Below are 57,671 nucleotides of genomic sequence, written 5' to 3'. Positions count from 1 at the left end.
ATCAGGGATTTGTTTGATAATAGTATCGAATCTTACAAAATTGGAACTAAATTAAATATTGATTTGTGCTGTCTAATATTCGTGCTGTAAAGAGGAAAGAAAAAATCACTGCAGACCTGCAACTCCACAGTGACCAGGGCATACACTTCTCAAAAGTATTTTAAGCCGACGAAATCTTACAGCATTGCGCCTTCAATGTCAAGACACGAGAACCCTACTCAAAACAGAGTGAATTAATCGCGTTAAACTCAAAACTTTTCAGCAGGCTCGCTTGCTGATTGATAATATATTTCTTTCTACAACAATCAATGTATTCAAACAAAAACAAAACTGACTCCCATAGAATTTAGAAGTCAGTTCGTTGCTTAATTATTCGATTTCTATCATTTGAGGCTCTTTTTTGTACTGTCCGCACAATTTGGGGCAGAATATATTTTTTCTACTACCCTTTTTTATTCTATTTATTTGCTGCGTTAATGGCATCATCGCCTTTTTGTAATTCATCGCAAGCTTCCATATATTTATTTAGTGCATCAACATATTGGGAATAAGCGTTTTCATCCCCGGAAAGGACGGCTTCTGGATCCAATGACTGGAATATTTCGTTGGCCTCTGTGATGCCTTTGCTGGCAGTGCGGTAACATTCTTGTGCTTCCTGAAATTTTTCTGGAGGATCTAAGTCAGCCAATTTATGGATTTGTTCATCGATTGAATCAATCATATCTAAAAATTCTTGAAACCCTTCTACTGTGGAAGTATCCAAATTGGAGATATTTCCGATTTCATCATTGAGATCTGCTGTTATTTGGGTATATTGTTCCACATATGTTTTTTCTTTATTGTCAATACATCCTGCAAAAACAAAGACAACACATGTTACTAATAAAGCGGTAACGAATAATTGGACTGCTTTTTTCATAATCAATAACTCCTTTTTAAATCAATGTCAACATTATAGCATGTTCTTTTAGATTTGTCGATAGAAGGGGAACAAAGGCTATTTTTTTGTGGTTTTATTTGTCCTTTTTTTTCGGGGTATAGATTTCATGGAAGGAAAGGCTTTTTGCAGACGACGCTCAAAAATAGATTTGTGTTGGGTATGCCGATAGTTTGCTATTAATTCCGCAATTCTTTTTTGAAAGTTTTCTCTGTTCTCAATTTTTTTCGTATTTAAATAGGAAGCAACGTTGGCAAAAAGCTGATTTATGGTAAGGTTTTTCAATTTTTCCTGTGGATGTGGATTTAATTTTAAAGAGAGATTATGTAGGTCTGCTTTAATTTGATTAATAAGATGGATTTTCTTCGACAGATGTGCTGCAATAATAGTAGCGTGAATGGCATCCGCAATAAAAATAATACCAAAAACAATTAAAATAACCTTACCTATATTAACGGGAATCCAATTGACAAACTGGTTAACAAATGGTTGTACTACTTTAATAATCACCAGTGAAAGGACTCCCCACGCTAAGGAAATTTGCAAACAAATCCTGCCATGAAGATTAAATTTTTTGTCGCTGTAATCCCACCATTTTGTATGGAATAATTTCTCCATCAGCCATCCAGTAAAATATTCCAAAGTGCTGGCAACCAAAATTCCACCAAGGAATAGATCGGTTAATCGGTCTTGATAGGAGCTTAATGTTAAGATAATTAAGCACATACCAACTCCGTAAATTGGACAGTATGGGCCAGAGAGATAACCACGGTTTACAAATTTTTTCTCGTTATAACTACACAGGATGGTTTCCATGGTCCATCCCATTACGCTATAAATAATAAAGTAAAAGAATAACTGATAAAGGGTAAATCCTTGTAGCGTAAGAAACATATTAAAACCTTCTTCCTATCTTTTCTTTCATATTCATTATAACATTTCTGTCGGAAAAAACGATAAAATAAAAGCAAATAAAATAATTTTTAAGTTCATAAATAATTTACAAATTAATTTTTGCAATCCCTTGCAATCTGAAAAAGCTATGTTATAATATAGAGGTATGACTGTACAAGATATGCGATGAAGCAGAAGGTGGCCATCCTTGCGGTGGGGAATTTCTGTGGAGTATGTCCGATTTCAAACCGGGCGACAAAACTTAATCTTTTTAACATGCAGACCGCAGGACTAGAAAGCATTGCTTTCCAAGCTGTTTAATCTAGGGTGACTTGCGCACTATAGGATTAACTGCGTTTATGTTAAAAATAGGTGTTTGCAACATGCTCCGGAAAAACAGAATTTGTTTTTTCGGTTTTTTCATGTCCAAGCACGAAACACACGGCAACGTGTAAGTTTGGTCCAGCCCCCCTTGAACAAAATTTTTAGGAGGCGATGACTGTGGCAGTCAAAGAAAAAATCAGAATCAGACTGAAAAGTTATGATCACAACCTGATCGACGCATCTTGCAAAAAGATCGTTGAAACCGCAAAACGCACCGGAGCTCAGGTGTCCGGACCAATCCCTCTGCCAACCAAAAAAGAGGTAGTAACCATTTTGCGTGCGGTACACAAGTACAAAGATAGCCGTGAGCAATTTGAAATGAGAACTCACAAAAGACTCATCGATATTCTCAGACCATCTAACAAAACTGTAGAAGCTCTTCAGAGCCTCGAACTTCCTGCTGGTGTAGAAATCGAAATCAAGCTTTAATTTAGATTCGAAAGCTAAGCAGGTCATGTTGGGAGGAACCTCTCAACCAATAACCTTATAGGAGGAAGAAACAATGAAAAAAGGTATTATCGGTAAAAAAATCGGTATGACCCAAATTTTCGATGAAGTCGGAAACGTAATTCCGGTTACAGTAATTGAAGCTGGTCCTTGCGTAGTTGTTCAAAAGAAAACAATCGAAAATGATGGCTACCAGGCAATTCAAATCGGCTTTGGCGATATGAAGCCACACAATGTGAACAAACCACAGGCTGGACATTTCGCAAAAGCAGACGCAGCTCCAAAAAGAACACTGAAAGAATACAGACTGGATGACACAGATGCTTACAATCTGGGAGATATCATCAAAGCTGATATCTTTGCAGAAGGTGACATCGTTGATGTTTGTGGAACCAGCAAAGGTAAAGGTTTTGCCGGCGCAATCAAACGTCACGGTAGCAGAAGCCTGAAAGCCAGCCATGGTACTGGTCCAGTTGCTAGACAAGCAGGATCCATGGGTGCCGCATCTTCTCCTTCGAGAATTTACAAAGGTAAAAAGATGGCAGGTCACTTAGGTGCTGAAACCGTTACCGTTCAAAACCTGGTTGTTGTAAAAGTTGACGCTGAAAACAACCTGATCGCAATTAAAGGTGCTATTCCAGGACCTAAAGGCGGTATCGTTTCCATCACTAACAGTGTGAAAAAGGCATAGGAAGGAGGAAGCATCATGCCAAATATTGCAGTATTTAATATGGCAGGTAAAGAGGTTGCTAAAATCGATCTCGCAGATGCCGTTTTTGGAATTGAGCCAAATAAAGCTGTTCTCCATATGGCTGTTGTCAACTACTTGGCAAACCAGCGCCAGGGTACACAATCCACTCTGACCCGTACAGAAGTTCGCGGTGGTGGTAAAAAACCTTGGAGACAAAAAGGAACAGGCCATGCTCGTCAGGGATCTACCCGTTCTCCACAATGGACACACGGCGGCGTAGCACTGGGACCAAAACCTCGTGACTATAGCTATTCTCTGAATAAAAAAGTGAAAAGATTAGCAGTGAAATCTGCTCTTTCCGCTAAAGTTTTAGAAGAAAACTTGATTGTTGTTGACGCTATCACAATGAACGAATACAAAACCAAAGATATGGTTGCAATGCTCTCCGCACTGGGTGCTGACAAAAAAGCGTTGATCGTTCTTCCAGAAGTTGATGCGAAAGTAATTAAAAGCGCATCCAACATCAAAGGCGTGAAAACAGCACAAGTAAACGAATTAAACGTTTATGACATCCTCAACAATGATAAATTAATTATTGTTCAGGCTGCTGCTCAGAAAATCGAGGAGGTGTACGCATAATGAAAGTTACTGCACAGGATATCATTCTGCGCCCTATCGTGACTGAAAAATCCATGGAAGGTATGCAGGAAAAGAAATACACCTTTAAAGTAGCAAAATCTGCAAACAAAATTGAAATTGCTCGGGCAATTGAATCTTTGTTTGGCGTAAAAGTTGCCAAAGTTCACACCATGAACTGCAAAGGCAGATATGTACGTCAGGGTGCTACCGCTGGTTACAAACCAGACTGGAAAAAAGCAATTGTAACCCTGAAAGAAGATTCAAAAGGGATTGAATTCTTCGAGAATATGTTCTAATTTAGAACCTATTCAAGGTAATGTATGGCAGCCAAAGTTGCTGTCGCTAAACCATTAAGAAGGAGAGAACACTGTGGCTATTAAAACATATAAACCAACGACCGCTTCCAGACGTAATATGACAGTAACCGATTACTCTGAGCTTTCCAAAGTTGCTCCTGAAAAAAGCCTGTTGGAGTCTTTGAAAAAAAATTCCGGTCGTAACAACACAGGTAAAATCACCGTTCGTCACCGTGGCGGCGGAAACAGAAAAAAATATCGTGTAATCGATTTTAAACGTGATAAAGCGGATATGAACGCAACTGTTCTTACTTTAGAGTATGACCCAAACCGTTCCGCTCACATCGCTTTGATCCAATATGAAGATGGAGAAAAACGTTACATCGTTGCTCCAGTTGGTTTGAAAGTTGGCGACGTTGTTTGCAGCGGTGCTGAAGTTGATATTAAACCAGGTAACGCACTGCCATTAATCAACATCCCAGTTGGTACTTTCATCCACAACATTGAACTGTACCCAGGAAAAGGCGCTCAGTTGGTAAGAAGTGCTGGTAATACAGCACAGCTGATGGCAAAAGAAGGTGCTTACGCACTGGTTCGTTTACCATCCGGTGAGTTGAGAAATGTTCCTGTTAACTGTATGGCTACAATCGGCCAGGTTAGCAACATTGACCACGAAAACGTAAAAGTTGGTAAAGCTGGTAAAACCCGTCACTTAGGTTTCAGACCTACCGTTCGCGGTTCTGTTATGAACCCTAACGACCATCCACACGGTGGTGGTGAAGGTAAATCACCGATCGGACGTCCAGGACCAGTTACACCTTGGGGCAAACCTGCTCTTGGTTACAAAACCCGTAAAAAACATAATCGCTCCGACAAATTTATCGTAAAACGCAGAAATGCTAAGTAGTTGTTGAAAGGAGGCAGTTGTTATGGGTAGAAGTATTAAAAAAGGACCTTACGTACAACCGGTTCTTTTAAAAAGAGTTCAAGAAATGAACGAAAAAGGTGAAAAACAAGTTTTGAAGACCTGGTCCAGATCTTCCACAATTTTCCCTGATTTCGTTGGCCATACATTCGCAGTTCATGACGGACGTAAGCACGTTCCAGTATATGTAACAGAGGACATGGTAGGACACAAACTGGGTGAGTTTGCTCCAACCAGAACTTACAGAGGACATGCCGGTTCCAAAACATCAAATAACGGCAAGAAGTAGGCCGAAAGGAGGATTTTAAATGGAAGCAACGGCTAAATTAAAATTTACCCGTATTGCACCTCGTAAAGTGCAAATTGTGCTTGACCTGATCAGAGGGAAAGACACAACTGAAGCAATGGCAATTTTAAAGCACACACCTAAAGCTGCTTGTGAGGATCTTGAAAAACTTCTGAAGTCCGCTTGTGCCAATGCAGAAAACAATTTCGGCATGGATAAAGATAATCTTTATGTATCTGCTTGTTATGTAACTCCAGGTCCAATCCTGAAAAGAATCAGACCAAGAGCTCAGGGTAGAGCATATCGTGTATTCAAGAGAACATCACATGTTACTTTAACTGTGAAAGAAAAGGCATAAGGCTGAAAGAGGAGGTAAACTATGGGTCAAAAAGTAAACCCACACGGCTTAAGAGTGGGCGTTATTAAAGATTGGGATTCCCGCTGGTTTGCAGGTAAAGCCGCTTTCGGCGATACCCTTGTAGAAGATTACAAACTGCGTAATTTCATTAAAAAGAACCTGTATGTAGCTGGTATTTCTAAAATTGAAATTGAACGTGATGCAGTAAGAACTAAAATTCATATTCACTGCGCGAAACCAGGTATTGTAATCGGCCGCGGTGGTGCTGAAATTGAAAAATTAAAAGCACAGATCGAAAAATTAATTGGTAAACCAGTTAATATCAATATTGTTGAGGTTAGAACTCCTGACCTGAACTCTCAATTAACAGCTGAAAACATTGCTGCTCAGCTGGAACGCAGAATTTCCTTCCGTCGTGCTATGAAACAAGCAATCGGAAGAACTATGAAATTAGGCGCTAAAGGTATTAAAATTTGTGTATCTGGTCGTCTCGGCGGTGCAGAAATTGCTCGTTCTGAAACTTATCATGAAGGTACAATTCCTCTGCAAACTATCAGAGCTGACATCGATTACGGTTTCGCTGAAGCGGATACCACTTATGGTAAACTCGGTGTTAAAGTATGGATTTACAAAGGTGAAGTTCTGAAAGGCGAAATGGCTCGCACAGAAGAACCAAGAAGAAGACCTTCTAACCGCAGAAGACCCCGCAGGGAAGGGGGTAACAAGTAATGCTGTTGCCAAAAAGAGTGAAATATCGTCGCGTTCATCGTGGACGTTTAAAAGGAAAAGCCATGAGAGGTAACAAGGTTACCTATGGTGATTACGGTCTTGCAGCTCTCGAACCAGCTTGGATCACTTCCAACCAAATCGAAGCAGCACGTATTGCAATGACCCGTTACATCAAACGTGGTGGTCAAGTATGGATTAAAATTTTCCCAGATAAACCAATTACGGAAAAACCAGCGGAAACTCGAATGGGTTCCGGTAAAGGTTCTCCAGAATATTGGGTAGCTGTGGTAAAACCAGGCAGAGTTATGTTTGAAATTGCAGGTGTATCAGAAGAAGTTGCTCGTGAGGCGATGCGTCTTGCTATGCACAAACTTCCAATCAAATGCAAATTCGTAACTAAGGAAGAAACGGATGGTGAGCAATAATGAAAGCAGTTGAAATCAGAGATTTGACTACAAATGACCTCAATAAAAAATTGGGTGACCTTAAAGCCGAGCTCTTCAACTTACGCTTCCAGCTCGCTGTTAATCAGCTCGAGAACCCTATGCGCATCAAAGCGGTAAAAAAAGATATTGCGCGCATTAAAACTGTTCTTCGTGAGCGTGAATTAAAGGAAAGCGTTAACTAAGTGTGAAGGGAGAATAAAGCTGTGATCGAGAGAAATCTTAGAAAAACTCGTGTCGGTAAAGTTGTAAGCGACAAAATGGATAAAACAGTTGTTGTTGCTATCGTCGACAATGTGAGACACCCCCTTTATAAAAAGATTGTAAAACGTACTGTAAAACTGAAAGCACATGATGAACAAAATGCTTGCAAAATCGGCGATACTGTACAGGTAATGGAAACCCGTCCTCTGTCCAAAGACAAAAGATGGAGAGTTGTTACAATTTTGGAAAAGGCTAAATAGTTTTACTAATTGATAGGAATACCGAAAGGAGGAACGCGCTGTGATACAGATGCAAACTTACCTGAAAGTAGCCGACAACACTGGTGCGAAAACTTTAATGTGTATTCGCGTACTGGGCGGTTCACGTAAAAGGTATGCAAATATTGGTGACGTAGTGGTTGCTTCGGTTAAAAAAGCAACACCCGGCGGCGTTGTCAAGAAAGGCGACGTAGTAAAAGCAGTAATCGTTCGTTCAGCAAAAGGCGTTCGTAGAGAAGATGGAACATACATCCGTTTCGACGAAAACGCTGCTGTTATTATTAGAGAAGATAAAAACCCAAGAGGTACACGTATCTTTGGGCCAGTTGCAAGGGAACTTCGTGATAAAGACTACATGAAGATTTTGTCTCTTGCTCCTGAAGTACTTTAATGGGAGGTGCAATTTAACATGATTAAAAAGTTGCACGTTAAAACCGGCGATGAAGTAATGATCATCAGCGGTAAAGACAAAGGCAAAAAAGGTAAAGTACTGGAAGTCAGCAAAAAAGAAAATAAAGTTATTGTGGAAGGTGCAAACATTGCTACCAAACACATGAAACCAAGACGCCAGGGTGAAGCTGGCCAACTGTTAAAAGTAGAAGCTCCAATGTACGCTTCTAAAGTAATGTTGGTTTGCCCTAAATGTGGCAAAGCTACCCGTGTTGCTTTCAAAGTGGAAGCAGATGGCACTAAAAAACGTCGTTGTGTAAAATGCGACGCTACTTTTTAAGTGAGGAGGGTACGACATGGCTAGACTGAAAGAACAATACAAGAGCGAAATTGCTCCAGCAATGATGAAAAAATTTGGTTATAAAAGTGTCATGCAGATTCCAAAGCTTGAAAAAGTGGTAATCAACGTAGGTGCTGGCGAAGCACGCGATAACTCTAAAGTTATTGATGCTATCATGAATGACCTGGCTACTATTACAGGTCAAAAACCAGTTGTTTGTAAAGCTAGAAAATCTGTAGCGAACTTTAAACTTCGTGAAGGCATGAATATCGGCGTAAAAGTAACACTGCGCGCTGAAAAAATGTATGACTTTGTTGATAGACTGTTCAACATTGCTCTTCCTCGTGTAAGAGACTTCAGAGGAATCAATCCGAACTCTTTTGACGGTAGAGGTAACTACAACATGGGTCTGAAAGAGCAATTGATTTTCCCTGAAATTGAATACGATAAAATCGATAAAACCCGCGGTATGGACATCTGCTTTGTTACAACCGCTACAACAGACGAAGAGTCCCGTGAATTATTAACATTGATGGGCGCTCCATTTGAAAAGTAAGGGAGGATACAGAACATGGCTAAAAGATCTATGATCGTAAAACAGCAAAGGGAGCCTAAATATTCCACCCGTGCTTATAACAGATGTAAAATCTGCGGTAGACCCCATGCGTATCTCCGCAAATACGGTATCTGCCGTATCTGTTTTAGAGAATTGGCTTATAAAGGCCAAATCCCTGGCGTAAAAAAATCCAGCTGGTAAAAAGCACGAGCAAAGGAGGTTGACGGTATGCAAATCACTGATACAATTGCTGATATGCTGACCCGAATCAGAAACGCAAATTCAGCAAAACACGATACAGTTGATGTGCCTGCATCCAACATGAAGAAAGCGATTGCTCAGATTCTTGTAGATGAAGGTTATATTAAAAATTACCAGATTATTGAAGATGGTAAACAAGGTATCATCCGTATCACTTTAAAATACGGTGAAAATAAATCTCAGATCATCACTGGTCTGCGCAGAGTTTCTAAGCCAGGTCTTAGAATCTATGCTAGCTGTGAAGATCTTCCAAAAGTTATGAAAGGCCTTGGAATCGCTATCGTTTCCACATCGAAAGGTATTATGACTGATAGAGCTGCACGTAAAGCAAACTGCGGCGGCGAAGTTCTGGCATTTATTTGGTAGTATAAGGAGGAATCAAGAATGTCTCGTATAGGTAGAGCTCCAATTCAGGTTCCTGCTGGCGTGGACGTTAAAATTGACGGCCACCACATTACAGTAAAAGGCCCTAAAGGAACTTTGGAAATGGATTTCCACAAAGATATGGCTGTTGCTTTAAACGATGGTGTCATCGAAGTAACTCGCCCAAGTGATAAAAAAGATCACAGAAGCCTGCACGGTTTAACCAGATCTTTGATCAACAATATGGTAATCGGTGTAAGCGAAGGCTTTAAAAAAGAATTAGAAATTAACGGTGTTGGTTACCGTGCTGCAAAACAGGGAAAAGATCTGGTTATGAACCTGGGTTATTCCCATCAGGTAACCATGAGTGAAATCGATGGCATTACCATCGAAGTTCCAAACCAGACTTCAATCATCATTTCCGGCCCTGACAAACAAAAAGTTGGTCAGTTCGCTGCGGAAGTTCGTGAAAAACGTCCACCAGAACCTTATAAAGGCAAGGGGATTAAATATGTTAACGAACATATCCAGCGTAAAGAAGGTAAAGCCGGTAAAGGTGCGAAAGGTTAGTTAAAGGAGTGACTGAACAATGGTGAACAAAGCTAGTAGCAATAAGGCTAGATTAAGAAGACATCGCAGAGTTCGCGGCAAAATCTCCGGAACACCTGCATGCCCACGCCTGAATGTATTCCGCTCCGCTAAGCATATCTATGCACAAGTGATAGATGACATTAACGGCGTTACACTGGTTTCCGCTTCCACAATGGATAAAGAATTTGAAGGATTCGGCGGAAACAAAGAAGCTGCACATAAAGTTGGTGAACTGGTAGGCAAAAGAGCTTTGGAAAAAGGGATTGAAACTGTTGTATTTGACAGAGGCGGTTACCTGTACCACGGCAGAATTGCTGAGTTAGCAGCTGGAGCCCGCGAAAGCGGCCTCAAGTTCTAAAGAGGAGGTATACTTTTGGCTAGAATAGATGGATCACAACTGGATCTGCAAGAAAAAGTTGTTGCGATTAATCGTGTTTCCAAAACTGTAAAAGGTGGTCGTATTTTTAAATTCGCTGCTTTGGTTGTAGTTGGAGACGGAAACGGAACCGTAGGTTTCGGTTTGGGTAAATCTGGTGAAGTTCCAGATGCAATCCGCAAAGGCATCGAAGATGCAAAGAAAAACCTGGTTAAGATTTCACTGAAAGGTACTTCTATCCCTCACGAAATCGTTGGTGAATTCGGTGCAGGTCGTGTTTTGATGAAACCAGCTCCAGAAGGTACTGGTGTTATCGCAGGCGGCCCAGTTCGTGCGGTTGTTGAAGTTGCTGGTATCAAAGATATCAGAACAAAAGCGCTGCGTTCTAACAACCCTTGCAATGTTGTAAAAGCAACTATCCAAGGTTTGTCTTCTTTGCGCAATGCGGAAGAAGTTGCTGCATTACGTGGTAAGAGCGTAGTAGAAATTTTGAAATAAGGAGGCGCAGGCAAATGGCACTCAATATTACATTGAAAAAGAGCCTGATTGGTTCTAAAAAAGACCAGATTGCAACTGCTGCTTCTCTGGGTCTGAAAAAAATTGGCGACGTTACTACACAACCAGATAACGCTGCTACACAGGGTAAAATCCGTAAGATTTCCCATCTTATTGAGGTTACAGAAATCTAAACCTAAGGAGGTGTAAACCGATGAAATTACACGAATTATCTCCAGCAGCTGGTTCCACAAAAGCACCAAAACGTATTGGACGCGGTGCTGGTTCTGGTACAGGTAAAACAGCTGGTAAAGGACACAAAGGTCAAAACGCACGTTCCGGCGGTGGTGTAAGACCAGGTTTCGAAGGTGGACAGATGCCTTTGCAAAGACGTATCCCAAAAAGAGGGTTCAACAACATCTTTGCAACCAACTACGCTATTGTAAATGTGTCTGATTTAAATAAATTTGAAGATGGCGCTGTTGTTGACACAGCTGCTTTAAAAGAAGCTGGCTTGGTGAAAAAAGTAATGGACGGCGTTAAAGTTTTGGGCAATGGAGAACTGACCAAAAAACTGACTGTTTGTGCAGCTAAGTTCTCAGCTACTGCAAAAGAAAAAATTGAGAAAGCAGGCGGAAAGGCTGAGGTGAAGTAAGATGTTTCAGACGGTTCGTAATGCGTTTAAAGTAGCAGATTTAAGAAAGAAAATTCTTTATACCATTCTCATCATCATCATTTTTAGACTGGGCTCTGCTATTACGGTTCCGTTTTTGGATCCTTCAGTATTAAAAAGCATCGTTACTTCAGATAATAGTTTCCTTGGATATTTTAACGTATTAACCGGTGGTGGGTTGGAAAAAGCAACTATTTTTGCAATGTCCATCACTCCATACATCAACGCTTCGATTATTGTCCAGTTGTTAACTGTGGCAATTCCTTATCTGGAAAGGCTCCAGAAAGAAGGGGAAGTTGGGAGAAAGAAACTGGGTAAAATCACCCGTTACCTCACATTCGTCCTTGCGCTGATTCAAGCAGTTGGTTTCTTCTTCTTACTGAAATCCAACAACGCTGTTGAATATTCCACAGGCTGGGAAGTTTGGTTTACAGGTATTATTATTGTAGCTGCATTTACAGCAGGTTCCTGCTTAATTGTATGGTTAGGTGAAAGAATTACACAAAAAGGGATTGGAAATGGTATTTCCGTCATCTTGTTTGCTGGTATTATCTCCCGTGCACCACAAGCATTTAGTACTTTAAAAAGTATGTGGGAATTGGGTGGTCAAGGCCAGTGGCAGAATTACATCTATGTTCCATTAATTGTGGTAATCTTTATTGCAATGATTATCTTTATTATTGTAATGACAAATGCGGAACGCCGTATTCCAGTAATGTACGCAAAACGTGTTGTAGGAAGAAAAATGTATGGTGGTCAAAATTCTCATATTCCTGTAAAAGTAAGTATGAGTGGTGTAATGCCAATTATCTTTGCTACCTCCATCCTTTCTATCCCAAGCTTGATTGCACAGTTTGTAAATGTTCAAGAAGGCTTCTGGCTGCATTTCTTCCAGGTCTTCCGTTATGATAGTTGGGGTTATGCAATCCTTTACTTTGTACTGATTATTGCATTTAACTTCTTCTATATCGCGATTCAGTATAACCCAATTGAAATTGCAAACAACTTACGTAAAAATAATGGTGCTATTCCAGGTATCCGTCCTGGTAAACCAACATCTGATTTCATCTCCAGAGTAATTTGGAAAATCGCTATGCTGGGAGCTGTGTTCCTAGGTATTATTGCGGTATTCCCAATCTTCTTCCAGATGGCAACAGGTGCTCAAATCGCTCTTGGTGGTACATCCATCATCATTATTGTAAGTGTTGCTTTGGATACAATGAGAGCATTGGAATCCCAATTGACCATGCGTAAACACAAAGGCTTCTTAGAATAATCAGGAGGGCAAGTATGAATTTAATTCTTTTAGGTGCTCCGGGTGCCGGAAAAGGTACACAAGCAGAAATTATTTGTGATACATTAAAAATTCCAGCTATTTCTACCGGTAATATCCTGCGCGAAGCGGTCAAAAATGGCACAGAGCTGGGATTGAAAGCCAAAGAATATATGGAATCTGGCAATTTGGTTCCGGATGAGGTTGTAATTGGCCTGTTAAAAGAACGGATTGCGCAGCCTGACTGTGAAAATGGTTATGTGCTGGATGGATTTCCACGTACAGTTCCTCAAGCGGAAGCTTTGGATGCAATGGGCGTAGTAATTGATCGAGTAATCGATATTGAAGTTCCTGATGAAAAAATTCAGGCTAGATTATCTGGACGCCGTGTTTGTGAATCTTGCGGCGCATCCTACCATGTGATGTATAAACCTTCTGCTGAAGAAGGAAAATGCGATAAATGTGGCGGGAATACCGTGCAGCGTAAAGACGACCATCCAGATACCATAAAAGAGCGTTTAACTGTTTACCATGAACAAACGGAGCCGCTCAAAGACTACTATACAAAAACAGGTAAACTGGTTATTGTAGAAGGGCAGGAAGATGTAAAAGATACAACCGCCCTTACTTTGAAAGCCTTGGAGGCATAATTGATGATTGCTTTGAGAACAGCAAGAGAACTGGAACTATTACGGGATGCGGGTAGGATTTCCGCCCAGGCATTACAGGTTGCAGGGGAACACTGCAAACCAGGTGTGAGTACAAAGGAAATTGATACCGCAATCCGCACGTTTATTCTCTCTACAGGTGCAACACCTAACTTTTACCACTACGGTGGTTTTCCTGGGAACGCCTGTATCTCTGTAAATGATACCGTTATCCATGGAATTCCTTCGAAACATGAGATTTTGAAGGAAGGGGATATTGTAAGCGTTGATGTTGGCGCTTTGTATAAAGGTTACCACGGAGACAATGCTTATACATTTACAGTAGGAGAAGTAAGCAAGGAAGCAAAACAGCTTTTGGAAGTTACAGAGAAAAGCTTGTATGAGGCAATTAAAGCGGCACAGCCAGGAAACCGTCTAGGGGATGTCGGCTATGCAGTAGAAAGTACAGTAACACCATATGGCTATGGTATTGTCCGTCAATATGTAGGCCATGGTGTTGGTACTGATCTACATGAGGAACCAGAAGTTCCGAATTTCGGGAAACCTGGGCATGGCATTCGCTTAGTGCCTGGTATGGTTATTGCAATTGAGCCGATGATCAATGGGAAAGGGGATGCAGTAAAACTGCTCTCTGATGGATGGACTGTGAAAACAGCCAGCGGCAGCTTGGCAGCCCATTTTGAACATACGATTGCAATTACAAAGGATGGCCCTATCATCCTTTCAGAGGCGTAAAGATGCAGATTATTGAAGGAATGATTGTAAAATCAAAATCGGGGCATGATAAAGATAGGTATTATTTGGTAGTTTCCTGTGACGATTCCGTTGCTTACATTTCAGATGGCAAACGAAGAAAACTGGATAAGCCAAAGGCTAAGAATTACAAACATTTGCAGCCAACAACCCATTTGGTTGATGTTACCCTTTATACTACCGATAAAAAAATTCGGAATCTGCTTTGGCAGTGGAACTATTCTGATCAAGCCGTTATCAACTAGGGAGGTAATCTGTTCATGGCAAAAGATGACGTAATTGAAATTGAAGGTAAGGTTGTAGAAGCTCTTCCAAATGCTGCTTTTAAAGTAGAATTGGAAAATGGCCATATTATCCTTGCTCATATTTCCGGCAAATTGCGTATGAATTTCATCCGTATTTTGGTGGGAGATAAAGTGACAGTGGAAATGTCACCATACGATTTAACAAAAGGGCGCATTACATGGCGTTCGAAATAAACAATAAGTTCAGTTCACGTTTTTTCGTGTAACAAGGAGGTATTTCAAGATGAAAGTAAGACCTTCGGTGAAGCCTATTTGTGAAAAATGTAAAGTTATCAAACGCAAAGGCCGCGTTATGGTAATTTGTGAAAACAAAAAACACAAACAACGTCAAGGCTAAACTTTAAGCAGTATAAACTTTAGAATGAAACAAAGCTGTTTGTAAACCAATTGGGAAGAAGAACGTTAGCTTTGTACTGGAGGTGCAAACGAAATGGCGCGTATCGCTGGTGTCGACTTACCTAGAGATAAACGAGTAGAAATAGGTTTGACTTATATCTACGGAATCGGTAATAAAACCGCTAAAGATATCCTCGCAGCAACTGGTATCAACCCAGATACCCGTGTAAGAGACCTGACAGAAGACGAAGCTTCCATGCTCCGTGAATACATCGACAAACATTTAATGGTAGAAGGTGACCTTCGCCGTGATGTTGCAATGAACATCAAACGTTTGATCGAAATTAACTGCTATCGTGGCAGACGCCATAAAGCAGGTCTTCCTGTAAGAGGACAAAAAACAAAAACAAATGCTCGCACAAGAAAAGGTCCTAAAAAGACTATTGCGAATAAGAAGAAATAAGGAGGGATATCAGACATGGCTAAAAATGCTAAAAAGACAACGATTCGTAGACGTCGTGAACGCAAAAACATTGCTAGCGGTGCTGTGCATATCCAGTCCACTTTTAACAATACCATTGTTACAATCACTGACACACAGGGAAATGCAATTTCCTGGGCTAGTGCAGGTGGGTTAGGATTTAGAGGTTCTAGAAAATCCACTCCTTTTGCTGCTCAGACAGCTGCAGAAACCGCTGCAAAAGCAGCTATGGAACATGGCTTGAAAACAGTTGAAGTTTTTGTAAAAGGTCCTGGTTCCGGCCGTGAAGCAGCAATCAGAGCTTTGCAGTCCGCTGGTTTGGAAGTTAGCATGATTAAAGATGTTACCCCAATCCCACACAATGGCTGCCGTCCTCCAAAGAGAAGACGTGTTTAATTAGATGCAGGAGGTGTAACGATATGGCAAGATATACTGGTGCGGTATGCAGACTGTGCCGCCGTGAAGGCAAAAAATTATTCCTGAAAGGCGAACGCTGCTATTCCGACAAATGTGCGGTATCCCGCAGAGAATACGCTCCAGGTCAGCATGGACAAAGCAGAAAGAAAGTTTCTGAATACGGCCTGCAGTTAAGAGAAAAACAAATGGCAAGACGTTACTACGGCGTTTCTGAAAGCCAGTTCGCAAAATATTTTGAAATGGCTGTTAGAAAACCTGGTATGGCAGGTGAAAACCTGTTGAGAATCCTGGAATCCCGTTTGGATAACGTAGTATACAGAGCTGGTTTTGCATCTTCCAGAGCAGAAGCAAAACAGTTGATCCTTCATAACCACTTTAAATTAAATGGCAAAAAAGTAAATATTTCTTCTTTGCTGGTGAAACCAGGTGATGTGATCACTGTTGGCAATGATAGCAAATCCAGTGAAAAATTTAAAGCAGTTGTAGAAGCTTGGGCTTCCCGTCCAGTTCCAATGTGGATGACTGTTGACAAAGAAAATATGTCCATTAAAATTGAGCGCTTAACCAACCGCGATGAAATTGATTTGGAAATCGCAGAACATCTCATTGTCGAATTGTACTCCAAATAATAATATGATTGTTTGGACAAACAAAGTTGTACTTTGTTATTTATTGCAAATTAGGAGGGTTTTGAATGATTGAAATAGAAAAGCCAAGAATTGAGACGGCTGAACTTAAGTCAGACGGCACATACGGAAGATTTATCCTTGAGCCACTCGAACGCGGCTTCGGTACTACTCTTGGAAATTCCCTAAGACGCGTACTACTCTCCTCTCTTCCCGGTGTTGCAGTTACTTCCATTAAAATTGATGGTGTGCAGCATGAGTTCTCAACCATTCCAGGTGTAAAAGAAGATGTGACAGAAATCGTTCTCAACATCAAGGGGTTGATCGCTAAAGTACATGGCGATGTACCAAAAACAGTTTATATCGAAGCAGAAGGTGAATGTGAGGTTACCGCTGGCGATATCAAAGCTGACTCTGAAGTTGAGATACTTGATCCGGGGATGCATATTGCGACTTTGGATGAAGGTGCGAAACTGTATATGGAGCTTGTAATTGATAAAGGTAGAGGTTATGTTTCTGCTGAACGCAATAAGCAAAATATGCAGCCTGCTATTGGTGTAATCCCAATAGACAGCATCTATACACCGGTGTTAAAGGTAAACTACGCAGTGGAAAACACCCGTGTAGGTCAAATCACTGACTATGATAAGTTAACTTTGGAAATTTGGACTGACGGAACCATTTCCGCCAAAGAGGCAGTTTCCTTAGCAGCCAAGGTTCTCAATGAACATCTTAACCTTTTTGTTGATTTATCAGAAGAAGGGTATACCGAGCAGATTATGGTCGAAAAGGACGATAAGAGCAAAGAAAAAGTCCTGGAGATGACTATTGAGGAACTTGACTTGTCTGTCCGTTCTTTCAACTGCTTGAAACGCGCAGGCATTAACACGGTTGAAGACTTAACAAACAAAACCGAGGAAGATATGATGAAAGTTAGAAACCTCGGACGTAAATCATTGGATGAAGTTGTGCTCAAGTTAAAATCTTTGGGCTACGATCTTCAGGCTGATGAGGAATAAATCCCGTAAGGAGTGAATTTCAATGGCAGGTAGCAGAAAGCTCGGAAGAACTTCCGACCAAAGAAAAGCTATGTTACGTGCAATGGTTACTTTTTTGCTGGAAAATGGCAAAATTGAAACAACCGTAACAAGAGCAAAAGAAGTTCGTGCAATGGCTGAGAAAATGATTACTCTCGGTAAAACTAATACTCTCCACTCCAAACGTCAAGCTTTGGCTTATATCACAAAAGAAGATGTAACCAAAAAATTGTTTGACGAGATTGCACCGAAATATGCAGATAAAAACGGTGGTTACACCCGTATCGTAAAAATCGGTCCTCGTCGCGGCGATGCTGCAGAGATGGCGATTATTGAGTTGATCTAAAACGAATCAATAAATAGAAAGCTGGAGAAGAATCTCCAGCTTTTTTTGTTTGCTGCCTATAGGCTAAATAAAATCCCTGGTAGAACTAGGGGTAAAAAGTCTTGGCAAAATAAGAAACTCTAACAGATAGAGAATTCATTCTGCTTGATAATAGAATGGAAGATTTTAAAAAAGTAATTCGGGGATTTTTGCATACAGTTTTTTTCACATAAGAGTACGGAAAGACAACCTGAACTGGTTTACCAGTAGCGGAGTAAGCGATGCGATGGTAGTCCTTCAATACCCCCTCCAGGAGTTTGAGCAAACCACTAATTCATTTTAGTGGTTTTGATTGATAATGAAGGTTTGTGGATATAACCATAAACAAGCTAAAGTATTGACTAAGCAGGCAATATCTTACTGGATTTACCTCATAAAATTATAGTATCTATTATATTAAAAATATGGCTTTTACTACTAAAACTGAATCAAGGAGAATGGTTGAATGGGATGTCAGGAAAAATACCTAAATGTCATTATTTTTATAACAAATAGTATTATATATTTATAGTATTCTATTTGTATTATAAAAATGTACAATTTTTATTGCTTTTTTCGGTAACAAAAACAATTGAAAAGGCTTACTATTTATAGTATGCTATAAATAAATTGGTTTTGTTTATATATGAGAATCAAACTGTAGCTGTAAGAAGAAATGGAGACAATAAAATGAAATGGAAAAAAATCGCTTACTACATCTTTTTTTGCCTTTGTATCGCTGGAGTTGGTTTTGGTTGGAACTATTTTGAAGAATTAAAAATCCACAATTATAGTGGGATTTATTCTTTCTATGAGAATTTGTTGTTTCTTCTATTGGGGATTGTTTTTATTTTGCCACAATTGGTACATTATTTTACAAACCATCTGCGAATGAAGATAAATTGGATTTTGTTTGTTCTAAATATTCTTATTTTGCTTTTTGGATGTATAAGCTGGAGCCTTCCAATACCTAATTGGATTATTTCAATGTCTCCTATTATTATTTTTGCAACAATGGCGTATCTACCAAATTGTTGGAGTGAAACAAGAAATAAAAAATATTACCGTTCTATCTGGTAAATGTTTGATAAATGAAAAAATTCCTATGGCTGTAAATTGCCATAGGAATTTTTTCTATACTATTATTGCTATTTTAGCGTTGTGTCATCTAGAAATTTTATTTTGTTTGAATTGGGATGAGTCCGTCAAATACTGCGGTATAATAGGGAGGAATTTCTTTATCGACATGGAACTTTCCAAAATACCATTTTTTGAATTTACAATGGGTGCGGATCTGTTCCAACACATCGTGGATAGTAGTTCCATCCGCTTTGTTGATATCCATACAGCCCAAAATAGAATAAGGTGGTTCATGGCTGATAATAATATCTACAGCACCTTCCACTTGCTTGATGTGTTGAACCGCATTATCAATTTGAGCCTTTGTTGGCTCAACATTTTCCCAATTTTGGTCTAAATCGCCAGTCGTATTTTCCACAGATCCTCCACCAAAGGCAAGAATTTTTTTCCCTTCTATTTCGTACACTTCTCCCCGCATCAACTGGAAGATATTTGGCATAATCTGTCTTGCTTTTCCGCCATGAAACTCCACAATTGGATAACTCTCTAATAATTCAAAATTTTCATGGCAACCATCCACAAAAGCGATGGTATACTTGCGTTTATTTAAAGCTTTTAAAGTTTTTGTCTCTGCTCTTGAGTGATCCCAGATAAAGCCGAAGTCACCGCAAATTAATAAAGTATCATTTTTTTTAATCTTTTTATAATCAGGCAGTTCCATAGCTGAAAGTTGGCCGTGTTTGTCACCTGTAACCCAAATCATGCTAGACCTCCTGGTATTTTTATTTTGTAGCGTTTGAAATTGCTTGATCCAAATCAGCGATAATATCCTGAATATCCTCTAAACCAATGGAGAGGCGGATGGTACCCTCTGTAATACCAGCAGCAACCAATTGTTCCGCAGATAACTGGGAATGAGTAGTGGTAGCTGGATGGATTACCAGACTTTTAGAGTCACCCACGTTTGCACAGTTAATCAAAAGTTTTAAGCTATCAATAAATTTAGCGCCTGTTTCACGGGTACCTTTTAAGCCAAAAGTAAAAACAGAACCAGTGCCTTTTGGCATGTATTTTTGACCTAATTCATAATATTTGCTGCTTTTTAACATAGGGCAGTTTACGAACTCTACTTGTGGATGTTGTTCTAAGTATTCGGCCACTTTTAAAGCGTTTTCGCAATGGCGTTCCATCCGTAAAGAGAGTGTTTCAATTCCTTGAAGAAGCATAAACGCATTAAATGGAGAGATACATGCACCTAAATCTCTAGTAATTAAGCTGCGTAAGCGGGCAATAAAAGCGGATTCTCCCAAATCTGCGTATACCAAACCGTGATAGCTTTCATCGGGCTGATTATATAGTGGGAATCTTGGGTTATCTTTGTATTGGAATTTGCCCGAATCCACAACTAGACCGCCCATGACATTACTGTGGCCACCCAGGAATTTTGTTGCGGAGTGGATGACAATATCAGCGCCAAACTCAATTGGTCGGCAAAGGGCTGGTGTGGTAAAAGTAGAATCCACTACATAAGGGATACCATGTTTATGGGCGATTTTTCCGATTTGTTCTAAATTTGCTACATTTGCATTGGGGTTTCCCACTGTTTCAACAAAAAACATTCTAGTCTTATCGGTAACAGCATTTTCCCATGCTTCTAAATCATCTGGATTTACAAAGGTAACATGAATCCCTAACCGTTTTAAGGTTACACCCAACATATTAATAGCCCCACCATAAATCTGGATCGAAGCCACAATTTCATCTCCCTGGCTTGCCAGATTGACAACTGTATTAAAAATAGCAGCATGACCGGAAGCAAACGCTAACGCCCCAATACCACCATCTAAAGCGGCAATACGCTGTTCTAGAACGTCTACAGTTGGATTAGCCAAACGAGTGTAGATGGAACCAGGCTTTTTTAAAGCAAATTGATCGCAGGCATCTTGTGTGTTTTCAAAAGCATATGCGTTGGTAAGATACAATGGCACTTCTACTGATTTTGTGGTGGGCTCAATTTCATATCCACTATGTAATGCTATGGTATCCAATTGGTATTTTTGTGGCTCCATGATAGATAGCCTCCTTGTAGGATAATTTTTCATGATTTTATCTGATAAAATTCATAAAATAATGATGGTTTCTATTTGAATTCCATCCTTATATTTGATATACTTATATTAAATAATAATACACTATTTGGAGGAGATTGTCCATATGAGAAAAGTAATTTCTCTGATACTGACTTGTGTCATTACAATTAGTGTTTTCTGCGCCCCTCTTACAGCAGAAGCGCTTACTTATACCCCGGATTTTGAAGTGGTTAGCCAGTCAGCTTATTTGGTAAATACAGACACAGGAAAAGTTTTATATGAAAAAGAAGCGCAAAAACAGCTGATACCAGCTTCTTTAACCAAAATGATTACCTGTATTGTGGCATTAGAACACTGTGAAGATATCGCGAATACTATGGTAACGGCACCAAACTATGTATTTGATAATTTATATGGAAAAGGTGCTTCTGATGCTGGAATTATGGCAGGGGAAACATTGAGTATGGAAGATCTCCTCTATGGATTAATGTTGCCATCTGGCTGTGAAGCAGCAGACATTATTGCGGATTATATTAGTGGTGGAAAACCAGAAGAATTCATCCAAATGATGAATGATAAGGCAAAAGAAATTGGATGTACCAACACAGTGTTTTATGACGCCAGTGGCCTGGATAATAGGAATCTTTCTACAGCTTATGATATGTACTTGATTGCCAACTATGGGATGAATATGGAAGATGGTCGGTTTGCCACGATTTCTACTACTGTCCGTCATACCATGAAAGCAACAAATAAACAAGGAGAACGTACTATTACCCACTCCAATTATCGAATGTTGGTAAAATCTTTAGGTGGAGATAAGTATTTTTATGAGTATGTAAAAGGGATTAAAACTGGTACAGGAGATGATTATAAAAACCTAGTAACAGCGGCTTCCCACGATGGATATAATTATATTTGTGTTGTGATGGGCGCACCAATCCGTGATGGCTATGGAAATGAATTGCCACAATATACCTGCTTGGATAGTAAAAATCTCTATAAATGGGCGTTTAATAATTTCAGCTTGAAAACAGTGGCGGAACCAAATTCCAAAACAATCCCAAATCAAATCAAGGTGGAGCTTGCGAAAGATACGGATACCATCCAATTAACGACAAAGGAAACCATTACTGAGTTATTGCCAAATGATATTGATGTTTCCTCTATTATGTGGGATACTTCCAATTTGCCAAAAACAATACAAGCTCCCATCAAACAAGGGCAAGAAATTGGCACAATAGATTTAAAATTACAAAATGAAGTTATACAGACGGTAACAGTGGTAGCTGCCAATGATATTGACCGAAGTATGTGGCTTTATATAGGAAATATTTTAAAAAAGATTTTGACCTCTTGGTGGTTTATCTTATTAGTAGTTATCATTGTGGTATTGCTCATTCTTTATTTTGTAATGGTAGTTGTATATAACAAGCGCCGTAGAAAAGGAAAAATACCTGTGCGTAGGAAAAAAGGACAGACGGTAAAAAGAAGGAGAAGGTAGTTTTGTAGAAAGGACGTAATTTTATGTTTGATGTAGTGGCTTTGGGTGAGATGTTGATTGATTTTACTCCGGTAAAATCGCAAGGGGATAATTACCTGTTCTCGCCAAATCCTGGAGGGGCTCCCGCAAATTTATTGTGTTCTTTGGCGAAATTCGGGAAAAGAGCTGCTTTTCTTGGAAAAGTAGGGGATGACCAGTTTGGACATTTATTGAGAAAGACACTGGAAGACAACCATGTAAGCACAGAAGGAATGGTAATGTCAAAGCAATACCAAACTACCCTGACTTTTGTACACTTAAACGAACATGGGGACCGTTCCTTTCGTTTTTATCGGAATCAAGGTGCGGATACGATGTTGGAGCCAAAAGAAGTTTGTTATGAACTGATTGACCGGACAAAAATTTTTCATTTTGGCTCGTTAACATTGACCTGCAATCCTGCTAGAAAGGCTACATTATCCGCCCTAGAATACGCCAAAAAAGCAGGGAAAATCATTTCTTATGACCCTAATTTGCGCCTTAGTTTATGGGATAACAAACAATTGGCAAAAGAAATGATACAAAAAGGGCTGGACTACGCCAATATTTTAAAATTATCGGAAGAAGAAGCCATGTTTTTAACAAATTGCCAGGATTATATGAAAGCTGCTCAGACATTGATGGAGCGTTACCATAATTTACGGATCATTTTAGTGACCCTAGGGGCAAATGGTTCCCTTGCGTTAAACCGGCATAACTGTGTTTCTTTAACAGCATATCCGGTAAAGGCAGTGGATACGACAGCTGCGGGAGATTCCTTTTTTGGAGGATTTTTATATCAATTATTAGAATTGGGAAAGCCTTTGGATGCGTTACAGGAAGAAGATTTGATTTCCTGCCTTTCCTTTGGAAACGCAACTGGCTCCTTGACAACGACGAAAAAGGGTTCCATTTATGCGTTGCCTGATTTACAAGAAGTAAAAAAATTGATGAATGAATAGTATGGATAGAGGAAACCCCAACGGTTCTAATTTGGAACCATTGGGGTTTTTCTGATATGGAATTGATATGGTATCATCTTTATTTCGCTCCAAAACTAGGAGAAAAAACTTTGAAATAGTACCCTTCAAAGATGCAGTAAAACAACCTATAATATCATTCACTTACATTTAATATTATGAATCCATCTAGTATTTAAGATGAGATTAATCTTATACAGATTCCTAAAGAGAAAAAGAGAAACAATAACAATGGCTATTGTGATAGCTAAATTTTCATTTATATAGGATTTTTGTAGTATTGTGTTAATTTAAGGTGCATTTTAGAGGATTAGTTGGCAATATCAGCTTTTATAATTGTAATCATAAAATTAGGATTAATGTTGGTTATAATTGCTATAGTTATTAAAAATTATATTATTTTTATGTTGATAATTTATGTTGATTTTCATAGTTTTTATCTTTATAATATATAAATATAAGAATATTATGGAAAAATATTATGAAAATTAGAAAAAGGAGGTGAACAATTTTAAATCGTTTTAACCATAAATAATAAGGAGGAACAAGAGTATGAAGAAAAGATGGACTCGTTTTTTAAGCGGGTTATTGACAGCGGCAATGTTATCCACAGTTGTTGTATTTGCACCAACTAGCTTTGCTGCTGAGGCCACACTATCCGTTCAGGAAATGAAGGTAAATTCCTTAAGCGAACCGCTTGGAATTGACCAATTGCCAAAATTCAGTTGGGGATATTTCTCCAATATCAATGGAAAAGAACAAACTGCCTACCGTATTATTGTAGCTTCTTCTCAGGAAAAAGCAGAAGCGCATGAGGGGGATATCTGGGATTCGACCAAAATAGAGAGTAGCCAAAATTTTGATATTCCGTATGAGGGGACAGACCTAGCATCTAAAACAGAGTATTATTGGGCAGTAGAATGTTGGGACGAAAATGGCCAGTCGATTGGATGGAGTGAGGTTTCCAGATTTGAAACAGGAATGCTTCATCCAGAGGATTGGACAGCCGAGTGGATAGGGGACGATATCATTGGCAATACTCTGTCTACTACAGTGGATGGCTGCTACTGGATTTGGAGCCTAAATGGATCTCCTTTTGACCAAGCTCCAGCAGGACATCATTATTTCCGTAAAACTTTTTCAGTAAATCCAAATAAAACGGTAAAACAGGTTATTTTTGGTTTTACAGCGGATGACCAAGGTGTGTTTTACCTAAATGGAGAAAAAATTGGACAAACGCAGGCTTGGGAAAGCGGAGGAGTATATGATATTACCGATAAAATCCTCTCTGGTGAAAACTTAATTGCCTTGGACGGCAATAATACAAGCCAGGGTTATGGCGGTGTTATTGGAAAATTGACCATTGCTTATACCGATGATACGACAGATACTGTGATTACAGATAATACCTGGAAAGTAAATGGTATAGGGGATTCTGGTTGGGAACAGCCAGGGTTTGATGATAGTAATTGGGTTACCCCTGACCAAAATGTTTTATATGGTGGTGACCCTTGGGGAACCCGAGTTGTGATGGAAGTAACTAATACGGAACCAGTATCTGCCCCAATCTTCCGAAAAGAATTTGAGGTAAAGCAAGAAATTGAATCTGCAAGGGCCTATATTTGTGGATTAGGGTTATTTGATTTAAAAATCAATGGTGAGAATCCAGATGATACCGTATTAAATCCAGCCCATACTCAATATAATAAAACAGTAATGTACCGAGTGTTTGATGTTACAAACCAATTACAACAAGGTTCCAACGCCATTGGAGTAGAGCTGGGTAAAAGCTTCTACAATGAAACCGTAACTACCTGGAACTGGCAGAATGCTGTTTGGCGGGATAATCCAAAACTGTTAATGCAGTTGGAAATTACCTATCAGGATGGTAGCAAACAAATTGTAGATACTGGCACAGATTGGTCGGTGACCAGCAACGGCCCAACTGTATTTGACAGCATCTACTATGGAGAAACTTATGATGCCCGTTTAGAAAAAACAGGATTTGATCAGCCTGGTTATAAAGAGGATGACTCTTGGCATTCAGCAGTAAACGTGGATGCTCCAACCGGGAAACTGATTTTTCAACAGATGGAACCAATGCGCCGGGCGGAAACACTGGATACAACCGTGACTAAATTAGATAGCGATTCCTATATTATTCATCCTGAAAAAATGACAACAGGGTGGATTAAGTTAAATATGGGAAATCTTCCAGAAGGTACTGAGGTTACCATTACTTATGGCGAGAAATTAAACGCGGATGGCACATTGGCTGCCCAGGGAAATGACAGCTGGTTTATCCGCACCATCCAACAGGATAAGTACATAGCCAAAGGGGAACCTGGAGAAAATTTTGAGCCACGTTTTAGTTATAAAGGTTATGAATATATTCAAGTAGATGGATATTTAGGAGAATTGACTTCCGACCAAATTGAAGCGTATGCCATCCATAACGATGTGGGAATTCCTTCTTATTTTGAATCTTCAAATGAGATGATTAACTCCATGCATGATGTTATGGTGAATACTTTATTAAATAACTTCCAGGGAAAACCAACCGATACCCCTGTATGGGAGAAAAATGGTTGGACTGGGGACGCAAATGTTTCTACCGAGAGCATGGCATATAATTTTGATATGCGTCTGTTCCTCTCAAAATTCCTAAATGATATGGAGGATACCCAAACTGAAACAGCAATTGGGAATATTGCGCCTTCCGCTGACTGGAGTATTGAAAATACCCCAGTATGGAATGGAATTTATTTCCTAGGTACAGAACAGTTATATAACCAGTTTGGAATGAAATCCTTTGTAGAAGAACAATACGATGCTATGAGAAAGATGGCGTTGGTAGATATTAAGACAATCCAAAATAACGGATGGGTTTGGTTTGATACTCAAATGGGTGACTGGGTTAGTCCTTATGGAGGCACTGATCCTAACGCACCAGGTATTGCCATGTCTCCAGAAGGTTCTGCAATTTGTGGAACGGGATATGTATACCAAATTTTAAAAACAATGACCCATATGGCAGAGGTTTTAGGAAAAGAAGAGGATGCGGCAGAATATCGTGCCGCTATGGAACAGATTTATACTGCGTTTAACCAAAAGTTTTTTGATGAAGAAAAACAGATTTATGATACAAATTATTGGATTCCTGAAAACGCAGGGTTACGTACAAAATTCCGCCAAACATCCCAGCTGGTAGCATTGGCTTTTGGATTGGTTCCGGAAGAATACAAAGATGCTGTAGTGAAAAACCTGGTAAATGACATTGTGGAAAAAGGATATCATTTTGAAGTTGGTATGGTAGGAAATAAATTGTTGTTGCCAGTGCTAAGCGATAATGGTTATAACGATGTAGCTTATAAGGTGCTGACCCAAACCACCTATCCAAGTTGGGGATATTGGTTAGAACAAGGAGCTACTTCCGCTTGGGAAGGTTTTGAAAATACAACCCGGTCCCATAACCACTATTTCTTGGCAAACTATGAAGAATGGCTTTATAAAGGGCTGGCAGGTATCCGTGATTTTGCGGATGGTGGCAACACCTTTACAATTCAGCCACAGCTGGCAGGTTCCTTGGAGTATGTAGACGCTGTTACGAATACCGCCTATGGCAATATCCGTTCTTCCTGGAAGATAACAGAACAGAATACTGAATTTAGTTACCAAATTCCAGTTAGTACAACAGCGACTATTTATCTACCAACAGCAGATACAATTTATAATAAAGACCATCAAGAAATTTCGACATCGGATGTAGGTATTGTTTCGATTGAAAAACAAGGAGAAATCACAAAATTAGTAGTAAAATCCGGTAATTATCGATTTTTCTGTAACACAAACCAATCTATTTATAAAGATGATCTGAGAGATGCGATTTCTTATGCAGATAGCTTACAGCAGGAGGATTATTTGCAGGAAGCATGGACTGAATTCCAGCAGGTTCTGGAACAAGCCAAATCCGTAGAATCACAACAGGACACCAATCAAATTGCGGTTAACCAGGCAACCAATAGCTTGGAACAGGCAATTGAAGTGTTAACAAACAAAGTTGACACTGTCCGTAAAAATTTAAAAGAACTACTGCAATCCATGTCTACGCTTTCTGAAGCAGACTTTACTGACCATTGGGAAGATTTTCAAGCTGTATACGAAAAAGCTTCTGCGTTGTCAACAGATATCCAAGCAACTACAGAGCAGTTGCAAAAAGTGACGGATGAGTTAAATCAGGCTTATGAATTGTTGCGCTATTACCGTACTGGAAATATAGCGTTAAATAGTACTCCTACCGCTTCTAGTTCTGTGAATGGTTCTAATGGTTGGGATATTAGAAATTTAACGGATGGAGATTTGAAAAACTTAAGCTCTATCAATGAAATTTGTGGTTGGACTTCAAATAATGATATCAACAATAACCATACCGAATGGGTGGCAGTTGATTTAGGAACAATCAATCGAATTAGTGAAGTTGTATTGTATCCATCTGGAATTGATGCCAACAACAATGCTTATGGTATGCCAATTGACTTCACCATTGACATTTCTGACGATGGTATCAATTGGACAACAGTTCATACAGAACAGAACTATCCATTACCTACCAGTGATCCACAAAAATTTGTACTAGATCAATCTTACTTCGCAAGATATGTTCGAGTTCACGCAACTAGTTTACGTCCAAAACCAAGCGATAATAACCTATATAGAATGCAGTTAGTTGAAATGGAAGTTTATAACCATCCAGTAACCGATGCACAGTTAACAGGGATTACCCTCAGTGACGGAAACTTAGAACCAACGTTTGACCCATCTGTTCGAGAATACCGTGTAGAGGTTGCCAATGATGTGGAGTCCATTTTAGTGACGCCATCTATCTCCCAAGGTGGATCTGTAACATTTGATGACAGTGATATGTTGGGTAAAGACGAGGCAACAGGGAAATACCTATTGAGAGAAGGGGAAAACCAGTTAATCCTTCACGTGGTGACAGAAGAATCCCAAGCAGTTCAGTCAACATCGATTACGATTATCCGTGAAAAATCGGAAGTTGTGGATACAGACAAATCGATTTTGAATGCTATTATTAAATACGCCGAAGAAGCTAAAACTAGTGGGGAATATGACAATGCTATTGAAAGTGTACAAAAAACATTTGATGCAGCATTGGAAAATGCCAAGGCAGTAGCAAATAACGCAGCAGCAACCCAGGAAGAAGTAGATGCAGCATGGAAAACACTGTTGAACGAAATTCATAAACTGGGGTTTGTAGCTGGAGATAAAACAGCGTTAGCTTCTTTGATTGAAGCAGCCAATGAAATCAATGCGGAACTTGACCGTTATGTAGAAGCGGGAAAAGCGGAATTTACCGCAGCATTAGAAGCGGCGCAGAATACTTACAATAATGGAGACGCTATGCAGGCGGAAATCAATGAAGTAGCGGATAATCTGTTAAACGCAATGTTGAACCTGAGATACAAAGCAGATAAATCTATTTTGGAAGAAGTAGTAGCAGAGGCAGAGAAAGTGGATGCGAACGCATACACGGCAGAAAGCTACGCAGTACTGGAAGCAGCAATAAATGACGCAAAAGCAGTACTGGAAAATGAAAACGCAACCCAGGAAGAAGTAGACACAGCAGTAGCCAATGTACAGAGTGCAATGGATAGTTTAGTAGCAGTAGAAGGAACAGAAACACTATCTTATAATAGTGCTACTCAAATTGGACAGGAAAGCACAACAAACGCAGCGAAAACAGGGGATACTACCCCAATAGCAGGTGCAGTTGTTGCAATGGTTGCAGGCGCAGTGCTGATGACAATCCGTAAGAAAAATAAATAATAAATATATTATGAAGAACAAGAGTTGAATAATCCCCCATCTAAACAGAATAGATGGGGGATTTTAATATGTGAAAAGAAATTATAACTATTTGGAAACAAACTTGTCCATATATTTATAAATTGTTTCAATGTGATAGTAACATATATAAAATTAAAATGAATTTTGTTAACATTGAGTTTTATTAATAAATAATTGACATTGCGATAAAAAAATTGTAAAATTATAGAGAACAAAGTACTTCTATTTTTATGAATAGACGCTAATTTTTCTATGACAGATAGAAAAAATTTTTTATTTGGGTAATGATACAGTGGGCAAATTTTATTTGGGCTGTATTTGCCTACTGTAAAAGGAGTGTAACATAATGGTAAAAAATCAGGTAACATCCTTAAAAAAGAGGGATGTATTTATTTCCAGGTGGGGCTATATTTTAGCCTGTATTGGATCTGCGGTTGGTATGGGAAATATCTGGATGTTTCCTAGTCGTGTTTCCAAATATGGCGGAGGCTCATTTTTAATCCCCTATTTTTTGTTTGTCATCATTATTGGATTTTCTGGAGTAATCGGAGAAATGGCTTTTGGTCGCGCAACCCGTTCCGGACCAATGGATGCATTCCAAAAAGCAGTAGAATCCAGAGGGAAAAATGGAAAAATTGGTAAAGTATTGGGTGCTATTCCAGTTTTGGGTTCTTTGGCTTTAGCGATTGGATATTCCGTTGTAATGGGCTGGATTTTGCGGTATACAGTGGGGGCGTTTACAGGAAAAACCTTGGAACCAAATAGTGTGGAAGGATTTAGCGCTGCTTTTGGCAGTATGGCTTCCAATTTTGGAAATAACCTATGGCAACTAGTGGGTATTGTATTGGTAGCAGTTATTTTGATTTTTGGCATCAGTTCCGGGATCGAAAAAGTTAATAAGGTAATGATGCCATTATTTTTCTGCATGTTTGTTGGATTGGCAATCTATATGTTGTTCCAGCCAGGTTCTTTGGCTGGTTACCGATACATGTTTTCGGTGGATGAGAATATTTTAAATCCAATGACATGGGTTTATGCTCTTGGGCAAGCATTTTTTTCCCTCTCTTTAGCGGGCAATGGAACGCTAATTTATGGTTCCTATTTAAGCGATAAAGAGAACATTATTGGAGCGGCATGGAAAGTTGCTTTATTTGATACTTTGGCTGCTATGCTGGCGGCTTTGGTGATAATTCCAGCAATGGCTACTGCTGGTACAAACCTATTTGATGGTGGCCCTGGTTTAATGTTTATCCATCTTCCTAATCTTTTTAAATCTATGCCAGGTGGGCAGATATTAGTTATTATTTTCTTTATTGCCGTATTTTTAGCAGGGATTACCTCGCTGATTAACCTGTTTGAAGCACCTATCGCTACTTTACAGGAGATTTTAGGGTTTTCCAGAACAAAAGCAGTTTTATCCATTTTAGGGATTGGTGCAGTAGTTGGTGTGTGTATCCAGGCGATTGTAAGCCAATGGATGGATGCAGTTTCGATTTATATTTGCCCATTAGGTGCTGGAATGGCAGGCATCATGTTCTATTGGGTATTTGGTTCTAAATATGTCCGAAAAGAGATGCAAAAAGGGAGAAAACGCAAAATTGGAAGATGGTTAGAGCCAATGACAAAATTTGTGTTTTGCGGTTTAACGGCAGCGGTATTTATTTTAGGAGTAGTATTCCAGGGAATTGGATGATATAGCAATAAAAACAGATGGCTTATCGGATTTTGCAAGCCATCTGTTTTTTCTATAAAGAATTATCCTCGTGTGATGGGTTTGGCTGATAATAAAGTTTACGGTACTCTGCTGGTGTACAGTGAAAATGTTTTTGGAACAGTTTGAAGAAATGGGAACTATAGTTAAAACCTGTTAAATTAACGATATCAGCAATTGGCATATCAGAATTGCGCAAAAAATTGCAGCAATGTTCTAATTTATACTCTAAAACAATATCGGTAAACGTACGGTCGGTAAAGCGTTTAATATAAGAAGATAAATAACTGGGGTTATAAAAAAAATGGTCCGCTGCAGATGTTAAAGTAACTGTATTATAATTTTGAGAAATGTAATCTAATATTTCCGCGATATCAGTGGGAATAAAATTTTTTTCTTCTGTAGTTTGTTCATCCTCACTAAATTGTCGGATCAGGGAAGAGAAAAGTACGATTAAATATGCTTGGATGGTATTTTGATAGCAGATTTTTTTCTGGATAAATTCTACCAATATTTTTTCGATAATTTCAGAAACATCATTTTCTGGATGGTTGCGGAACAATAAGTATTCATTTTTATCTTTTTTATTGTAAAGTGAATTGATAAAAAATTGGACCATAATACTGTTATCTGGAATTAGGTTGATAAATGCTTTATCAAATAAAGAGGTTTTAAACATAATATTAAAAACAATCGAATCGGTGTTTTCTCCTATATCTAAACAGTGGACAGCGTTGGGGTTTAAAAGACAGATATCCCCTTGATTCATCTGTATGGTAATGTCCTGCTGTCGGTAGATATGATTGCTACAGCTTCCATGGTAAATATAAATTAATTCAAAAAAATCATGTTTATGTTTTGGGCCATGGTTAAAAGCAGGATGGTGAATACCAATCGCGATATCATTCTGTTTCAAACCAAAAATATGGTCTGAGATAATATCTATTTGATTGGTGTCTTTCAGGTTAGGGAACCTTCGATGGTTCTGTGTTTGGAAATTTTTTTGTTTCCAATTTTCAATATACTGTTCGATAATTTGGTTCATATTGTCACCTAGTTCTAAAAATATTACATATGTATTCTAAAAAAATAGCGATGATTTTTTTATTCAATTAGATTAAAATTATAACAGACCGTTAAATTAATTATAGATGTTTTGGCAGGATATTGTCAAGCATTAAGATTATCCTTGGAGGAGGAGAACGATGAAAAAGGCAAAAAAACTAATAGCGGCTGTTACATCGCTTGCTTTAGCAGCAAGCTGTTTTACAGGGGTACTTCCTGTCCAGGCTGCAGAAAGTGGAAATTCTACTTTCCAAACAGAATTTAAAAATGCAAGTAATCATGATTCAAAATTAAGGGTACGTTATTGGATTCCAGGTGGATGGGCAGCAAAAGACCTGGATGAAATTGACCGGGAGATTAAAGAACTTGCGGATGCGGGTTACGGCTGTGTTGAGGTTGCGGATGTAAGGGATAAGATGAGCCAATCCGAGCTGGATGCTTTAGCTCAAAAAGATGAAAATGGGGACACCTATTTATATGGCTCTAAAAACTGGGAGAAATCTGTAAAACAGATTTTAAAATCTGCGAAAAAATATGGCCTTACTGTGGATATGACATTTGGACAACGTTGGCCGGCATCTTCCAATGAAATTACGCCAAATGATGATGCCGCAGCGAAAGAACTGGTTTATGGCACAGTGGAATTGTCAAACGGGCAAAATTATCAAGGTAGTGTACCTGTTACTTCCAAAGTTACTACTACGAATGAAGAAAACCCTGTTATTGAAAATGATTTAATTGGTATTTACGCTGCAAAATACGATTCTACCAAAGAAGTGGAAACTGGAGGAGGCTGGATGCAGCCAGCAACAAAATATACCCAGTACTCCTTGGACCAATCCACAATGGTACAGTTAACTCCAAACGAAAATGGGGAAATTGATTTCACAGCACCAGATGACAATTATGTTGTAGTAGCGATTTACCAGCGTGGTACAGGACAGTTGGTAGGATACCAGCCTTCTATGGATAACCACACAGGCACAAATTACGATGCTTATGTAGTAGACCATTTTAGCGACGCTGGCGTCAATGTAATGCAGAAATACTATGAAAACAACCTGTTCTCTGACCCTGAAACCGCTGAATTGATAAAAGAAGTAGGTGGGAACTGGTTCGAGGATTCTTTGGAAATGACGACAGCAGGACTGTGGACATACGATATGTTGGAGGAATTCCAAGAAGAAACTGGGTATGATTTAACCAACTATCTTCCATTTGTATTAAAAGTAACAGGTATGGATAGCATTTCCAACAATTCACCTTTTATATTGACAGATGATACAGACAATTTAGTAACCAATGTCAGAAATGATTATGTGGAAACGTTAAGTAATTTATATAACTATGAACGTACCCAAGATATGGTGGATTGGGCAGAAACTTACGGTATGGGATACCGGGTACAAGCGTATGGTTCTACGATTGATTCTGCTTTAACTTCTGCTATTGCTACTACCCCTGAAGGAGAATCTCTTACCTTTGGAAATAAACACGATAGTTTCCGTGTAATGGCAGCAGGTCGTGATATGGGCGGAAACACCATTTTATCCGATGAGATTGGTGCCAACTTTGGATATGGCAGCGCATATGGCTTCCCATTTGACGATTTGATTGCAAACTTTAACAAGAACTATGCAGCAGGAGTTAACTCCATGTATCTCCACGGTTATTCTTATGCGTATTCACCAGAGGCACAATGGCCAGGTTTCCATGCGTTTGGCAGTGATATTCCAGGACCGTTTAGCTCTAGAATGCCAGAATGGGAACATATTAATGATATTACAGGATATATTGACCGCACTCAATATGTATTACAGCAAGGGGTACAAAAAACTGATGTGGCAATTTATCAACCAACTTATAACGCAAGCTATGGCGCTCCATATTATACCGATACAGGTTTGACTGAAGCGGGTTATTCCTATCAATTCTTTACTAGAAGTTTGTTTAACCTAGATAGCGCTGTTATAAAAGATGGCGTATTAAATCCAGATGGTCCAGGATATCGTGCAATGATAATCAACAATGTTTCTTCCATGGCGGTTGAAACCATTGACAAATTAATTGAATATGCAAATGCAGGGTTCCCAATTATTGTAGTGGGACAGACTCCAACTACATCTATTTCTTTAGTAGACAATGCCCAGGATGTTGTAAATAAATTTAATGAGTTGTTAGCGATAGATGGCGTTGTTCAAGTAGAAAATACTTCTGAAGTAGTATCCGCTCTAGAAGCGAAAGGTATTGAACCAGCAGTGGATAAACAGACTGCAAATGCAGATATCGTTACAATCCATCGTACTACAGAAGACGCTGATTTTTATTACTTATTTAATGATGCAGGGGAACAGGCACAATTGGAAATTGCATTGGAAGGTAATGGAACCCCATACTTGTTAGACGGATGGACTGGTGAAATCACTCCAATTGCAAATTACACAGTTGAAGATGGACAAATCATCGTTCCAGTTGACCTCGCTACCAATGATGCAATGATGGTTGGTATTTCTTCCACAGGTATCTTTGGAGAACCAGCAGATAATCATACTATTTCTTCCAATGCTAAAGTCAGCTATAAAGATGGCAATTTGACAGTACGTGCAACAGAAGATGGAACCTATACTGTAGTAGATGAAGAAGGAAAAGAATACAACTACAATGTAACTGGCCTTGCAGAATCAATTGATTTAAATGACTGGAATTTAACAGTGCAAAGTTGGAGCAAGGGTGATAACGCTGATAATGACGTATTGGATACCAAGAAAGAAGATATTGCAGTAGGCAAAACAGATTTGATTGCTTGGAAAGACATCCCACAATTGGGTTCAACAGTATCCGGTATTGGTACTTACAGTACAACATTTAATTTTGATACTAGCAATAACACCAGTGCATATTTGGATGTAACAGAAGTATTTGATACCTTCCGTGTATTTGTAAATGGACAGCAATTGCCTGCCATCAATCAGATTACCAAACAGATTGATTTAGGCGACTATTTGGTAGATGGAGAGAACACCTTGGTAATTGAAGTCGCTTCTACTTTAGCAAACGCAGTTGGTTCTAAAAAGATTCAAGAGTATGGCGTTATCGGGGATGTATGCGTGATTCCTTACCAGGATATTACGGTAAAAGAAGCAGATAAAGGCGTTTTGAATTCTGTGATTGCTTATGCGGAACAAGCCAAAGCAAGCGGGGAATATGACAATGCCATTGAAAGTGTACAAAAAACATTTGATGCAGCATTGGAAAATGCCAAGGCAGTAGCAAATAACGCAGCAGCAACCCAGGAAGAAGTAAATGCAGCATGGAAAACACTGTTGAACGAAATCCATAAATTAGGATTTGTAGCAGGCGATAAAACAGAGTTAGCAAGCTTAATCGCAGCAGCAGAAGGGATTGACCTGAGCAAATATGTAGAAGCAGGTCAAGCAGAATTTACCGCAGCATTGGAAACAGCACAAACTGTATTTGATGATGGAGATGCAATGCAGGCGGAAATCAATGAAGTAGCGGATAATCTGTTAAACGCAATGTTGAACCTGAGATACAAAGCGGATAAATCTATTTTGGAAGAAGTAGTAGCAGAGGCAGAGAAAGTGGATGCGAACGCATACACAGCAGAAAGCTACGCAGTACTAGAAGCAGCAGTAAATGACGCAAAAGCAGTACTGGAAAATGAAAACGCAACCCAGGAAGAAGTAGACGCAGCAGTACAATCTGTGCAGGCTGCAATGGATAGTTTAGTAGCAGTAGAAGGGATGGAAACAGAAACACCGTCTGATAACAATGCTACTCAGACTGGACAGGAAAATACAACAACAAAAGCAAACGCAGCGAAAACAGGGGATTTTGCTCCAATCGCAGGTGTAGTAATGTTGGCAGTAGCAGGCACAGCAGTATTACTTTCCCGTAAGAAAAAATAATATTAAGGAAAGATAAACGTTTATAAGCCCGATTTCGATTGAAATCGGGCTTGTATTATTGCTGCCTATAGGTTTAATAAAACCTTGGCAAAATGAGAAACTCTTATAGATGAAGACTGCCTTCTACTTGAGAATGGAATATTTTGAAAAAGTAATTCGGGGATTTTTGCATACAGTTTTGTTTTCATACAAGGGTACGGAAAGAAAACTCGAACTGCTTTGCCAGTAGCGAGGCAAGCGATGCGATTCAATATCTCCTCCAGGGGTCTGGGCAAAGCCACTAGTTTACTAGTGGCTTTTTTGTCTTAAATTCATTTGAAAATGAGTATGTAAAAAACAAAGGGTTAAAATAGAAGTTATTTTTTGATGCTAAAAAGTTGATAATAATGGGATAGTTGACTGTTTACTAGCTGTAACGTAAGGTACGCAAATGGACTTGACGGGTAATAGGCAGATAATCACAATTATTTCAATTTGGTATAGCTAAATTTACGTTATATAAGGCGAATAGATATTATAAATGGATAAACGATATACCCTAATATTCCTTATAATTTGTCTGTGATGAATATAGGAAAATGGGCAATACAATAGGGAAATTTCATATTGTAGGAAAAATAAAATGTCTTTAGTAGAAATCTGCAGCTTTTGTCGTAGATACTGTGTTAGCTGTATCTGTAATAGGGCGTAACGATAGCGCTGAACGAGTTATGAAAATCAATCGTTAATCTATAAAAAATCCCCCTAAAGGAAGGCAGAAGCGGCTCCTTTTAGGGGGATGTATTTTTTTAAGGCGATGGAATTTCGACAGCGCAAATAAGCTGGTTAGAATAGCAATAGGGGTTATTTGTTTTAGGGAATAGTTTTCTATCCAGATGTTTTGGTTCAATAAACGTTACTTTAATTTGAAATATAGTATGAGGTCTACACAGAAAAAGCCATTTTCCTCAAATATATTGATGATGCCATTGTATTTTTTCACTAGCTTTTTGACTTTTGGGATACCAAAGCCATGAAGATTTTTATCTTTTTTTGTGGTAAATAATTTTTCGTTACCTTTTAAGACAGAACCGGAAATCGAATTTTTTACAATAATACGGATAAAACGGCTATTTTCAAAAAGTTCAAAGTAAACTTCTTTTGTGTCTGTTTTGGGGTTGGATTTATAATAATCTAAAATATTTTCCAATAGATTATCCAGTATTAAGCAGAGGTCCATCTCGTTTAAACTGCTTTCCGCAATTGTTTTAAGGGAAGAAACTGAAAATGTTGTTTTAACACGTTCATCTTGCAGCAATGCTATTTTGTTATTGATTACACCATCTACTAAAATATTATCGGTAAAAATAAACCTTCTGGTCTGATCAATATAGTCCAGGTTTTCTTCCAGAAGTTTAATAGCACCTTCGGGATGATTATTTCTTAGCAGCGACAACAGTGATGTATGGTATGATTTTAAATCATGCCGCAAAGCATGTAGTTGCTGGTTGGAAGCTTTTAACTCTTCTGCGAATTGTTTTTTGGTTCGTTCCTTTTCCAGTGATATTTTATATTCAATTTGTTTTTGATTATCTTTTTGGGATCGGATAAATATCCAGTATGTTACGATATTTAAAATTAAGATAGAAAAAGCTGCAATCAAAATATAAATTAAATATTTTTGTAATGTGTCATGCGCTATCATAACAATACAAAACAGTAATATAGCAGATACAAGAGGATTTAGGCTTAACATAATCCACCAGGCTACTGATGTATCTGAACGGAATTTAAACCGCAGGATTAAACGGGAAAGGTAAAAATATAGAACCTTAGAAAAAACTAATAAAATAATTCTGCTAACATCTCTGCCTAAATAAACTTGATACCAGCTAGAATCAAAGAGTAATCCACAAATACCTCCTGATATAACAGCTGTTAGTACATCCAATATAATTGAAAGAAAAACTGTATAAACTATTTGTAAGGTTTTACCTTGTAAACATAATAATGAAAAAATAAAACAAATAGTCATTGAAACAAGAACAGAAAAAAACTCTACTTTTGAAGGTAATGTGAAAAAAGTAATCTCTGCAAATAATATTCCCCAACAGATCCATTGAAAGTATTTCCATTTTTTCTCCTCTGTTTTAAATCCTAAATACTGTACGATAAAATCGAGCATAATATAGGATTCTATCGCATTGGTTATTAATTCTATCACTATCCATAAACCAGTTGACATTCTTATCTCCTTGAAAATTGCATGAAAGCATCCTTAACGGACGAGGTATATGTGCGGCTGAGTGGAACCGATACTTCACCAGTTAAGAATAGTTCATGTTTGGAAATTTCCTCAATGTGGGCATAGTTGACCAAAAAACCTTTGTGGCAACGGATTAACCCATAACGCCCCACTTCTTTTTCAAACTGGTTAATTGTTTTTCGAATTTTATAGATGTTTTTTGCTGTATGTACCATAATATAATTTTTGGCACTTTCCACATACAAAATTTGCGGAATGCTAACAGATACCTGCTTACCTTCTGCATCCAATAAAATTTTTTGATTACGCTTTTGGATCCACTGAAGGAAACGTTTTACCAGATCCTCTAAATCTTCATCCAAACAGGATTTTCGAATAAATCCAAATGGACGGCATCGGATCGCCTCAAAAACAAGTTCTTCATGGCTGGTAACAAATGCGATAGGTAGATGTGGCTTTTTCTGGTTGAGGATGTTTGCCATTTCCATTCCATTTTTTCCGGGCATTTCTACATCTAGTAGAACCAAATCCACGGTGTTTTTTAAACAGTAACGGATGGCTGTATTACTATCTGAAAATACACGATGGTCAATATTCAGATGTTTTTTTGAAAAGTAATGTGTTAATTTTTCCTGGATCAGTTTTAAAAATGCCCAACTGTCATCGCAAGTAACAATTATTAACATGACAGAAACTCCTTTTTGTCTTGAAATTTCCTTCCATACTAAGTATAAAGGATTTATCATTGGTTTTCAAGGGATGGCTAAAAAATAACAACCCATCCTGATGAACTACCATTTTATAGAAAAAACCGGAGTAAAATTTTACTCCGGTTTTTTGGGTTATAGTTACAGAATCATTTAAATAGAAAAATGTTGTGTGTTCGACATTCACTATTTGATTTACTGAGGAATTTGTTATCTACAGTTTTTTCAGTAACTTATAACCTCTTTACAAAAATTCCTTTATTTTAATTAATAAAAGAAGATGTTATCAAAAAGCAATCTATTTTTTATTTGCCAATCGAGCTGATAAATTAACTGGTTCTTTTGGCTGGTGTTGAGCAAATAGAGAAGGTGTACCATTGGACATTCTAACTGTCTTCAACACCAATTTAGCAGCTTTTTTCGCAATTGATTTTTTTAAATTTTTCATTTTAACCGTCGCTCCTTAAAAAAATGGTTTTTTATTATCCCTGCAATCATTAAAATGGAAATCGCCAATAAAGTAGCGGCGATACAAACGCCAATTTGAATGCAATATATGGTAAGGATAACCGCAGAAATGGAAAGCAATACCATCATAGTTAAACTTATCATCCGATATTTTCGCCCTTGTTTTTTAGTAAACGGTTTATTTGGGTGTTCTACCGGGGAAAGATAAAAAGCTATGATTAATGCTACAATACAAAATATAATTGCACTCCATAACCATATTTTAGGAGGTAGCCAAACTGTTACACCACAAACCAACAAGAAAGTAATTACAGAACTGGAATTACATACAATATAAGTATCCGCATGGAATCCACCACTGTAAATGCGAACCGTTATCATACAAACTAGATGAACCACCGCAAACCAAAATTGATTTAGGATGACACCTGCCAACAATATAAGTACTACTCCAAGAACATTGGATATAATAAGTTTTATACCATATTGGTAAATGTCTTGTTCATCCTCTGTGATGACATTGTTTCTTAAAAAATAAGCAACAACTTTTTGAGAAATATGTTCCACTTGTTTGGCATTCCTTTCTTATCTACGTGTATTATTTTACCAGTTTTGCTCTAATTTTCAAGATATTTGGGACGAATGGCTATATACAGGGATGAACAGACATTTTTCAATTATTTTTTACAAATAAAGAAAGTATTTTACAAAAAATTATGGTAAATTACCTTTTATCGACAATTAAATTTTCTTTTTTGGCCCAATTATAAAAACTGCCAGGAGATAAATTCCTGGCAGTTTTTTCGCTTTTATTCTTTTCCGTTCCAACAGTAAGTACACAACTTGCATGGTTCAATTCCAATGGATTCGATCAAATCATCCAAGCGGTGGTATTTTAAGGAGGTGAATTTTAATTGTTTTTCAATTTCTTTTACCATTTCTTTGTAATTTGTGCTATCGGGGTTTGCGTAATCTTCCAGCATCTTTTCTGCTTGGTCGCCTTCCCGTTCTAAAATAATGCGGCGGGTGATTAGATCCAATTCCGATTTGGAACGGGAGAAATTTAAATATTTACAACCATACAACAATGGTGGACATGCTGGACGAATATGCACTTCTTTCGCACCACTTTGATACAATAATTCTGTTGTTTCCCGCATCTGTGTCCCGCGTACAATGGAATCGTCAATTAACAGCAGCTTTTTATTTTTAATTAATACATCCACTGGAATCAGTTTCATCCGGGCAATCAGGTTCCTCTGGCTTTGTTTGGTTGGCATAAAGGAACGGGGCCAAGTTGGGGTATATTTAATAAATGGGCGCGCAAATGGAGTGCCGGATTCATTTGCGTAGCCAATAGCGTGGGCGATGCCGGAATCCGGTATACCAGCGACAATATCCGGATGAACTTCGTCAGAATCACGTTTTGCCAACATTTTACCGCAGCGGTAACGCATATCCTCAACATTTACCCCTTCGTAGGTAGAAGTTGGATAGCCGTAGTATACCCACAGGAACGAACAGATTTTCATTTCTTTGCCCGGTTTGCTGACTGTTTCTACCCCTTCTGGTGTGATATACACAATCTCGGCAGGACCTAATTCTTTATAATCCTGATACCCCAGGTTAATATAAGCAAAGCTTTCAAATGAAACACAGTAGCCAGTCTCTTTTTTACCAACAATTAAAGAGGTTCTTCCCAGGCGGTCCCTGGCTGCATAAATCCCCTCATGGGTCATTACCAGTACTGTCATAGAACCGTCAATTAACTCCTGTACATATTTCAGGCCTTCCACAATACTATCTTTTTGGTTGATTAACGCCGCCACTAACTCGGTAGCATTAATATTGCCGCCACTCATTTCAAGGAAATGGGTCCTACCTTTTTCGTATGCCTCTTTTACCAGCTCATCTACATTATTGATTTTTCCAACCGTAGTAATCGCAAAGCTGCCTAAATGGGATTGCACCAACAGTGGCTGTGGTTCGCTGTCAGAGATACAGCCGATCCCCATTGTACCTTCCAGCTCGTCTACATCTCGTTCAAACTTTGTACGGAAAGGGGAATTTTCGATATTATGGATTGCGCGGTCAAATCCTTTTGGACCATAAACAGCCATTCCACCTCTGCGGGTTCCCAAATGTGAATGATAGTCTATTCCAAAAAATAAATCCATCACACAACTTTCTTTTGATACAACGCCAAATACTCCACCCATGAAGATAACCTCGTTCCTTTCAATTTAAAATTCTATTTATGATAGCTAATTATTGACAAAAATTTATCCCACTTGCTATCCTACTAGAAAGGGGAAAATAAACACTATCTTTTATTATATAGGAAAACATACAAAAAGAAAACCTATTTTTTTGTTTCAAAAAAAATTCTGATAAAATGTTAAATTTTTTCCCTGCTTCCTCCATGAAAAATTGTGATGATATCCAGTAAACAATAAAAACGCAGTCCTATTCTTTGTAATAGAACTGCATTTTTTGTTATTCTTCGCCAATATAACGGAACCGGGGCTGTTGGATGCCATCCCGTTCCACAATTTCGTAAAACATATCCGCTGGACGTATCCAGGTAGAGCCATCCCCGTATAGTTGTTGATAGACTACATACCACTCCTGGGTTTCGGAATGCCGCGCGAAATCAATGACCAGATAGTCGTTCCCTTTAAAATGGCGGTATCTCCCTAGCCGCCATTTTTGCTCGTCAGATAGTTCTAATTTTTCTACTGGTGATTCCTTCGGACTATGCCATTGGAATATGTCCTGAGTCTCCAATAGAACCATTGCGGAGTTTGCTGGGATCGCAAGCTGGAATTTACCACCATCATTTTTAAAAGCTGTACCATCTCGCAACAGGTCCATCAGCATAGCGCAGTTCGCATATAGCTCCATTGTTTCTTCATGGTCTGCCAGATTTAACACAATATAAATTACTTGCCCGTCTGTATAACGTTTAAAAATCAGCTGTTCATTTTTGATTTGCACGTTTTCAAATTTACCGTATTGAATGGCAGGAAAATATTGACGGATTTGAGATAATCTGAATAGATGGGAAACCAATGCTGGGTTTTTCCCTTGCATTTCAGTGAGTTCCAAACAAGGACGCAGTGGACTATCGTCATCTCTCGTCCTTTTTCCTTCAATTCCCCATTCACTTCCGTAATAAAGGGAAGGTGCCCCAGGCATGGTATATAAAATTGTATATACATTTTGTAGATGTTTTTTATCATTTAAATGGGAAGCTAGGCGGTCTACATCATGGTTATCCACAAAATTATAGGTATAAATGTTTTGATAAATTCCTCCATTGCCAAATTGCCGGTTTAAGGAATGGGCAATTTCAAAATAGTTTTTATCATTATGGGAGGAATATAACCCTTTATAACACTCATAATTCGTAGTAGAATCCAACATTTCAGGGTTTGCCCAACGGTTGTAGTCCCCATGGATAATTTCCCCCATCAGCCAGAAATCAGATTTTTTAGAGGTAGTAAAATGCTTTAGAGTACGGAAGAAATCCATATCTACACAATCAGCAGCATCCAATCGCAATCCATCAATGCCAAAATCATCGATCCATTTTCCAACCGCATTGAGTAAATGCTCTACTACCTCTGGATTGCGAAGGTTCAGTTTTACCAGATCAAAACAGCCGTTCCAAGCTTCATACCAAAATGGATCTCCCATTGGGCTGCCACCGCCAAAATTAAGGTTGTGGAACCAACTGCAATAATGGGAGTTTTCCCGTTTCTCCTGTACATCTTTAAACGCCCAGAACTCTCTTCCTACATGGTTAAACACTCCATCTAATACGATGCGAATACCATTTTGATGGAGTTGTCGGCAAATTTCTTGAAATGATTCATTGGTTCCCAGGCGTTTATCTATCGTATAATAGTCTTTTGTATCATATCCATGTCTGCTGGATTCAAATACTGGACCTAGATAAACAACATTGATGCCTAACATTTTTAAATGGGGAATCCATTCTATCAATTTTTCAAAACGGTTTACTGGTTCAATTTCCTCATTATATTTTGGCGCTCCACAAAATCCTAAAGGATAAATATGATAAAAAACTGCTTGGTGAATCCAGTGGCTCATTGTTCTCTTCCTTTCTTTCACACAGGCTATTTTAGTGATAACAAAAGACAACGATTTTATACAAATAAAATTTAATTTATTATAACATATTGCCGGAAAAACAACAATTGTAGGAACGACAAAAAATTTAATTTTTTTTCTAAAAATCCTTGACAGAATAAAACTGCCGTGATATAATAGCTAAGCAGTTCGAGTTTCGGACTTAAAATTAGATATGCGGATGTGGCGGAATCGGCAGACGCGCTAGATTCAGGTTCTAGTGAGAGCAATCTCATATGGGTTCAAGTCCCTTCATCCGCACCAGAGCGAGTCTGGACGCAAGTTGCGTTCAGGCTTTTTTGTTTTTATGAGTGATAATCTTGTTTTTATTGCGGCTCTCTTTTTTATAATACAACTGTAAATTATAAACCACATTTTAGGCAATAGAAATTAGGATGTAGTTTTTTCTTTATATCATTTTCAATAAATTATTTTCTATCAGAAGGATATTTTATCCCCAATTAAATGATGAATTTATATTACTTTGTGGTATCATGTTCAAAAACTATTTTTCAAATAGAACGATATATCATTTGATGATGTGATTTAAAATGAAGTAAAACGAGGATATTTTCAATGAGATTACTTGAAAAATTAGTGAAGTGGAAATGCTGTTTCACAACAAAAAATATAGCCATTATTTCTAGTACATTAGCCGTGTTGATTATTACCAGTATAGCGTTGTTTACTTACCAACTCTCTAATCTGACAACAACAGATAATAACAACAGTTTATCAAGTCCTTTGGAAAGTGCACAGGAGAGCAGCAGAAAAACTTTTTCTGTCGATAGTTCTATGCAACCTCAAGTTTCTGAAACCATTTCTGATATACCAATAACCTCAACTGATGCACAAACATTAACTGAGACAGAAACATCAAAGGTACAACCATGTCACCATAATTATAGGAATGAAGTGGTTCCACCTACTTGTTCTGAGCAAGGTTATACGATTCATACTTGCCAGAATTGTGGATATCAGTATATAGACTGTTATGCTGCACCACAACATGATTATGGAAAATACCTTTGTATTAATTGCGGAATGCCAGATCCATCTGCGGATCCCTTTTACGCCTTGAACGCATGGATGGCAAAAAATGTTCCATACAACGAAGAGATACAGGGATATGAATGGATATACCAAGTTGGGGATGAAAAATATATTATTTCTACTCTAGGCGGTGGAGATGCTATTGTATTACAATACTGTTTTGGTGACGAAGATTTGGATTTGTATTTTTCAGCATCTGATTTTCTGGATACTTATTATAGCAAAGGGGAAGAGGGCGGAAGATATTTAATGGATAAATCTGACTTGATTGTTCCATCTAAACCATTATTTGATAAAGATTTTGCTTATATGTCACAAGAATTTGTTGAGCAGTATAGTAAGAGAATTGATGATACAATCAATGTGGCGCAAAACCAAATGTTATCTACGATAGGGATGAATCTAAAATCCTTTGGTTTTCCTTCCTTATAACAATACTGATAAAGAATTTATATGCCTTACAGAATTTTTCTGTAAGGTTTTTTGTTTGTAAAAAAATAGATTTATCATTTATAGCAAATAACAAGTAGTAAAAAAACAGTTTTAAATTGTTTAATTTTTACAAATAAGATAAAATGTATTTGGAAATTAATACAAAAATTTTAAATATCTATTTCTTTTTATAGAAAGAAGAGTATAATTTACTATATAAATCATTGGGACCTTTTAATTGAAGAAAGGAGGTTTTCATTTTTCGTATCAACTATTTTACTTAAGGAGGAAAAAGCATTGAAGAGAAAAAATCGTATACTTGCGTTGGTTTTAGCGTTGTGTTTCATGTTGTCTGTTTTTACACCAATCAATATTTTTGCGGCAGACACAAACGAAACCACTATTACAAACTTAAGGACAGAAGATGCGGTAAACCCTGTAGGGATTGATGTAACGAACCCTACTTTCAGTTGGCAGATGGAATCTTCTGTAATTGGACAACATCAAACAGCATATCAGGTTGTTGTAGCAAAAGACAAAGATTTGTCCCAAAAAGTTTGGGACTCTAAAAAGCAGGAAAGTAGTGTATCGATAGGAATCCAGTATGCTGGGGATGCTTTACAAGCATCTACTACCTATTTTTGGCAAGTAACTGTATGGGATAAAGACCAACAGGCAATTCAATCTGATATTGCTACTTTTGAAATGGGCTTATTGGGAGAGGATGCTTGGAACGATTCCCAATGGATTCAGATGGGAACTTCTACTGAAACTCCTGTAGACCCAGAACCTATTCATCTAGACTATACCCTGGAAGCAGATATTCAGATTGTTAACACAGGAGTTGCCTTAGTATTTGAAGCGGAAGATAAGGACAACTACTTAATGTGGCAGGTAAGAACAGCAAAAGAAGATGCAACAAAATTGCAGCTTCGTCCACATTTTAAAAAGAATGGTAATTTTAATGCATTAGAAGATGTGGATATTACAGAATATATGAAAGAAGATGTAAAGGCTGTTCAACATTTAAAAATAGAAGTTACCAATGATCAGATTGACACCTATATCAATGGAAATTTAGTAAATACTTGTCCAAAATCCAGTTTAGCTGGTGTTGGATTGAATGGTGAAATCGGAAATATTGGATTCCGTACCAGTTCTGCTGAACAAGAAGATGGCTGGTTGGACAACATTGTTTTAACAGATTATTCTACAAACGCTGATGGAATTGTCGTTAAAAATTATAATTTTGATGATGGAAAAAATCCATTTGGCGGTGGAACTATTGTTGACGGTAGATTAAGTACCCATTTTGTAGGTTCTGATGATACTTATGTGGAACCATTTGATCCTGAGACTGGAGAAAAAGAGCCTGTACACTATGTAGTGGAAGCGGATGTTACTTGTTCAAATACTGCGGTTAGCCTGTTGTTTAATGCAATGGATAGCAATAATTTCTATATGGTACAACTAAACATCAAAGACCAACCGGGTAAAGTAATGTTTAAACCGCATACCTGGAAAAATGGAAGCTACGCAACCTATGCTTCCCATACGAAAGATGTAACTTCAGCAATTGGAAGTATTGAAGAGTTTAAAACAAAACCTGCACACATCAAATTAGATGTTACACAGGATGAAATTAACACTTATATTAATAACCAATTAGTAGATACTTTTACAATTGGCGAGATAAGTGACCAAAGCACTACAGGTATCCCAGTCCAAATTGGTATGTTAGGGTTCCGTGCTGATGGAAACGAATCTGGTACAGTAGATAACTTCACCTTAGTGGATTACACAGATTCTCAGGAAGGAGAAGTTGTTTATAACTATCATTTTGACGATGGACAAAATCCATTTTTACAGGGTTCTATCAATGAAAATGGAGAATTTGTAGCAAGTGGTGGATTTGGTATCTTACTTCCTCCACAAGGAATCCCTACTTTCCGTAAGGAAATTACACCAGAACAGAATTTGGCTTCTGCTAAATTATATGTAACAGGACTTGGTGTATTTGATGTATTCATTAATGGGGAACGAGTTGGTACCCGTCAAGAAGACGGCTCCATGGTATATGATGAATTAAAACCAGGGTATACCCAGCCATTAAAACGTGTATTTAGCTATACCTATGATGTTACTCAAATGATAAACGAAGGAGAAGCCAATACCGTTGTGGCAAATGTCAGCTCTGGTTGGTGGAATGGTGCTGTTGCAGGAAATCAAGGAAAAAACAATGCGTTCCGTGCCCAGATATTACTGACCTATACGGATGGCAGCCAAAAAGTAATTGGCACTGATAGGACATGGAAAACCTCTTTACAAGGTCCTATCGTTTTTGGAGATATTTTTAACGGTGAAACTTATGATGCGAATGCGGATACATCTTTCCGCTATAATGGGTATGATGACTCTACTTGGAACTATGCGGATATCAACCAGGAATTCAGTGGTGAGATTGTTTCGCAAATCGGACCTTCTGTTCGTGTACGGGAGGACCTGACAGTAAACACAAAAACAGTTACCGTATATGATGGTGCGATTGATGCAAATGAAAGCCAACATGGTAAAATTAATGTAACTGGAACTTATCAGGATGGGGAATCCTTTACGTTGCAGCCAAATGAAAAAGCAGTAATTGACCTGGGTCAAAACTTTGCTGGATGGGAAAAAATCCAAGTAGAAGGACCAAAAGGTGCTATGTTAACCATGAGACATGGTGAAATGCTGAACGATAATGATGGTTTAAAATCCCGCGGAAATGACGGCCCAGAAGGTAGCATTTATACTGCAAACCTGCGCTCTGCTCAAGCTACTGGACGTTATATTTTAAGTGGAAATGGAATCGAAACTTATCAGGCAAGCGCTACTTTCTATGGATTCCGTTACCTGGAAATCAGCACAACACAACCAGTGACAATCCATAATGTAAAAGGAATTGTGGTAACATCCGTTGCCGAAAATACAGGTACTTTATCTACTGGAAACGCGGATGTAAACCAGTTGATCAGCAACATTTTCTGGGGACAATACAGCAACTATTTGTCCGTTCCAACAGACTGCCCACAACGTGACGAACGTCAAGGATGGTCTGCTGATACACAGGTGTTCTCTACCGCTGCTTCCTATAATGCAGATTCCAAAGGATTCTTACAAAAATGGATGCAAGATATGAAAGATTCTCAGGCAAGCAATGGCGCTTATCCAGATACAGCACCAGCTACTCGTTTTGGCGGTACAGGACAGCTTGGTTGGGCGGATGCAGGAATTATTGTTCCATATAATTTGTACAAGATGTATGGAGATAAATCTGTAATTGAAGAAAACTATGAATCCATGCAGAAATACATTGATGTATTCTTAGCTTCTACAGATAAAAAAGGCGCAGGCCATTCCTATGGTGACTGGCTGGCATACGAAAGCAATGACGATGATATGAAATCATTGCTGGGTATTGCTTATTATGCTTGGGATGCCCAGATGATGGCTGAAATGGCTGAAGTATTAGGTAAAACAGATGACGTTACCAAATATCAAGAAATTTATGAAATCGAAAAAGAATACTTCCAGCAGCAGTATGTCAATGAAGATGGTAGCTTAAAACGTGGAGAACAAACCGCATGTCTGTTTGCGTTATTCCTTGACTTATTACCAAATGAAGAATCTGAAGCAATCGTAGAACAAACCTTATTGGATAATATTTCTAGAAATGGAAATAAATTGCAAACAGGATTTTTAGGTACTTCCATTATTATGCAAACCTTAAGCAAAATTGGAGCAGATGATGTTGCGTACCAATTGTTGCTACAACACGGTAACCCATCTTGGCTGTACTCTGTGGATCAGGGTGCAACTACTATTTGGGAAAGATGGAATTCTTATACCAAAGAAACCGGTTTTGGCGATGTTGGAATGAACTCCTTTAACCATTATTCTTATGGTGCGGTAGCAGAATGGATGTATGGTTACATGGCTGGTATTATGTATGATTTTGATCAGCCTGGATTTAAACATATTGTATTACAACCAACACCAGATCAGTTAATTGGACATGTGGATTGTTCCTATACCTCTGAATATGGTACTATTGTAAGCAACTGGGATTATGAAGATGGACAGTTTATTTATGATGCAGTTATCCCAGCAAATACAACCGCTACTATTTATGTTCCAGTAGAAGATGGAAAATCCATTACAGTGAATGGAAAAGCACCAGAAGAAGTTACGACTGAAACAGATGGCTTAGTTTATGTTAAAACCGAAGATGGTAAAGCAGTATTTGAAGCAGTATCTGGTTCTTATCAATTTAAAGCTGGAGTAACCGAGTATTGTTATATTGATGTAGAACAAACAGACGAAACGGTCCCATACCAAATTAGTGTGAATGGTGGCGAATTACAGAGTGTTCCAACTACCATTAAAACAGTAGCGAATGAGCCTATTACAATACAAGCAGTTGTTAAAAATGATGTGGATTACAGCTTCCAACAATGGAGCGGTGATGCAACATCCACAGACCAGACGATTACTATTACACCAACTGATAATATGACATTATCTGCTCAATTTAAATGGAGTGGATATGATGACTTAGCACTTGGTGCAAAAGTAACTGCAAATAGTGTTTATACTGCAGCTGGATGGAGTGCTGATTATTTAACAGATGGTATCTTAAACCATTTGGGAGGAAATAATGGATTTACCAGTGATAGTTATGGGACAAATTCTCCAGATATCAGTAACAATCCATTTGAGTTGGTTGTTGATTTGGGAGAAGTAAAAGAATTTGACCGAATCCAATTGTATCCACGTACAGATGATTTCTCTCCAGAAGGAAAGACATTTAACTTCCCTGTAAAATATGAAATCAATATAAGTGAAAATGGTATAGACTACACTACTATCTATGAACAGGATGAAGATAATGCTCCTGTATGGAAACCTCTTGTAATTTCCTGCGAAACATTACAACAGGCTCGTTATATTCAAGTAAGAGCCTTTACATTGGGTACCCGTGATGTTCCAGGCAGTGATGGATATCGTTTCCAATTGGCAGAATTAGGTGTATACAATACTACTGAATCTCCAGAACCACCTGTAGAAACAGACAAAGATATCCTGAACAAAGTAATCGTATACGCAGAAGAACAAAAAGCATCTGATGACTTTAACAATGTTATCGCAGATGTACAGGAATCCTTCAACGCAGCATTGGATGCAGCAAAAGAAATTGCGGCAGATCCAGCAGCAAGTCAGGATGCAGTAGATGCAGCATGGAAAGCATTAATGACAGAAATTCATAAACTAGGCTTTGTGAAAGGCGATATTACTTCCTTAGAAGATTTGGTAGCATTGGCAGAAACCTACGACATAAATGACTATGTAGAAGCAGGCCAGGCAGAATTTCAGGAAGCATTGAAGGCAGCACAAGATTTATTGGCTGATAAAGACAATGCAATGGCAGAAGAAATCGAAGTGGCAGAAAGTAATCTGTTGAACGCGATATTGAACCTGAGATACAAAGCGAATAAATCCATCCTGGAAAAAGTGATTGCGGAAGCTAATGAAGTTGATTCCAATGCATACACAGTAGAAAGCTATGCAGTACTGGAAGCAGCAGTAGCAGAAGCGAACGCAGTAATGGCGAACGAAAACGCAACTCAAGAAGAAGTAGACGCAGCAGTAACAAGTGTACAAGAAGCGATGAAAGGTCTAGTAGCAGTAGAAAAACCATCTACCGAAACACCAGACGACAACAAAGCGGATAGTACACAAACAGGGCAAGAATCTACCACAACAAAAGCAAACGCAGCCAAAACAGGCGACTTTGCGCCAATTGCTGGTATTATGGTTCTTGCATTAGCAGGAACTGCAGCCATCCTTAGCCGTAGAAAAAAATAATTCTATTGAAATAGTTTTATAGTTTAAAAAGATAGCAGGTTATAATAGCCTGCTATCTTTTTTGTTTATTGTTCGTCTAAGCAAAACCAAATCCCCAGTTTTACCCAGAATAGAAAGAGAAAGTTTTAGAGGAAATAATTTTCATTAAAAAACCTACTTTTGCAGGGCAAAAGTATACAGAACAGAGATTGACGGTTAATCACATAGACTGTTGGTGTTTAATGGAACCAGATAGCAGGGTGATGCTAAGTACCTCTTGAGGGGTTATCCGGCAGTAGGCTTTCCCAGAGCCTACACAAGCCATCACTTTAATAGTAGTTTTAGCTTTTATAGTTGGATGTTATATACAAATAGATAATAGGATGTTGGTATAAAACAATAAATTTTTTTAAAAATATTGTCTTTTTATATAGTTATGTTATAATATAAACTGACATTATATTACTTTTCACATAAATAACTATAAAATAAAATTGATACGAGATAACTTAATCCTATAAAAAAGGAGGGAGATAAAACAAATTAATTGTAGAAATTTTAAATTGAGATGAAAAGCAGAAAAATAAGAAAGTAGAGAGGAATTATTTATGAAACGATTTGCAAAAACAACAGCATTATTGCTGGTGTTGTCCTTGATGATGGCAATTATTTGTCCAACTATTTCGTATGGGAAAAACCTCGGAGAGAATGAAGGGTGGTTAGAGGTTACAGCAAGCACTTCTAGCAATGCAAATAGCTCGTTAACTGCACAAAATTTGGTGGATGGAAATGAAGATTCTTTTTGGTCTTCTAGTGGGTATCAGACAGATACTCCTCCTGAGGGGGATTATGCTGTACTCTCTTTCCAGGGAACTGCATCTGTTTCCAAAATTGTAATTACTCCAAGGAAAGGGTTTACTTCTACCTTCCCAAAAGATTTTAAATTACAATATACCATAAACAAAAAAGACTGGATTGATCTTGCAAGCTATGAGGATTATCAAGCAACAGAGGAAGAACAAGTATTTACTTTCGATCAACCAATAGAAGCAAAAAAAGTAAGAATTGTTGGTACACGATATGGGGTAGATGATTTTAATACTTATTATATGCAGATTGCTGAGATGAAAGTATATGGAAGTATTATTGCCCTTCCAAACCCTCCTATCTGGGGAAGTTCTCCAATTACAGAGCCTTATGAGTATGTTGCTGATGGAAGTTTTAGTGGAGAAGAACAGCCCTATTCTCCAGACCCACTAGTTAATTACCGTTGGGATAATCCAACAGCGGATGATGATTTAGAAATATTTTTAAGAAAACCAGTTTCTGCTACAACAGAACAGGAAGATGCATTTCAAAGATTAGATTCCGCTACTACAGACAATGTAGATATTGAAGTAACAGGAGAAGGAACTATTTTATTGGACTTTGGTGTAGAGTTTGCTGGATGGTTGGAAATTGACAGCCCCGATTTATCTGGAGAGCTTACCTTAGGAGTTAGTGAATATAATCAGCCAGCCTTTGTAAATTCTGGTCCACAATCTCCTTCTAAAACAGCGGCTCCAGTGAAATATGGTGATACATATCGGTTAGAGTTGAACTCTGAATTGTATGAAGGTGTTCGATTTGGATTTATTAATGTAACAAATTTTGATCAACCATTTCATATTTCAGATATCCGTCTAGTTTGCCAGACAAAACCTGTCAATTACGAGGGCAGCTTTGACAGTGATAACGAGATGTTAAATAAAATTTGGTATACCGCAGCTTATGATGTTCGTGCTAATCTGAAAAAAGATTACATGGCGGCTATTCTAATGGACCGTGGGGATCGTCATTCTTGGACAGGGGATGCTTATCCAACCCAGGCGGCCTCTTTAGTGGCTTTTTATAATACCGATTTTGTATTGGAAAATATGCGATATACTTCTACACGCTCCAATGGTATTGAAAGTTATGAGTTATATTGGGTATTAAGTTTAATTGATTATTATGAATATACTGGTGACCAACAGGGGGTCAAATCTTTATTAAGTGAAGCCACCAAACGGTTAGACCATGCCTATGATATTTATGGAACCAATCCAAATTTAGGATTTTATGGATGGGATGAACGACTAGGTGCTGGGTTTGAAAACCCAAATATTGAGGAAAACCAGAATGGATATCAACTTCTCTCCATCCAGGCATGGAAAGATTTTTCTGAGGTATTACGTGACCTTGGAGAAACTGAGTTAGCGGATAAATATCAAGGATATGCTGATGAAAAAACAGCGGAATTGCAGAGTGACCCTAAATGGTATCAAAAATATGGAATCCATGCTTTTTCCGATGCAGTAAATGCGGACGTTTTACCAGAAGAAGCGGAAGCGCAAATTGCTGAAACTTATTTTACAGATCGTATAAATCGTTTATCTTATTCTCCGTTTAACCAGTATTTTATTTTACAGGCTATGGGGGAAACAGGAAGATATGATGATGCAATTTCTTCTATTTTAGATTTGTGGGGTGGACAGATTGAATATGGTGGTACTACATTCTTTGAAACTTACCGTCCACAATGGAATGCTGAACTGGATCAAAATGGACCAGTACCAAATAACCAGGCAGGTTATACTAGTTTAGCTCATCCTTGGAGTGCAGGAGTACTACCTTGGATGAATGAAGAAATTCTTGGAATTCACGCGACACAGCCAGGATTTACTACTTTTGAGGTTACCCCTCATTTAGGTAGACAGTTAACCAGGGTTTCTGGAAGCACAATGACCCCTTATGGAAAGATAGAAGTTTCTTTTGATACCAATACAGGGGATTGTAGCGTTATCGTTCCAGAGGGGACGACAGCGAAAATTGGCATTCCAAAAGTAGAAAAAGAAATCACTTCAATTTCTATGAATGGAGCTCTCCAGGAAATTAAACAACAGGATGAAACTTTTGTTTACTTTGAAGTTTCTGGTGGTAATTATCAATTTAAAGTAAACTATGAAGGTACTACACCTACCTATACAGCACCAGTATATAAATATGACGCTGAAATTTTAGGAACAGATACAACAACCCAAGGAAACTGGGGTGGCGTATATGGTTCTGAAGGCTATGTTTTGTGCGCCTATAATGGCGGAGACGTACGTGTATTACCCGATTATGTAGAAGATATCCAGTACACCAAAGCAAATTCTACCCAATGGGCAACAGATACCACCGATGTACGTGCGTTGGCCAGCAACCGATTGAATTTGGAGAACCGAAACCTTGGGGCATTGTACACCAATGACCCAATTGCTTGCCAACAAACCTTTACTGTGGATATTCAATTAAAGGAACAGAGAGAATACACAGTTGCCCTGTATTTTGTGGACTGGGACAGCGACAATACAAGGCAGTTGGCAATTGAAATGTTTGATGGCGATACTTTAAATATGGTAGCACCTGTAAAAGTGGTAAAAGATTATTCGGATGGTGCATATGTAATTTATCAATATGATAAATCTGCACGGTTCCGTATTGACCAAATGAGAGGAGCAAATGCTACCTTGAGTGGTATTTTCTTTGGAACAGGTATGGGGGATGATCCAATCATCACAACCACTACGGTGGATGACCAGGATCCACAAGTTTCTTATGAAGGTAACTGGACCCATGACCCTATACAGGGCGCTTGTAACGAAACCTTTAGCTATTCTAATATTGCAGGCAACAAGGCAAGCTTCCAATTTGAAGGAGATGGCATTGCTTTGTTAGCAAGCAGAGAATCCAACCGTGGAATTGCACAGGTGATTGTGGACGGAACACCATATGATAAGATTGATTTGTATTCCCCTACTATCATACGTCAATCTGAAGTATTTAGATTGGATAATTTATCAGAGGGTACGCACACCATAGAGGTTGTAGTAACAGGGGAACAAAATCCAGCAGCCTCTGGTTGTTATGTTGATGTAGATGCCTTTGTAGTTTCTAATATTGTGCAGACAGTAGAATCTGTTGCCAGTCAATTGGAAACTCCAATTATTGCACAAGATGATACTCAGTTAACAATGCCAGAAGTTCCAGAAGGCTTTATAGTAGAACTGACAAATACAAGTCATCCTGAAATTATTTCCTTAGATGGAAAAATTACAAATCCAGAAACAGATACAGAAGTAGAATTAACATTTACAGTTTCTAAAGATGGAAGATCTGCAACTGCAGTAAGGACAGTATCCGTTCCTGGTAAACCAGCAGAACCGGTAGAAACTAATAAGGATATTCTGAATAAAGTCATTGCCTATGCGGAAAACGCAGCAGATAGCGATGAGTTTGATAATGTAATTGTAGATGTACAGGAAACCTTTAAAGCAGCATTGGATGCAGCAAAATTAGTCGCAAAAGATGATATGGCAACCCAGGAAACTGTGGATGCAGCATGGAAAGCATTACTGACAGAAATCCATAAACTAGGCTTTGTGAAAGGCGATATTACTTCCTTAGAAGATTTGGTAGCATTGGCAGAAACCTACGACATAAATGACTATGTAGAAGCAGGCCAGGCAGAATTTCAGGAAGCATTGAAGGCAGCACAAGATTTATTGGCTGATAAAGACAATGCAATGGCAGAAGAAATCGAAGTGGCAGAAAGTAATCTGTTGAACGCGATATTGAACCTGAGATACAAAGCGAATAAATCCATCCTGGAAAAAGTGATTGCAGAAGCGAATGAAGTTGATTCCAATGTATACACAGCGGAAAGCTATGCAATACTGGAAACAGCAGTAGCAGAAGCAAACGCAGTGATGGCGAACGAAGATGCAACCCAGGAAGAAGTAGATGCAGCAGTAACAAGTGTACAAGAAGCAATGAAAGGGTTAGTAGCAGTAGAAATACCAACTAACGAAACCCCAGCAGATAACAATGCGGACGGGACACAAACAGGGCAAGAATCTACTACGACAAAAGCAAATGCAGCCAAAACAGGTGATATAACTCCAGTAGCGGGAGCGATTGCTGCAACGATTGCGGGAGTAGTACTGTTGGCAATCCGTAAGAAAAATAAATAACTTATCATAAAATTAAAAAAGAAAAAACAGACATTAAATAAGATGTATTGACAAAGTTTTTATAGGTGGTTGGATCGATTGTTTTCTGACCACCTATCACTATATTGTATGTGGATACAATACATACTAAATTGCGAGGAATAACGATGAAAATTATTAAATATTTTTGGGGACTAATTCCAATTACAATTTTCTTGTTATTGAAAATGTTTTTATTGATAATCGAAAAATCATTAAATTTAGTTTTAAGAGATACTCCTGATTGCATTTTATTGAGGATGCGATTCTGTTTGAACAACATCCTCTTTTTAAATTTTTGATACAATATCGTTTAAAATAATTATATTGATGGTAAATTACAAAATATAATAGCGTAATAAAATAACACTTAATTTTTTAGTATTGAATAAAAAGTAAAAATTCCCTTTCCGTATTGCCGAAAAGGGAATTTCGCTATTCTACTAAATAAGAAAAAAAGGGTTTTAAACCATACTGGAAATAGTTTATCCATAATAGGATAAACTATTGGGTAATCTATTTTTGTTTCGCAATTTTTTTAACATTTTTATTATGTTGCGCAATTAATTTTCGATCCGTTACTTGGTATTTTTTTAAAACATCATATACTCGTTCTACATTTACCCCTTTATCGGTGTAATACTGAAAATCCCCCAGATGTTTCCGGAAACGTTTTGCACTATAAACAGGCATGCCTTTTGGAATCCCTAATACTAGGCGTTTATCCGCGAATACCACTGCATTTTCAATGGAAACATTGTATACTTTTTCTTTTTGAAAAATATGGCGGATATTCTCAATGTGGGTTTTATTCTGCATAACTGGGTTATAAAATTTATGTTTATTATCTCCTACAATATGGGTCCACTGAGTTTCATCCGGACTGCCATAAACTTCCCCTTTATAGTTTTTAGTTTCCACTACAATCATTCCAAATGGAGCGATTAAGATATGATCAATTTGTGTGGTTTGGTCATATAGAGGAAGATACAGGTCGTTAATGACTTTACCATGATAACGACGAGCATACCGCCTTAAAATTCCCGCTACAACACGTTCCCCTTTTACACCACGGCGACGGTTGGCCTTTATAAGCCATACGATACCCAATACAATGATTGCGCCAACAATTAAATATAAGATAATGAATTGTGCTTCACTCATTTTATTTCCTCCTATTTGTCGTTTTGTGCGTAAACTATAGTGTAACATAAAATTTTATTTTTGTAAATTGAATAATCTTGAAAAAGGCTGGTAATACTAGTATCGAACATTTGATAGTTAAAGGAGTTAATAACCATGTTAGATAAAATTGCATTGGCACTGGTAATTATCGGTGCTATTGTTTGGGGCGGGATTGGACTGTTTCAGTTTGATCTTGTAGCCTGGATATTTGGTGGACAGAGTGCCATCGTTAGTCGTATCATTTATTCTTTGGTAGGGCTAGCTGGATTATGGTGTATCTCATTGTTCTTCCGCAGAAACGATGTGGTAGAGTAAAACCTTGCAATATGTCATGTTCAATTTTACAAACGGCTCGGTGGAATACTGCTGGGCTGTTTTTTAATTTGTAGAATATTGGTATGGGTTTTTTAAAAAAGGGTATACTTATT

54 protein-coding genes and 1 tRNA gene are annotated in these 57,671 nt (G+C 38.2%); 43 read left to right on the top strand and 12 right to left on the bottom strand.

Features of this window, described 5'->3' with window-relative positions; all coding sequences use genetic code 11:
- Positions 1-457: 457 nt before the first annotated feature.
- Entirely contained in the window at positions 458-919 is a 462-nt protein-coding gene (locus H8Z77_RS08210; RefSeq protein WP_186996702.1) for a hypothetical protein, read from the bottom strand.
- A 78-nt stretch (positions 920-997) separates the two neighbouring features.
- Positions 998-1,831: a putative ABC transporter permease gene (locus tag H8Z77_RS08205; RefSeq protein WP_186996701.1), complete on the bottom strand. Its 834-nt coding sequence runs from the start codon at positions 1,829-1,831 to the stop codon at positions 998-1,000.
- A 501-nt stretch (positions 1,832-2,332) separates the two neighbouring features.
- Here H8Z77_RS08205 and rpsJ point away from each other — a divergent pair.
- The 33 genes from rpsJ to H8Z77_RS08040 all read left to right on the top strand — a co-directional run bounded on the left by rpsJ (position 2,333) and on the right by H8Z77_RS08040 (position 18,896).
- On the top strand, positions 2,333-2,644 hold the full coding sequence (gene rpsJ / locus H8Z77_RS08200) for a 30S ribosomal protein S10 (protein WP_069987448.1): 312 nt from the start codon (positions 2,333-2,335) through the stop codon (positions 2,642-2,644).
- Between the two features lie 73 nt (positions 2,645-2,717).
- Positions 2,718-3,353 (top strand): 50S ribosomal protein L3, encoded by a 636-nt coding sequence (gene rplC / locus H8Z77_RS08195; protein WP_069987447.1) that lies wholly within the window; start codon positions 2,718-2,720, stop codon positions 3,351-3,353.
- A gap of 15 nt (positions 3,354-3,368) precedes the next feature.
- Complete coding sequence (rplD, locus tag H8Z77_RS08190) at positions 3,369-3,992, top strand: 50S ribosomal protein L4 (protein ID WP_069987446.1); 624 nt, start codon at positions 3,369-3,371, stop codon at positions 3,990-3,992.
- A complete protein-coding gene (gene rplW / locus H8Z77_RS08185; protein ID WP_069987445.1) occupies positions 3,992-4,288 on the top strand; it encodes a 50S ribosomal protein L23 in 297 nt (98 codons plus the stop codon). Before rplD ends, rplW begins: the two co-directional genes overlap by 1 nt.
- 73 nt (positions 4,289-4,361) lie before the next feature.
- Entirely contained in the window at positions 4,362-5,195 is an 834-nt protein-coding gene (gene rplB, locus H8Z77_RS08180) for a 50S ribosomal protein L2 (protein WP_069987444.1), read from the top strand.
- 22 nt (positions 5,196-5,217) lie between these two features.
- Positions 5,218-5,502 (top strand): 30S ribosomal protein S19, encoded by a 285-nt coding sequence (rpsS, locus tag H8Z77_RS08175; RefSeq protein WP_069987443.1) that lies wholly within the window; start codon positions 5,218-5,220, stop codon positions 5,500-5,502.
- 19 nt (positions 5,503-5,521) lie between these two features.
- Entirely contained in the window at positions 5,522-5,857 is a 336-nt protein-coding gene (gene rplV, locus H8Z77_RS08170; protein ID WP_069987442.1) for a 50S ribosomal protein L22, read from the top strand.
- Positions 5,858-5,878: 21 nt separating this feature from the next.
- Positions 5,879-6,586, top strand: coding sequence for a 30S ribosomal protein S3 (rpsC, locus tag H8Z77_RS08165; RefSeq protein ID WP_069987441.1), 708 nt, complete (start codon positions 5,879-5,881; stop codon positions 6,584-6,586).
- Positions 6,586-7,011, top strand: coding sequence for a 50S ribosomal protein L16 (gene rplP, locus H8Z77_RS08160; protein WP_069987440.1), 426 nt, complete (start codon positions 6,586-6,588; stop codon positions 7,009-7,011). Before rpsC ends, rplP begins: the two co-directional genes overlap by 1 nt.
- Complete coding sequence (rpmC, locus tag H8Z77_RS08155; protein ID WP_069987439.1) at positions 7,011-7,214, top strand: 50S ribosomal protein L29; 204 nt, start codon at positions 7,011-7,013, stop codon at positions 7,212-7,214. The genes rplP and rpmC overlap by 1 nt, the downstream gene beginning before the upstream one ends.
- A gap of 21 nt (positions 7,215-7,235) precedes the next feature.
- Positions 7,236-7,493: a 30S ribosomal protein S17 gene (gene rpsQ, locus H8Z77_RS08150; protein WP_069987438.1), complete on the top strand. Its 258-nt coding sequence runs from the start codon at positions 7,236-7,238 to the stop codon at positions 7,491-7,493.
- Between the two features lie 40 nt (positions 7,494-7,533).
- Complete coding sequence (gene rplN, locus H8Z77_RS08145; RefSeq protein WP_069987437.1) at positions 7,534-7,902, top strand: 50S ribosomal protein L14; 369 nt, start codon at positions 7,534-7,536, stop codon at positions 7,900-7,902.
- Positions 7,903-7,923: 21 nt separating this feature from the next.
- The gene (rplX, locus tag H8Z77_RS08140; protein ID WP_141720185.1) at positions 7,924-8,241 is read left to right on the top strand and encodes a 50S ribosomal protein L24; all 318 of its coding nucleotides are present in this window, start codon (positions 7,924-7,926) and stop codon (positions 8,239-8,241) included.
- Positions 8,242-8,257: 16 nt separating this feature from the next.
- Positions 8,258-8,797: a 50S ribosomal protein L5 gene (rplE, locus tag H8Z77_RS08135; RefSeq protein WP_069987435.1), complete on the top strand. Its 540-nt coding sequence runs from the start codon at positions 8,258-8,260 to the stop codon at positions 8,795-8,797.
- A gap of 15 nt (positions 8,798-8,812) precedes the next feature.
- Entirely contained in the window at positions 8,813-8,998 is a 186-nt protein-coding gene (locus H8Z77_RS08130; RefSeq protein ID WP_069987434.1) for a type Z 30S ribosomal protein S14, read from the top strand.
- A gap of 27 nt (positions 8,999-9,025) precedes the next feature.
- Entirely contained in the window at positions 9,026-9,424 is a 399-nt protein-coding gene (gene rpsH, locus H8Z77_RS08125; protein WP_069987433.1) for a 30S ribosomal protein S8, read from the top strand.
- Positions 9,425-9,442: 18 nt separating this feature from the next.
- Positions 9,443-9,991, top strand: coding sequence for a 50S ribosomal protein L6 (rplF, locus tag H8Z77_RS08120; protein WP_069987432.1), 549 nt, complete (start codon positions 9,443-9,445; stop codon positions 9,989-9,991).
- A gap of 19 nt (positions 9,992-10,010) precedes the next feature.
- Positions 10,011-10,370: a 50S ribosomal protein L18 gene (gene rplR / locus H8Z77_RS08115; RefSeq protein ID WP_069987431.1), complete on the top strand. Its 360-nt coding sequence runs from the start codon at positions 10,011-10,013 to the stop codon at positions 10,368-10,370.
- 15 nt (positions 10,371-10,385) lie between these two features.
- Positions 10,386-10,886: a 30S ribosomal protein S5 gene (gene rpsE, locus H8Z77_RS08110; RefSeq protein WP_069987430.1), complete on the top strand. Its 501-nt coding sequence runs from the start codon at positions 10,386-10,388 to the stop codon at positions 10,884-10,886.
- Positions 10,887-10,900: 14 nt separating this feature from the next.
- Complete coding sequence (gene rpmD / locus H8Z77_RS08105; protein WP_069987429.1) at positions 10,901-11,077, top strand: 50S ribosomal protein L30; 177 nt, start codon at positions 10,901-10,903, stop codon at positions 11,075-11,077.
- Positions 11,078-11,097: 20 nt separating this feature from the next.
- The gene (gene rplO, locus H8Z77_RS08100) at positions 11,098-11,538 is read left to right on the top strand and encodes a 50S ribosomal protein L15 (RefSeq protein WP_069987428.1); all 441 of its coding nucleotides are present in this window, start codon (positions 11,098-11,100) and stop codon (positions 11,536-11,538) included.
- 1 nt (position 11,539) lies between these two features.
- The gene (secY, locus tag H8Z77_RS08095) at positions 11,540-12,832 is read left to right on the top strand and encodes a preprotein translocase subunit SecY (RefSeq protein ID WP_186996699.1); all 1,293 of its coding nucleotides are present in this window, start codon (positions 11,540-11,542) and stop codon (positions 12,830-12,832) included.
- A 14-nt stretch (positions 12,833-12,846) separates the two neighbouring features.
- Positions 12,847-13,479, top strand: a complete 633-nt coding sequence (locus tag H8Z77_RS08090; protein ID WP_069987426.1) for an adenylate kinase — start codon at positions 12,847-12,849, stop codon at positions 13,477-13,479.
- A gap of 3 nt (positions 13,480-13,482) precedes the next feature.
- Positions 13,483-14,232, top strand: a complete 750-nt coding sequence (gene map / locus H8Z77_RS08085; RefSeq protein ID WP_069987425.1) for a type I methionyl aminopeptidase — start codon at positions 13,483-13,485, stop codon at positions 14,230-14,232.
- A gap of 2 nt (positions 14,233-14,234) precedes the next feature.
- Positions 14,235-14,495 carry a KOW domain-containing RNA-binding protein gene (locus H8Z77_RS08080; RefSeq protein ID WP_069987424.1) on the top strand — a complete coding sequence of 87 codons (261 nt, stop codon included), beginning with the start codon at positions 14,235-14,237 and terminating at the stop codon, positions 14,493-14,495.
- A 15-nt stretch (positions 14,496-14,510) separates the two neighbouring features.
- Positions 14,511-14,729, top strand: coding sequence for a translation initiation factor IF-1 (gene infA / locus H8Z77_RS08075; protein WP_069987423.1), 219 nt, complete (start codon positions 14,511-14,513; stop codon positions 14,727-14,729).
- 49 nt (positions 14,730-14,778) lie between these two features.
- The gene (rpmJ, locus tag H8Z77_RS08070; RefSeq protein WP_040437253.1) at positions 14,779-14,892 is read left to right on the top strand and encodes a 50S ribosomal protein L36; all 114 of its coding nucleotides are present in this window, start codon (positions 14,779-14,781) and stop codon (positions 14,890-14,892) included.
- A 93-nt stretch (positions 14,893-14,985) separates the two neighbouring features.
- Positions 14,986-15,354: a 30S ribosomal protein S13 gene (gene rpsM / locus H8Z77_RS08065; protein ID WP_069987422.1), complete on the top strand. Its 369-nt coding sequence runs from the start codon at positions 14,986-14,988 to the stop codon at positions 15,352-15,354.
- Between the two features lie 15 nt (positions 15,355-15,369).
- Positions 15,370-15,768 carry a 30S ribosomal protein S11 gene (gene rpsK, locus H8Z77_RS08060; RefSeq protein ID WP_069987421.1) on the top strand — a complete coding sequence of 133 codons (399 nt, stop codon included), beginning with the start codon at positions 15,370-15,372 and terminating at the stop codon, positions 15,766-15,768.
- Positions 15,769-15,791: 23 nt separating this feature from the next.
- Entirely contained in the window at positions 15,792-16,418 is a 627-nt protein-coding gene (rpsD, locus tag H8Z77_RS08055; protein WP_069987420.1) for a 30S ribosomal protein S4, read from the top strand.
- A 65-nt stretch (positions 16,419-16,483) separates the two neighbouring features.
- On the top strand, positions 16,484-17,434 hold the full coding sequence (locus tag H8Z77_RS08050; protein WP_069987419.1) for a DNA-directed RNA polymerase subunit alpha: 951 nt from the start codon (positions 16,484-16,486) through the stop codon (positions 17,432-17,434).
- 22 nt (positions 17,435-17,456) lie between these two features.
- A complete protein-coding gene (rplQ, locus tag H8Z77_RS08045; RefSeq protein WP_069987418.1) occupies positions 17,457-17,798 on the top strand; it encodes a 50S ribosomal protein L17 in 342 nt (113 codons plus the stop codon).
- 708 nt (positions 17,799-18,506) lie between these two features.
- Positions 18,507-18,896 (top strand): hypothetical protein, encoded by a 390-nt coding sequence (locus H8Z77_RS08040; protein WP_186996698.1) that lies wholly within the window; start codon positions 18,507-18,509, stop codon positions 18,894-18,896.
- A 97-nt stretch (positions 18,897-18,993) separates the two neighbouring features.
- Here H8Z77_RS08040 and H8Z77_RS08035 read toward each other — a convergent pair whose 3' ends face one another.
- Together H8Z77_RS08035 and H8Z77_RS08030 are read right to left on the bottom strand one after the other, a co-directional pair.
- Positions 18,994-19,659, bottom strand: a complete 666-nt coding sequence (locus H8Z77_RS08035) for a metallophosphoesterase (protein WP_069987416.1) — start codon at positions 19,657-19,659, stop codon at positions 18,994-18,996.
- Positions 19,660-19,678: 19 nt separating this feature from the next.
- On the bottom strand, positions 19,679-20,965 hold the full coding sequence (locus H8Z77_RS08030) for an O-acetylhomoserine aminocarboxypropyltransferase/cysteine synthase family protein (RefSeq protein ID WP_186996697.1): 1,287 nt from the start codon (positions 20,963-20,965) through the stop codon (positions 19,679-19,681).
- Positions 20,966-21,110: 145 nt separating this feature from the next.
- Here H8Z77_RS08030 and H8Z77_RS08025 point away from each other — a divergent pair, with 145 nt between their 5' ends.
- The 4 genes from H8Z77_RS08025 (at position 21,111) to H8Z77_RS08010 (ending at position 31,049) form a co-directional block, all read left to right on the top strand.
- The gene (locus tag H8Z77_RS08025) at positions 21,111-22,490 is read left to right on the top strand and encodes a D-alanyl-D-alanine carboxypeptidase family protein (RefSeq protein WP_069987414.1); all 1,380 of its coding nucleotides are present in this window, start codon (positions 21,111-21,113) and stop codon (positions 22,488-22,490) included.
- A 23-nt stretch (positions 22,491-22,513) separates the two neighbouring features.
- A complete protein-coding gene (locus H8Z77_RS08020) occupies positions 22,514-23,470 on the top strand; it encodes a carbohydrate kinase family protein (RefSeq protein ID WP_186996696.1) in 957 nt (318 codons plus the stop codon).
- Between the two features lie 570 nt (positions 23,471-24,040).
- Positions 24,041-29,335, top strand: a complete 5,295-nt coding sequence (locus tag H8Z77_RS08015) for a family 78 glycoside hydrolase catalytic domain (RefSeq protein WP_186996695.1) — start codon at positions 24,041-24,043, stop codon at positions 29,333-29,335.
- A 367-nt stretch (positions 29,336-29,702) separates the two neighbouring features.
- Complete coding sequence (locus H8Z77_RS08010; protein WP_069987411.1) at positions 29,703-31,049, top strand: sodium-dependent transporter; 1,347 nt, start codon at positions 29,703-29,705, stop codon at positions 31,047-31,049.
- Positions 31,050-31,101: 52 nt separating this feature from the next.
- Here H8Z77_RS08010 and H8Z77_RS08005 read toward each other — a convergent pair whose 3' ends face one another.
- On the bottom strand, positions 31,102-32,112 hold the full coding sequence (locus H8Z77_RS08005) for an AraC family transcriptional regulator (RefSeq protein ID WP_186996694.1): 1,011 nt from the start codon (positions 32,110-32,112) through the stop codon (positions 31,102-31,104).
- A 160-nt stretch (positions 32,113-32,272) separates the two neighbouring features.
- On the opposite strand from H8Z77_RS08005, the gene H8Z77_RS08000 reads away from it, so the two are divergent.
- On the top strand, positions 32,273-36,061 hold the full coding sequence (locus H8Z77_RS08000) for a glycosyl hydrolase (protein ID WP_186996693.1): 3,789 nt from the start codon (positions 32,273-32,275) through the stop codon (positions 36,059-36,061).
- Between the two features lie 895 nt (positions 36,062-36,956).
- Here H8Z77_RS08000 and H8Z77_RS07995 read toward each other — a convergent pair.
- From H8Z77_RS07995 to H8Z77_RS07970, 6 genes are all read right to left on the bottom strand, one after another.
- A complete protein-coding gene (locus tag H8Z77_RS07995; RefSeq protein ID WP_186996692.1) occupies positions 36,957-38,285 on the bottom strand; it encodes a sensor histidine kinase in 1,329 nt (442 codons plus the stop codon).
- Positions 38,286-38,287: 2 nt separating this feature from the next.
- Positions 38,288-38,992: a LytR/AlgR family response regulator transcription factor gene (locus H8Z77_RS07990; RefSeq protein WP_186996691.1), complete on the bottom strand. Its 705-nt coding sequence runs from the start codon at positions 38,990-38,992 to the stop codon at positions 38,288-38,290.
- Positions 38,993-39,311: 319 nt separating this feature from the next.
- On the bottom strand, positions 39,312-39,461 hold the full coding sequence (locus H8Z77_RS07985; protein WP_186996690.1) for an AgrD family cyclic lactone autoinducer peptide: 150 nt from the start codon (positions 39,459-39,461) through the stop codon (positions 39,312-39,314).
- A complete protein-coding gene (locus H8Z77_RS07980; RefSeq protein ID WP_186996689.1) occupies positions 39,458-40,048 on the bottom strand; it encodes an accessory gene regulator ArgB-like protein in 591 nt (196 codons plus the stop codon). Before H8Z77_RS07980 ends, H8Z77_RS07985 begins: the two co-directional genes overlap by 4 nt.
- Positions 40,049-40,290: 242 nt before the next feature.
- Positions 40,291-41,700: an amidophosphoribosyltransferase gene (locus H8Z77_RS07975; protein WP_186996688.1), complete on the bottom strand. Its 1,410-nt coding sequence runs from the start codon at positions 41,698-41,700 to the stop codon at positions 40,291-40,293.
- A gap of 277 nt (positions 41,701-41,977) precedes the next feature.
- Positions 41,978-43,597, bottom strand: a complete 1,620-nt coding sequence (locus tag H8Z77_RS07970; RefSeq protein WP_186996687.1) for a DUF1653 domain-containing protein — start codon at positions 43,595-43,597, stop codon at positions 41,978-41,980.
- A 216-nt stretch (positions 43,598-43,813) separates the two neighbouring features.
- On the opposite strand from H8Z77_RS07970, the gene H8Z77_RS07965 reads away from it, so the two are divergent.
- The 4 genes from H8Z77_RS07965 (at position 43,814) to H8Z77_RS07950 (ending at position 56,040) form a co-directional block, all read left to right on the top strand.
- Positions 43,814-43,900, top strand: a tRNA-Leu gene (locus H8Z77_RS07965).
- Positions 43,901-44,212: 312 nt separating this feature from the next.
- Entirely contained in the window at positions 44,213-45,121 is a 909-nt protein-coding gene (locus H8Z77_RS07960; RefSeq protein ID WP_069987403.1) for a hypothetical protein, read from the top strand.
- A gap of 297 nt (positions 45,122-45,418) precedes the next feature.
- The gene (locus H8Z77_RS07955) at positions 45,419-51,025 is read left to right on the top strand and encodes a family 78 glycoside hydrolase catalytic domain (RefSeq protein WP_286165527.1); all 5,607 of its coding nucleotides are present in this window, start codon (positions 45,419-45,421) and stop codon (positions 51,023-51,025) included.
- A 587-nt stretch (positions 51,026-51,612) separates the two neighbouring features.
- Positions 51,613-56,040 (top strand): discoidin domain-containing protein, encoded by a 4,428-nt coding sequence (locus H8Z77_RS07950; protein WP_186996686.1) that lies wholly within the window; start codon positions 51,613-51,615, stop codon positions 56,038-56,040.
- A 534-nt stretch (positions 56,041-56,574) separates the two neighbouring features.
- On the opposite strand, the gene H8Z77_RS07945 is transcribed toward H8Z77_RS07950, so the two are convergent.
- Positions 56,575-57,222: a nuclease-related domain-containing protein gene (locus H8Z77_RS07945; protein WP_069987398.1), complete on the bottom strand. Its 648-nt coding sequence runs from the start codon at positions 57,220-57,222 to the stop codon at positions 56,575-56,577.
- Positions 57,223-57,357: 135 nt separating this feature from the next.
- On the opposite strand from H8Z77_RS07945, the gene H8Z77_RS07940 reads away from it, so the two are divergent.
- Positions 57,358-57,558 (top strand): DUF378 domain-containing protein, encoded by a 201-nt coding sequence (locus tag H8Z77_RS07940; protein ID WP_069987397.1) that lies wholly within the window; start codon positions 57,358-57,360, stop codon positions 57,556-57,558.
- Positions 57,559-57,671 lie beyond the last annotated feature (113 nt).

This window comes from Clostridium facile, assembly GCF_014297275.1.
Lineage (GTDB): Bacteria > Bacillota > Clostridia > Oscillospirales > Ruminococcaceae > Massilioclostridium > Massilioclostridium facile.
The sequence above is the reverse complement of the archived record's forward strand: the minus strand, read 5'-3'. Positions and strand labels throughout refer to the sequence as shown.

Excerpts from the sequence above, each read along its gene's own strand:
- H8Z77_RS08210 (WP_186996702.1), bottom strand. The coding sequence starts at position 919 with ATGAAAAAAGCAGTCCAATTATTCGTTACCGCTTTATTAGTAACATGT.
- H8Z77_RS08205 (WP_186996701.1), bottom strand. The coding sequence starts at position 1,831 with ATGTTTCTTACGCTACAAGGATTTACCCTTTATCAGTTATTCTTTTAC.
- rplC (WP_069987447.1), top strand. The coding sequence starts at position 2,718 with ATGAAAAAAGGTATTATCGGTAAAAAAATCGGTATGACCCAAATTTTC.
- rplD (WP_069987446.1), top strand. The coding sequence starts at position 3,369 with ATGCCAAATATTGCAGTATTTAATATGGCAGGTAAAGAGGTTGCTAAA.
- rplW (WP_069987445.1), top strand. The coding sequence starts at position 3,992 with ATGAAAGTTACTGCACAGGATATCATTCTGCGCCCTATCGTGACTGAA.
- rpsS (WP_069987443.1), top strand. The coding sequence starts at position 5,218 with ATGGGTAGAAGTATTAAAAAAGGACCTTACGTACAACCGGTTCTTTTA.
- rplV (WP_069987442.1), top strand. The coding sequence starts at position 5,522 with ATGGAAGCAACGGCTAAATTAAAATTTACCCGTATTGCACCTCGTAAA.
- rpsC (WP_069987441.1), top strand. The coding sequence starts at position 5,879 with ATGGGTCAAAAAGTAAACCCACACGGCTTAAGAGTGGGCGTTATTAAA.
- rplP (WP_069987440.1), top strand. The coding sequence starts at position 6,586 with ATGCTGTTGCCAAAAAGAGTGAAATATCGTCGCGTTCATCGTGGACGT.
- rpmC (WP_069987439.1), top strand. The coding sequence starts at position 7,011 with ATGAAAGCAGTTGAAATCAGAGATTTGACTACAAATGACCTCAATAAA.
- rplE (WP_069987435.1), top strand. The coding sequence starts at position 8,258 with ATGGCTAGACTGAAAGAACAATACAAGAGCGAAATTGCTCCAGCAATG.
- H8Z77_RS08130 (WP_069987434.1), top strand. The coding sequence starts at position 8,813 with ATGGCTAAAAGATCTATGATCGTAAAACAGCAAAGGGAGCCTAAATAT.
- rpsH (WP_069987433.1), top strand. The coding sequence starts at position 9,026 with ATGCAAATCACTGATACAATTGCTGATATGCTGACCCGAATCAGAAAC.
- rplF (WP_069987432.1), top strand. The coding sequence starts at position 9,443 with ATGTCTCGTATAGGTAGAGCTCCAATTCAGGTTCCTGCTGGCGTGGAC.
- rplR (WP_069987431.1), top strand. The coding sequence starts at position 10,011 with ATGGTGAACAAAGCTAGTAGCAATAAGGCTAGATTAAGAAGACATCGC.
- rpmD (WP_069987429.1), top strand. The coding sequence starts at position 10,901 with ATGGCACTCAATATTACATTGAAAAAGAGCCTGATTGGTTCTAAAAAA.
- rplO (WP_069987428.1), top strand. The coding sequence starts at position 11,098 with ATGAAATTACACGAATTATCTCCAGCAGCTGGTTCCACAAAAGCACCA.
- secY (WP_186996699.1), top strand. The coding sequence starts at position 11,540 with ATGTTTCAGACGGTTCGTAATGCGTTTAAAGTAGCAGATTTAAGAAAG.
- H8Z77_RS08090 (WP_069987426.1), top strand. The coding sequence starts at position 12,847 with ATGAATTTAATTCTTTTAGGTGCTCCGGGTGCCGGAAAAGGTACACAA.
- map (WP_069987425.1), top strand. The coding sequence starts at position 13,483 with ATGATTGCTTTGAGAACAGCAAGAGAACTGGAACTATTACGGGATGCG.
- H8Z77_RS08080 (WP_069987424.1), top strand. The coding sequence starts at position 14,235 with ATGCAGATTATTGAAGGAATGATTGTAAAATCAAAATCGGGGCATGAT.
- infA (WP_069987423.1), top strand. The coding sequence starts at position 14,511 with ATGGCAAAAGATGACGTAATTGAAATTGAAGGTAAGGTTGTAGAAGCT.
- rpmJ (WP_040437253.1), top strand. The coding sequence starts at position 14,779 with ATGAAAGTAAGACCTTCGGTGAAGCCTATTTGTGAAAAATGTAAAGTT.
- rpsM (WP_069987422.1), top strand. The coding sequence starts at position 14,986 with ATGGCGCGTATCGCTGGTGTCGACTTACCTAGAGATAAACGAGTAGAA.
- rpsK (WP_069987421.1), top strand. The coding sequence starts at position 15,370 with ATGGCTAAAAATGCTAAAAAGACAACGATTCGTAGACGTCGTGAACGC.
- rpsD (WP_069987420.1), top strand. The coding sequence starts at position 15,792 with ATGGCAAGATATACTGGTGCGGTATGCAGACTGTGCCGCCGTGAAGGC.
- H8Z77_RS08050 (WP_069987419.1), top strand. The coding sequence starts at position 16,484 with ATGATTGAAATAGAAAAGCCAAGAATTGAGACGGCTGAACTTAAGTCA.
- rplQ (WP_069987418.1), top strand. The coding sequence starts at position 17,457 with ATGGCAGGTAGCAGAAAGCTCGGAAGAACTTCCGACCAAAGAAAAGCT.
- H8Z77_RS08040 (WP_186996698.1), top strand. The coding sequence starts at position 18,507 with ATGAAATGGAAAAAAATCGCTTACTACATCTTTTTTTGCCTTTGTATC.
- H8Z77_RS08035 (WP_069987416.1), bottom strand. The coding sequence starts at position 19,659 with ATGATTTGGGTTACAGGTGACAAACACGGCCAACTTTCAGCTATGGAA.
- H8Z77_RS08030 (WP_186996697.1), bottom strand. The coding sequence starts at position 20,965 with ATGGAGCCACAAAAATACCAATTGGATACCATAGCATTACATAGTGGA.
- H8Z77_RS08025 (WP_069987414.1), top strand. The coding sequence starts at position 21,111 with ATGAGAAAAGTAATTTCTCTGATACTGACTTGTGTCATTACAATTAGT.
- H8Z77_RS08020 (WP_186996696.1), top strand. The coding sequence starts at position 22,514 with ATGTTTGATGTAGTGGCTTTGGGTGAGATGTTGATTGATTTTACTCCG.
- H8Z77_RS08015 (WP_186996695.1), top strand. The coding sequence starts at position 24,041 with ATGAAGAAAAGATGGACTCGTTTTTTAAGCGGGTTATTGACAGCGGCA.
- H8Z77_RS08010 (WP_069987411.1), top strand. The coding sequence starts at position 29,703 with ATGGTAAAAAATCAGGTAACATCCTTAAAAAAGAGGGATGTATTTATT.
- H8Z77_RS08005 (WP_186996694.1), bottom strand. The coding sequence starts at position 32,112 with ATGAACCAAATTATCGAACAGTATATTGAAAATTGGAAACAAAAAAAT.
- H8Z77_RS08000 (WP_186996693.1), top strand. The coding sequence starts at position 32,273 with ATGAAAAAGGCAAAAAAACTAATAGCGGCTGTTACATCGCTTGCTTTA.
- H8Z77_RS07995 (WP_186996692.1), bottom strand. The coding sequence starts at position 38,285 with ATGTCAACTGGTTTATGGATAGTGATAGAATTAATAACCAATGCGATA.
- H8Z77_RS07990 (WP_186996691.1), bottom strand. The coding sequence starts at position 38,992 with ATGTTAATAATTGTTACTTGCGATGACAGTTGGGCATTTTTAAAACTG.
- H8Z77_RS07985 (WP_186996690.1), bottom strand. The coding sequence starts at position 39,461 with ATGAAAAATTTAAAAAAATCAATTGCGAAAAAAGCTGCTAAATTGGTG.
- H8Z77_RS07975 (WP_186996688.1), bottom strand. The coding sequence starts at position 41,700 with ATGGGTGGAGTATTTGGCGTTGTATCAAAAGAAAGTTGTGTGATGGAT.
- H8Z77_RS07970 (WP_186996687.1), bottom strand. The coding sequence starts at position 43,597 with ATGAGCCACTGGATTCACCAAGCAGTTTTTTATCATATTTATCCTTTA.
- H8Z77_RS07960 (WP_069987403.1), top strand. The coding sequence starts at position 44,213 with ATGAGATTACTTGAAAAATTAGTGAAGTGGAAATGCTGTTTCACAACA.
- H8Z77_RS07950 (WP_186996686.1), top strand. The coding sequence starts at position 51,613 with ATGAAACGATTTGCAAAAACAACAGCATTATTGCTGGTGTTGTCCTTG.
- H8Z77_RS07945 (WP_069987398.1), bottom strand. The coding sequence starts at position 57,222 with ATGAGTGAAGCACAATTCATTATCTTATATTTAATTGTTGGCGCAATC.
- H8Z77_RS07940 (WP_069987397.1), top strand. The coding sequence starts at position 57,358 with ATGTTAGATAAAATTGCATTGGCACTGGTAATTATCGGTGCTATTGTT.